Source organism: Pseudomonas sp. ABa2 (assembly GCF_056676075.1).
This window is the reverse complement of record NZ_CM155239.1, coordinates 4,453,458-4,509,198: the sequence shown is the minus strand read 5'-3', so window position 1 is coordinate 4,509,198 and position 55,741 is coordinate 4,453,458. Positions and strand designations below refer to the sequence as shown.

The window sequence follows — 55,741 nt, the reverse complement described above, 5'->3', positions numbered from 1 at the left end:
CGGCTACTGGCACAACCACCCGTCGCTGTCCTACCTGTTTTCCGGCCTGTTTATCGGCCCCACCTCGCAGGCGCCGCGGGTGGACGAGGCGCGCAACGACGCGCTGTACGAGCTGGAGATCGCCTTCGCGCAGATGCCCGAGCCGGGCCGCGACTGCCCGCCCTGGCTGGTCGACCGGCTGCTGCGCAACCTGCTGGTGGACGTCACCGGCAATACCCACCGCGCCGAGTTCTGCATCGACAAGCTGTACTCGCCGGATGCGGCCAGCGGCCGCCTCGGCCTGCTCGAACTGCGCGCCTTCGAGATGCCGCCGCACGCGCAGATGAGCCTGGCCCAGCAACTGCTGCTGCGCGCGCTGATCGCCCGCTTCTGGCAGGAACCCTACCGCCCGGCCAGGCTGGTGCGCTGGGGCACCGAGCTGCACGACCGTTTCCTCCTGCCGCACTTCGTCGAGCAGGACTTCGCCGACGTGCTGCAGGAGCTGGGCGCCTTCGGCTATCGCCTGCGCGGCGAGTGGTTCGCCCCGCATTTCGAGTTCCGTTTCCCCAAGGCCGGCGATTTCGCGGTCAAGGGCATCGAGCTGGAGCTGCGCCAGGCGCTGGAGCCCTGGCACGTGCTGGGTGAGGAGGGCGCCAGCGGCGGCACCGTGCGCTACGTCGACTCGTCGCTGGAGCGCATGCAGGTCAAGCTCGACGGCATGGCGCCGGATCGCTATGTGCTGACCTGCAACGGCGTGCCGGTGCCGCTGCGGCCCACCGGCAAGGTCGGCGAGTTCGTCGGCGGCGTGCGCTTTCGCGCCTGGCAGCCGGCCAGCTGCCTGCAGCCGACCATCGGCGTGCACGCGCCGCTGGTGTTCGACCTGATCGACACCTGGATGCAGCGCTCGCTCGGCGGTTGCCAGTACCATGTGGCCCATCCCGGCGGGCGCAACTACGACAGCCTGCCGGTCAACGCCTACGAGGCCGAGAGCCGGCGCCTGGCGCGCTTCTTCCGCCTCGGCCACAGCCCGGGCAAGCGCCCTGTCATGCAGCCGATCGACAATAATGAACTGCCGATGACCCTGGATCTGCGCCGCGCCTGACGTCGACTCCATTCGTGGGCGGGGCTTTAGCCGGAATCGTCGCTGCTAAAGCGCCTCCCACGGAGGGGCATCATCAACCTGCGTCACGCTGCACCGCCCTGCCACTGCCGAGCCTGCCATGCCCGATCTGCTAGCCGACTACCCGCCGCCTGCCGGCGCCTACCACGAACTGCTCGACGCCCAGGGCAAGGTGCGCCCGCACTGGCGCCGGCTGTACGAGCAGCTCTCACGCAGCCGCCCGGAGCAGCTGGCGCAACGCGAGGCCATGCTGGCGCGGCAGATCCAGGAAAACGGCGTGACCTACAACGTCTACGCCGACCCCGACGGCGCCGACCGGCCCTGGGAGCTGGACCTGCTGCCCAACCTGATCCCGGCCGAGGAGTGGCAGCAGATCGCCGCCGGCGTGGCCCAGCGCGCGACGCTGCTCAACCGCGTGCTGGCCGATATCTACGGCCCGCAGAAGCTGATCGCCGATGGCCTGCTGCCGGCCGAGCTGGTGTTCGGCCACAACAACTTCCTTTGGCCCTGCCAGGGCCTGCAGGTGCCCGGCGGCACCTGGCTGCATCTCTATGCGGTGGACCTGGCGCGTGCGCCGGACGGGCGCTGGTGGGTCACCGCCGACCGCACCCAGGCGCCGTCGGGCGCCGGCTACGCGCTGGAGAACCGGCAGATCGTCTTGCGCGCCTTCCCCGAGCTGTACCGCGATCTGCGCGTGCAGTACCTGGCCGGCTTCTTCCGCACCCTGCAGGACAGCCTGGCGCGCCAGGCGCCGAGTGGCGGCGAGACGCCGCTGGTGGTGCTGCTGACCCCGGGGCGCTTCAACGAGAGCTATTTCGAGCACCTGTACCTGGCGCGCCAGCTCGGCTACCCGCTGGTCGAGGGCAGCGACCTGACCGTGCGCGACGCCACCCTCTACCTCAAGACCCTGGCCGGCCTGCGCCGGGTGCATGCGGTGCTGCGCCGCCTCGACGACGACTACTGCGACCCGCTGGAGCTGCGCACCGACTCGGCCCTCGGCGTGCCCGGCCTGCTCGAGGCGGTGCGCCGCGGCCGGGTGCTGGTGGCCAATGCCCTGGGCAGCGGCGTGCTGGAGTCGCCCGGCCTGCCGGGCTTTCTGCCCGCCATCAGCGAGCAGCTGCTGGGCGAGGAACTGCTGTTGCCGTCCATCGCCAGCTGGTGGTGCGGCGAGCCGCCGGTGCTGGACGAGGCGCTGGAAAAACTCGAGCAGCTGCTGGTGCGCCCGGCCTTCCCCTCGCAGAGCTTCGCCCCGCTGTTCGGCCGCGATCTGGACGCCGCGCAGCGCGCCGCCCTGGCCGAACGGCTCAAGGCGCGCCCCTACGCCTACGTCGCCCAGGCGCGCGCCCAGCTGTCGCAGGCGCCGGTGTGGGACGGCCGCGGCCTGCAGCCGCGCGCCATCGGCATGCGCGTGTTCGCTGTGGCCAGCGCCGAGGGCTACCGGGTGATGCCCGGCGGCCTGACCCGGGTGGCCGCCGACGCCGACGCCGAGGTGGTGTCGATGCAGCGCGGCGGCGCGAGCAAGGACACCTGGGTGCTCGGCGCGCGGCAGAGCGGCGGCGAACCCTGGCAGTGGCTGCGCCCGCTGGGCAGCGCCGACCTGGTGCGCAGCGACCCCTTCCTGCCCTCGCGGGTGGTGGAGAACCTGTTCTGGTTCGGCCGTTACGGTGAGCGTTGCGAGGGCAGCGCGCGCCTGCTGCGCATCCTGCTGGCGCGCTACGTCGACGATGACGACGACCCGCAGGCGCTGCACAGCGCCCTGGCCCTGGCGCAGCAGCTGGGCCTGCTGGCCGAGGCACAGACCGGCGAACTGGAGGCGCGCCTGCTGCAGGCGCTGCTCGGCGCCGACTGGCCGGCCAGCCTGCGCGCCAACCTGCAGCGCCTGCAGTGGGCCGCCGGCAGCGTGCGCGGCAAGCTGTCCCAGGCCAACTGGCAGGCGCTGGTCGAGCTGCAGCGCGAGGCGCAGGCGCTGGAAGGCCAGCCGGCCGACTTCGGCGAGCTGCTGGATTTCCTCAACCGCCTGCTGATGTCGCTGGCGGCGCTGTCCGGCTTCGCCCTCGACGACATGACCCGCGACGACGGCTGGCGCTTTCTCATGCTCGGCCGCTGCATCGAGCGCCTGCAGTTTCTCTGCGACGCCTTCGCCGGCTTCCTGCGCAGCGGCGCCGCCACCGACCAGTCGGCGCTGGAATGGCTGCTGGAGCTGGGCAACAGCAGCATCACCTACCGCACCCGCTACCTGGCATCGGCGCAGCTGATCCCGGTGCTCGACCTGCTGCTGCTGGACGAGCAGAACCCGCATGCGGTGATCTTCCAGTTGCGCACGCTGCTGCGTTCGCTGCAGCGCCTCGACGAGCGCTTCGAACTGCCGGCGCAGCTGCCGCTGCAGGAACTGGAGGCGCAGCTGGCCGGCTTCGACCTGGCCAGCCTGGAGAACCCCTTGTTCGGTCCCGGCAGCATTCGCGCCGTGCTCGAAGGCCTGGCCGATCTGCTCGCCGCCATCAGCCAGGCCGCCGGCACGGTGTCCGATCAGCTCGGCCTGCGCTTCTTCGTCCACGTCGACGCCAGCCAGCGGACGCAATCCTCATGAGCAGCGCGCTGTACCAGATTCTCCACGACACCCATTACCGCTACTCGGCGCCGGTCTCGCTGGCCCAGCAGCTGGCGCACCTGTGGCCGCGCGACTGCCCCTGGCAGCGCTGCCACGAGCGCGAGCTGCGCATCGCGCCGCAGCCCTGCCAGCGCCGCGACGGCCTCGATGTGTTCGGCAATCCGCTGACCCGCCTGGTGTTCGAGCGCCCGCATCAGGCACTCAGCGTCGGCGCGCGGCTGCGCGTCGAGGTGCTGGCGCGCGCGCCGCTGGAGCTGCACGACTCGCCCGCCTGGGAGGCCGCCTGCGCGGCGCTCAGCTACAGCGGCCAGGCGTTGGCGCCGGCACTGCTGGAGGCGGCGCGCTACCGTTTCGAGTCGCCCTACGTGCGCCTCAAGCAGGCCTTCGTCGACTACGCCGCCGACTGCTTCGTCGCCGGCCGGCCGCTGCTGCAGGCCGGGCAGGCGCTGATGGAGAAGATCTTCCGCGAGTTCAGCTTCGATGCCGGTGCCACCCAGGTGGCCACCCCGCTGCTGCAGGTGCTGGAGGAGCGCCGCGGCGTGTGCCAGGACTTCGCTCACCTGATGCTCGCCTGCCTGCGCTCGCGCGGCCTGGCGGCGCGCTACGTCAGCGGCTACCTGCTGACCCAGCCGCCGCCCGGCCAGCCGCGACTGATCGGCGCCGACGCCTCGCACGCCTGGGTGTCGCTGTACTGCCCGCGCCAGGGCTGGGTGGATTTCGACCCGACCAACAACCTGCGTCCGGCGCTGGAGCACATCACCCTGGCCTGGGGCCGCGATTTCGCCGACGTCTCGCCGCTGCGCGGGGTGATCCTCGGCGGCGGCAGCCACGATCCGGAGGTGCAGGTGACGGTACTGCCGCTGGACGCCTGAGAACGACGCGGGCGGCTCTGCCACGGCGCCGGCGCGCCGTTGGTCGGCTGCCTGGCGGCCGGCCGGGGCGCTGCTAGCGTTGAGGGGGTTACCCCTCATCTTGGAGCACCGCCATGGACGAAACCTCGCAACTGGTTAGCGCCGGCACGGAAAAACTCACCGCCCTCTATGACCTGGTCGTGCAATACGGCGCGGCCTTCGCCATCAAGATCCTCTCCGCCATCGCCTTCTGGGTCATCGGCCGCTGGCTGATCGGCGTCGCCGTCGGCCTGGTGCAGAAGGCCCTGAGCCAGCAGAAGGTCGACCCGACCGTGCTGCGCTACGTCGGCAACTTCATCTCGGTGACCCTCAACATCATCCTGGTGATCGGCATCCTCGGTTACTTCGGCGTGCAGACCACCAGCCTGGCGGCGCTGATCGCCGCGGTCGGCCTGGCCATCGGCATGGCCTGGTCGGGGCTGCTGGCCAACCTCGCCGCCGGCGGCTTCATCATCGTCCTGCGGCCGTTCAAGGTCGGCGACTTCATCAGCGCCGGCGGGGTGGTCGGTACGGTCACCGAGATCGGCCTGTTCGTCACCGCGATCAACACCCCGGACAACGTGCTGACCCTGGTCGGCAACAACAAGATCTTCTCCGACAACATCCAGAACTTCACCCACAACCCCTTCCGCCGCGTCGAGCTCAAGGCGCAGTTGTCCGGTGCCGCCGACTGGAAGGCCGCCGCCGCCTTGCTCAAGGAGCGGGTCGGCGCGATCGCCAACGTGCTCGCCGAGCCGGCGGTGGACGTGGAAATCCTCGAGTTCAATCTGGTCGGGCCGGTGCTGGCGGTGCGCCCTTACTGCCACAACGACCATTACTGGCAGGTGTATTTCGACACCAACAAGACCATCAAGGACGCCCTCGGCGAGGGCGGTTTCCCGGCGCCGATGCCGGCGCAGACGGTGATCATGCAGCAGGCCGGCTAGCCCGCGGGGCGCGGCGAGTTGTGCACGGAATCTGTGGGTAAGTCTGTACACAAGTTCTGCAGCAAAGCCGCCGCACCAGGCGCCATCGGCCCTGCGCGGGGCTGTTCAGCTTTTCGCCAGGGCCGCTCTTGGCGGCCTCGCTCGAGGTAAAACTTCAACGAATCCGAAGACTTGCAAGCAGTTCCGGGAAGCGCGGGCGGGCTCCGCCAGGCGGCTCGCGGTTATCCCCGGAAAGCGTGGAGCAAGCTGTGGATAAGCTTGGGGGAAGTCGGGCCAGACGGCGCCGGGCAAGGGCTGCCGGCGCCTGCTCGGCAAATGATCGGTCAGGCCGTTTTGGTCGGCCGTACGGCTTGCCACAGACGCACGCCAAGGCTCGCCAGCGGCAGGGCGAGGAGGCCGGCGAGGATGCCGAGCAGCGCATTGAGCAGGGTCGGGGTCAGCGCGGCGAGCAGCGGGCCGGCCGCGCCCAGCGCGGCGGCGCCCTGCGCCATCTGCTGCACCCAGGCCTCCACCGGCGGCAGGCCGTGGACCAGGATGCCGCCGCCGACCATGAACATGGCGGCGGTGCCCAGGACCGACAGGCTCTTCATCAGCCAGGGCGCCAGGCGCAGGATGCCGCGTCCCAGCGCCTGGGCGGCGTGGCTGGCGCGCTGGCTGAGGTAGAGGCCGGCGTCGTCCAGCTTGACGATGGCGGCGACCAGGCCGTAGACGCCGACGGTCATCAGCACGGCGATGCCGCTGAGCACCGCCACCTGCTTGGCGAAGCTGGCGGCGGCGACGGTGCCGAGGGTGATGGCGATGATCTCGGCAGAGAGGATGAAGTCGGTGCGCACCGCGCCACGGATCTTGTCGCGCTCGAAGGCGACCAGGTCGACCTGCGGGTCGGCCACCGCCTCCAGCAGTTCCTGCTGCTGGGCCTGCGCCTGCGGCTTGTGCAGCAGCTTGTGCGCCAGCTTCTCGCAGCCCTCGTAGCAGAGGAACAGGCCGCCGAACATCAGCAGCGGCACCACCGCCCAGGGGGCGAAGGCGCTGATCAGCAGGGCCGCCGGCACCAGGATCAGCTTGTTCTTGAACGAGCCCTTGGCCACCGCCCAGACCACCGGCAGCTCGCGCTCGGCGCGCACGCCCGTGACCTGCTGGGCATTCAGGGCGAGGTCGTCGCCGAGCACGCCGGCGGTCTTCTTCGCGGCGACCTTGGTCATCACCGCGACGTCGTCGAGTACCGCGGCGATATCGTCGAGCAGGGCGAGCAGGCTGGTTCCGGCCATGGGGCAATCCTTGAGGGGAGGGAATGAGCGGCGCCTATCATCGCGCCAGCGTCGGGTCTTGCCCAGTGCCCGGGCCGAGCCGGCCGTCTCCGACGGTGGTGCTCAGTCGAGACGGCCCCCGCCGCTGCTGCCGCTGGCGCCGCAGGCATAGGCGGCGAGGAGGTTGCGTAACAGGCTGTGCAGGGGCATGGCGTTTCTCCCGTGTGCTCCAGGGGTGGATAGGCTGGAGTCTAGACGCGTTCGCCGGCGCCTCCGGTTGATTGTCTGGATGGGGGCGATAGCCGCGCTCTTGCCGTTGGGTTTCGCTGCGTTCAGCGCCAACCCACGGCAGGGGAGGCCGCAGGTTGGGCTGAGGAGCCCGCGACGAAGCCCAACGAAGCCAGCCTTACAACAGCTCGGCCAGGGTCATCCCGGACAGCCCGAGCAGGGCCAGGCCGCAGGCCAGGTAGGTGAGGCGGTGCCAGAGCCGCGAGGCGGCGCGGCGGAACCAGTCCACCAGGCCGGCGCAGATAAAGCACCAGAGCAGCGAGGAGAGCATGAAGCCGGCGAAGAACAGCGCCAGGTGGGTGGGCGTCGGCTCGGCCACGCCGATGGCGGCCATGGCGCCGCCCATGGCCGCCCAGTACACCAGGTTCTGCGGATTGGTCAGCGACAGCGCGGCGCCGGCGGCGAAGGCGCTGCCGCCGCGGCCCTGGCCGTCGCCGCCGGGTTGCGGCGGCTGGTGCGCGTCGCGCAGCGACTGGTAGCCGAGCCAGGCCAGGTACAGGGCGCTGGCCAGGGTCAGCGGGTAGCGCACCTCGGCGCTGCCGAGCAGCAGGGCCAGGCCGGTGAGGCCGAGCGCGGCCCAGGTGGCGTCGCCCACCAGCGAGCCGATCTGCACCAGCAGGGCCGGGCGGTAGCCGTCGCGCAGGCCGCGCCGCAGGGTTTCGCTGAACACCGCGCCGGGCGCCGCATTGAACACGAAGCCGAGGAGCATGGCGGCGAGAAAGAAGCTGAACATGACGAATCCTTGTGAACGGAGGCTTGCTGGTGTTTAGCAGATGGCGTGCCAGGCCATCGCAAAAAAGTTTTCCACGGCTGCTGTGGGCATTTCTGTGGATAAGCTGAGGAAGGTGGCCCGGCGCGCCGATTCTGCGCCCTCTGCAGGCTGTCGGTGGAATTTTGAGCAGGAGGGTTTTTCCTTTGTGCACAACCACTTGACAGTGATTGGGGAATATAGCGGGGTGGTCGCGCAGTTGTCCCCGGGTTCTGTGGGGCGATCTGTGGATAAGCTGAGAGCGCTTGTTTGCAGGCCACGGATAGCGCGGCTTGCAGGGCGTTGTACGGTTTTTGAGCGGCGCTGCCGGTTGCTCGCAAGCGCCCGGGTAACGCGGGTTTTGTCCAGTCCTTTCCACAGCGCTCGAGTGCGTCGGCGCAGTTATCCCGGGAAACTGTGGAGGTTTCTGTGAATAAGCTGCGGGCGGCTGTCGCCAGCCCGCCAGGGCCGCGGGGTGGCATGGCCTGGCGAATAAATCGCCAGGCCGGCTGCGCCCGATGGGCGGCGCCGCTTGGGAGGGGGCGCCTCAGTCGGGCAACGCGCCGAGCTGGGTGGAGCGGCCCAGCAGCTGCAGGGCGCGATCCGGGTAGTCGGTGATCAGGCCGCCGGCGCCCATCTCCAGCAGGCGACGCATGGCCGGCTGTTCGTTGATGGTCCACAGCTGCACGTGCAGGCCGCGGCTCTGGGCGTTGCGCAGCAGGCGCGGGGTGGCCAGGGTCAGGCCGCTGTGCCGCTGGGGAATCTGCAGGGCCTGGTAGGACGGCGACAGCAGGTCGCTCAGGCCCAGCCAGTTGAGCGCCAGCAGCAGGCGCACCGAGACCGGCCCGGCGGAGGTGGCCACCTCCGGGCAGACCTCGCGAAAGCGCTTGAGGCTGCGTTCGTGGAAGCTGCCGACCAGCACCCGGTCGAGCTGGTCGTAGCTGGCCAGGGTCTCGCACAGCAGGGCTTCCATGCCGACGTCCGCGACCTTGATCTCGACCACCTTGGGCACCAGCGGGAAGCGTTCCAGCACCTCTGCGAAACTGGCGATGCGCGTGCCCTGGCCGCGGTAGGGATGGCTCTGGCCGCCGTCGGCGCTCCAGTGGTAGCCGGCGTCCAGGGCCTGCAGCTCGGCCAGGCTGTAGTGGGCGACCGGGCCCTGGCCATTGGTGGTGCGCTCCAGGGTGTCGTCGTGGATCACCACCAGTTCGGCGTCCTGGCTCAGGTGCAGGTCCATCTCCAGCATGTCGACGCCCAGGGCCACGGCGCGCTCGAAGGCGAACAGGGTGTTCTCCGGCCACAGCCCCTTGCCGCCGCGGTGGGCGATCACCAGCGGGCGCTGGCCGAGGTCGGCGAGCACCTCGGGCACGGCGGCCGGACGGCTGGTCAGCGCCAGCACCAGCAGGGCCACGGCGAGCAGCAGCAGGGGGGCGAGCAGGAAGCGGGCGAAGCGCAACATGGGCTGGGGTCTCGAAACCGGTTCAGGGCTTTGTGCCCCAGCGGCGGGGGTGTTGGCAAGTGCAGGAGGGCGAAGCCGGCAGCGCCGCCCCCTCTCCCCGCGGGCAGAGGGGGCTCGCTAGCCCGGATGCAATCCGGGAGCTGTTTCGGGCGAGCTGTGCTCAGCTTGCCAGCAGCCACACCCCGGCCAGTGCCGAGGCGGCGCCGGTCAGGCGCACCAGCGGCGCGGCAGCCTGCGGCAGCAGGCGCACCAGGGCGTAGCCGCAGCCGTGCAGGGCGGCGGTGGCGACGACGAAGCCGGCGGCATAGCCGAACGGGCTGGCCAGCGCCGGCAGCTCCAGGCCGTGGGCGACGCCGTGGGTCAGGGCGAACAGGGCGGTGAGGGCGATGGACAGGGCCATCGGCAGGCGCACGGCCACCGCCACCAGCAGGCCGAAGGCCAGCACCGAGCCGGCGATGCCGGTTTCCATCAGCGGGATGGCCACGCCGGCAAAACCGAGCAGGCCGCCGAACAGCATGCTGGCGACGAAGGTGGCCGGCAGCGCCCAGCGCGCCGCACCGCTCTGTTGCGCGGCCCACAGGCCGACGGCGAGCATCGCCAGGAGGTGATCGAGGCCCAGCAGCGGGTGCGCCAGGCCGGCCAGCACGCCGGAGTGGTCGTGGCCGGCGTGGGCGAAGGCCAGGCCCGGGGTGCAGAACAGGGCGAGGGCATAGAGGGTTTTGCGCAGATTCATGTGGATCTCCTTGAGGTGGAATCAGGCCGCCGTGAGCATGCCCTGGCGTTCGATAAAGGCGATGATCTCGTCGAGGCCCTGGCCGATTTTCTGGTTGCTGAAGACGAAGGGCTTGTCGCCGCGCATCTTCAGGGTGTCGCGCTGCATCACCTCCAGCGAGGCGCCGACCAGCGGCGCCAGGTCGACCTTGTTGATCACCAAGAGGTCGGACTTGCAGATGCCCGGGCCGCCCTTGCGCGGCAGCTTGTCGCCGGCGGAGACGTCGATCACGTACAGGGTCAGGTCGGACAGCTCGGGGCTGAAGGTGGCCGAGAGGTTGTCGCCGCCGGATTCGACGATGATCAGGTCGAGGCCGGGGAAACGCCGGTTGAGCTGCTCCACCGCCTCCAGGTTGATCGAGGCGTCCTCGCGGATCGCCGTGTGCGGGCAGCCGCCGGTTTCCACGCCGATGATGCGCTCGGGCTCCAGGGCCTCGTTGCGCACCAGGAACTGGGCGTCTTCCTGGGTGTAGATGTCGTTGGTGACCACGGCGATGTTGTAGCGCTCGCGCAGGGCGCGGCACAGGGCCAGGGTGAGGGCGGTCTTGCCGGAACCTACCGGGCCGCCGATGCCGACGCGCAGGGGTTGGCTGTTCATCTGTTGTTCCTCGTCAGGAGCGGAAGAGACGCGAGTACTGGCGCTCGTGCGCCATGCTCGCCAGGGCCAGGCCGAAGGCGGCACTGCCCCAGTGTTCGGGGGTTAGGGTTTCGGCCTGGCGTTGCGCCGCCTCGAGCTGCGGCAGCAGGCTACTGGTCAGGCGCTGGGCGGCCTGCTGGCCCAGCGGCAGGGTCTTCATCAGCACCGCCAGCTGGTTTTCCAGCCAGCCCCAGAGCCAGGCGGCCAGGGCCTCGTCGGGGGCGATGCGCCAGGCACGCGCGGCCAGCGCCCAGGCCAGGGCCAGGCCCGGCTCGCGCTGCCCGGCGAGGAAGGCGCGCGCCGCGTCGTCCAGCTCCGGCAGGCCGTCGAGCAGTTGCCGCAGCGAATAGCCCATCTGCCGGCTTTCCAGCGCCAGTTCGCGGGTTTCGCGGCTGGCGCGGTGCCGCTCGGCCAATGCCTGCAGCTGCCCCCAGTCGCCGTCCTGCGCGGCTTGGCAGTGGGCCAGCAGCAGCGGCGCCTCGAAGCGGGCGAGGTTGAGCGCGAGCTGATCGGCCAGCCAGCGTTCGGCGCCATCGGCATCGGTGATCAGGCCACTGTCCACCGCCCATTCCAGGCCCTGGGAGTAGCTGTAGCCGCCGATCGGCAGCTGCGGGCTGGCCAGGCGCAGTAGGGCCCAGGCCGGGTTCATGGCGCAACCTTGGTGCGCACGGCGCACCCCAGGCGAAATGACGCGTTCGGGGTCACTTGCGCCCCCCGAACTGGTGCAGGCGCGGGCCGTAGTTGAACTCGGCGTCGCCCTGGTGCGAATGATGGTGGCCGCCGCCATAGGCGCCCTGTTCCGGCTGGTAGGGCGCCTCCACGGCTTCGACCGTTGCGCCGAGCTGTTCGAGCATGGCCTTGAGCACGTAGTCGTCGGGCAGGCGCAGCCAGCCGTCGCCCAGTTGCAGGGCGACGTGGCGGTTGCCCAGGTGATAGGCGGCGCGCATCAGCTCGAAGGGGCTGGCGCAGGTCACGTGCAGCAGCGGCTCGGGCCTGGCCCGCACGCGCACCACGCGGCCGTCCTCGGCCTGCAGGCAGTCGCCGTCGGCCAGCGCCGGCTGGCCGCGTTCGAGAAACAGGCCGACCTCCTCTCCCGCGGTGGTGAAGCAGCGCAGACGGCTCTTGCTGCGCGCCTCGAAGCTCAGCTGCAGTTCGGCATCGGGGGCCTGCTGCGGCGCGATTCGGCGGTGGATCACCAGCATATGCATCGATTCCGGAAAGGGGATGCCCGGAAATAGTGCAAGGGCCTTGCCAAGGCGCCGCCAGGCCGCATTGCTGTGGGTTGTGGATAACTTGGCGAGGCAGTCAGGTTTTATTTGGTGCATGCCGGTCTTGGCGTGCACCTTTGTGGTGCGCTCAGACGGCGGGTTTGCCCAGACCCTGCCAGTGCTTGCCGCCGATCATCACGAAGCGCAGTTGCTGGATGATCTTGGCTTCGGCGCTGAGGTGCGCCGGCAGGTTGTCCGCCGGCGGGTCGATGAGTTCCGGCAGGGTGGCGAACACGGTTTTCACCACCAGGTCGGAGACCACCTCGCGCGCTGCGTCGTCGAGGTGCGGCATGCGGTTCATCAGCTTGAGGTCGGCGGCCAGGTCGCCGGTGATGCGCTCGCGCAGCGCGGCGATGGCCTGGCGCACCGGCTGCGAGCCGCCGTACTGCTCGCGGGCGAGGAACAGGAACTGGGCGCGGTTGGCCGTCACCTCGGCGAGGAAGATGCGCACCGAGGCGTCGATCATCCCGCGTACCTCGAACTCGTGGCGGCGTACGCGGCGAATGGCGGCGCGGAAGGTCTCGCCGACCTCCGCCACCAGGGCCAGGCCGAGCTCATCCATGTCGGCGAAGTGGCGGTAGAAACCGGTGGGCACTATGCCGGCGACCCGGGTGACTTCGCGCAGGCTCAGGCTGCCGAAACCACGCCCGCTCTCCATCAGGCTCAGGGCGGCGTCCATCAGGGCCTGGCGGGTCTGCTGCTTCTGTTCGGCGCGTGGCGTCATGCGGAGTCTGGGTCGGTGAGCGATGCCGCACTCTAGCAAATGCGCGCGGCGAGCGTCGAACCAGGATGGTGCGAGCGTTTAAGTGTACAAGTGTTGACTGAACTGGGCGGCGTCTGGCAGCCTTGTGCACAACTGTTCACTGGAACTGCATCGATGGCCCTGATTCCCCTGTCCCTGGCGCGCCGCCTGGCCCGCCCGCTGCAGCCGCTGCGCGCGCTGTGCGCCGGCGGCTGGCTGCGCGAGGCGGACGTCGACTGCTGGCTGCGCCTGCTGCACCCGACGCTGCGCCTGAACCGGGTGTGCGCCCGAGTCGAGGCGCGCCAGTGGGTCGCCGACGACATGCTCGCCCTGCGCCTGCGCTGCAACGGCAACGCCCGCGGCTGGCGCGCCGGCCAGCATGTGCAGCTGTACCTGGCGCAGGACGGCGTGCGCCATGGGCGCAGCTACAGCCTGACAGCGGTGGCGGCGCACGGGCTTGTCGAGCTGGCGATCAAACGTCAGCCGGGCGGACGCCTGTCCAGCCTGCTGCTGGAGCGCGTCGAGGTCGGCCAGGTGGTGGAGCTGGGCGCGGCCTTTGGCGAGCTGCGCTGGCCGGCGGATGGCCGGCCGGTGCTGCTGCTGGCCGCCGGCAGCGGCATCACGCCGCTGCTCGGGCTGCTGCGCGAGGCGCTGGCGCGCGGCTACGCGGCGCCGGTGACACTGCTGCACCAGGTGCGCCGCCGTGCCCAGCGCGCATTCGTCGACGAGCTGCAGGCGCTGGCCGCCCGCCACCCGAATCTGCAGCTGCGCTGGGCGCTCAGCGGCGAGCCGGCGCTGCCGGGGGAGTTCGCCGGTCGACTGAGCGATGAGCGCCTGGCCGAGCTGCCCGGCGAGCATCTGCTGGTCTGCGGCCCGCGTGGCTTCGTCGAGCAGGCGCAGGCCGGGTGGCAGGCGGCGGGGCGCGGCGCCAGCCTGCAGTGGGAAAGCTTCAGTCCGCCGGCGCCGCTCGACGGCACCGGCACGGTGCGCCTGGGCTTTGCCCGCAGTCGTCAGCAGGCCGCCGGCAACACTGGCCAGAGCCTGCTGGAGCAGGCCGAGGCCAACGGCCTGCGGCCGGCTCATGGCTGCCGCCAGGGCATCTGCGCCAGTTGCACCTGCACCCTGCTCGCCGGCGCGGTGCGCGACCTGCGCAGCGGCGCGCTGTTCGCCGAGCCGGGGCAGCCCATTCGTCTATGCATCAGCGCCCCCCATGGGGATGTGGAGATCGACCTGTGAACAACCGCCCCGACCGCGAGCTGAGTCCGGCTGAGCTGCAGGCCTTCGGCGCCGAACTGGACGCCCTGCGCCGGCGTACCCTGGACGATCTGGGCGAGGCGGATGCGCGCTATATCCGCCGGGTGCGCGGCGCCGTGCGCCTGTGCTGCTGGAGCGGGCGCGCGCTGCTGATGTTCGGCTGGTTTCCGCCGACCTGGCTGCTCGGCAGCCTGCTGCTGGGTCTGGGCAAGATCCTCGAGAACATGGAGCTGGGCCACAACGTCATGCACGGCCAGTACGACTGGATGAACGACCCGGAATTCGCCGGTCGCCAGTACGAGTGGGACATAGTCGGCCCGGCCGATTTCTGGCGGCACACCCATAATCACGTCCACCACAGCTACACCAATGTGCTGGGCATGGACGACGACGTCGGCTACGGCGTGGTGCGGCTGTTTCCCGAGCAGCGCTGGAAGCCCTTCTACCGCTGGCAGCCGCTGTGGGTGACGATCCAGGCGCTGCTGTTCCAGTACGCCGTGGCCATCCAGCATCTGCGCCTGGACCAGCTGCTCAAGGGCCGTATCGGCCAGGACGAGGTGCGCCCGCTGGCGCGCCGCTTCGGCGCCAAGCTGGCGCGCCAGTGGGGCAAGGACTACCTGGCGTTTCCGCTGCTGGCCTTGCTGCTCGGCGCCAACGCCCTGGCCGTGCTGGCGGGCAATCTGCTGGCCAACCTGCTGCGCAACCTGTGGACCTTCCTGGTGATCTTCTGCGGCCACTTCACCGAGCAGGCGGCGGTGTTTGCGCCGGCGGTGCTGCAGGGCGAGAAGCGCGGCCACTGGTACCTGCGCCAGCTGCGCGGCTCGAGCAACCTGAGCGGCGGGCCGCTGCTGCATATTCTCACCGGCAACCTCAGCCACCAGATCGAGCACCACCTGTTCCCCGACCTGCCGGCGCGGCGCTATGCCGAACTGGCGCGCGAGGTGCGCCAGATCGCCGCGCGCTATGGCCAGCATTACAACTGCGGCAGCCTGTGGGCTCAGTTCGGAACCGTGCTGCGGCGCATCTGGATCTACCGTTTGCCCGCTGCAGGAAGGGCGTGACTCGCCATATGCACGCGTGGTTCGCGCGAAAGGGCATAAAAAAGCCCGGCATGTGCCGGGCTTGGGGGGTGTTGCGATAGGGCTCAGGCCGTACGCCCGCGTTGCTCGATCAGACGATCGGCGCCGCCTTCGGCCAACTGCACGCGTTGGGCGCCCGGAGTGCGCTCGTAGCCGCCTTCTACCAGCTGGATGCGCTGGCTGCCGGGAGTGCGGTCGGAGCCGTCCTCGGCCAGTTGGATGCGCTGGCTGCCGGGGGTGCGCTCGGAGCCGTCCTCGGCCAGTTGGATGCGCTGGGCGCCGGGGGTGCGCTCGTAGCCGCCTTCCACCAGCTGAATGCGCTGGCTGCCGGGGGTGCGGTCGGAGCCGTCTTCGGCCAGTTGGATACGTTGGGCGCCCGGCGTGCGCTCGGCACCGTTCTCGGCCAGCGGCGCGACGGGTTGCTGTTGCACTTGGCTGTCCTTGGCTTCGCCCACCAGAGGGAAGGGCGCGCTGCTCGGCGCGGCGAAAACGCTGGTGGTCAGCAGGCTAAGGGCCAGGGCGGCGAGGGTCAGTTGGCTTTTCATGTCGATGTCTCCGTAGGGAGTGATAAGTGACTTCGGGGCCAATTGTTCGGGACATGCGCACAGATAAGAACTTGACTGGCCTGATAGTGACCATCGACCCTGTTGATGCAGGCTGCAAAGGCTCTGCAACGCGGCTTTCAGCTCGTGCTAAAGGCCTTGCCAGGAGGTTTTGCAGGGGTTTTCGGCGCGCGCTCGCCGGGTCGCATCCTCGGCCTGCCGCGCGTATGCTTGGCGCCCCTTGCGCGGGCCGCTTCCGGTTGACGCGATTTTCTGGAGGCAGGTGCACCCATGCTCGCGGTACAGGCGATTCTGCCGATCTTCGCCCTGATCGTTCTCGGCTATCTGTTGGGCTGGCGCCAGTGGCTCACCAGCGAGTCGGCGGCCGGGCTGGCCAATATCACCTTCAAGCTGTTCATGCCGACGCTGCTGTTCGCCGGCATCGCCAAGGCGTCGCTGGCCGAGGGCCTGTCGCCGATGCTGCTGCTGGCCTACTACCTGCCGGTGCTGCTGGTGTTCGCCGCGGTCAACGCGCTGGCTCACTGGCGCCGCGGCACTGCGTCGCCGCTGGGGCTGGTGGCGGCCTTCTCCAACAACGTGCTGGTGGGCATCCCGCTGATCGCCAGCCTGATGGGCAACGACGGTCTGCTCTACGTCTTCGCCATCCTGGTGTTCCACAGCCTTACGCTGTTTTCCCTGCACAGCTTCTACGCCGCCTTCGGCAGTCAGGAGCGGGTCGACGGCCGCGCGCTGCTGAACAACCTGGCCAACCCGATGATCATCGGCCTGGCGCTCGGCGCCTTGCTCAACCTGTCCGGGCTGGTGGTGCCGGAGAGCCTGTGGCGGGCGGTGACCTGGCTGGGCCAGGCCGCCTTGCCCTGCGCGCTGATCGTGCTCGGCGCCAGCCTGTCGCGCTACCGCTTGCGCCCCACCGGCGAGGCCTGGGGCGTGGCGCTGGCCAAGCTGGCGCTGTTCCCGGCGCTGGTCTGGTGGCTCAGCGGCCAGCTGCCGGGGCTGAACGACACGGCGCGCACGGTGCTGGTGCTGCTCGCCGCCTGCCCCAGCGGGGTCAACGTGATGGCCTTTGCCCGCAACGCCGAGGACAGCCGCAGCGTCAGCGCGGCGATTTCGCTGTCGACCCTGCTGGCGGCGATCAGCTTGCCGCTGTGGATGCTGGCGGTGGGCTTCTGATAACCGGCGGCTGTGTGCCGATCATGGCCAGATGCCCCCGGAATAGGAACCGGCGCGCACCGCCTCGGTGCTCGCCGCCTTCCTGGCGCGCTGCGGCTCTAGCCCGGTAGTTTTCAAGCCGTTGATTTTGTTCGGGGAAGGGCGCGGCCAGGGTGGCTGGCGCGTTTCCTGCTATGGCCAGGCGGGGCGGTTGGCTTTGGCGAATCTTCGTCTAGGCTGACGAGATAACGAACAAAAAAGCAGGAAACTGCATGCGCAAGGGCATTCGAGCTTTCGTCCGGGTCGTGGACGCATTCAACCGGAGGGTCGGGCGTTTCGCTATGTACCTGATCTTCGCCATGCTGGCGGTGCTGCTGTATTCCTCGATCAGCAAGACCTTCTTCACCCCCTCGATCTGGACCCTGGAAAGCGCCCAGTTCCTCATGGTCGCCTACTTCCTGCTCGGCGGCGCCTACTCGATGCAGCTCGACGCCCACGTACGCATGGACCTGGCCTACAGCCACTGGTCGCCGCGCACCCGCGCCGTGGTCGATGCGATCACCGTGTTCATGCTGATCTTCTACCTGGTGCTGCTGCTGATCGGCGGCATCTCCTCCACCGAATACGCCCTGGAATACCAGGAAACCAGCTACTCGGCCTGGTCGCCCTATATGGCGCCGATCAAGATCGTCATGTGCTTCGGCATCGCCCTGATGCTGCTGCAGGCCATCGCCACCTTCTTCAAGGACCTCTACGCGGCCCGCGGGGAGACGCTGTGATGAGCTACGAGCTGATCGCACTGCTGATGTTCTCCTCGATGATGCTGCTGCTGCTCACCGGCAAGCGCGTGTTCGGCGCCATCGGCTTCGTCGCCGCCGCCGCCGCGCTGCTGCTGTGGGGCGACGGCGGCTCGGAGATGGCCTTCAGCGCGGCGATGAAACTGATGAAGTGGTACCCGCTGCTGACCCTGCCGATGTTCGTGTTCATGGGCTACATGCTCTCCGAGTCCGGCCTGGCCGAAGACCTGTACAAGATGTTCCACGTGTGGATGGGGCCGCTGCCGGGCGGGCTGGCCATCGGCACCATCGGCCTGATGGTGGTGATCTCGGCGATGAACGGGCTGAGCGTGGCCGGCATGGCCATCGGCGCCAGCATCGCCCTGCCCGAGCTGCTGCGCCGCGGCTACGACAAGATCATGGTTACCGGGGTGATACAGGCCGGCAGCTCGCTGGGCATCCTCATTCCGCCCAGCGTGGTGCTGGTGCTCTACGGCATGATCGCCCGTCAGCCGGTCGGCCAGCTGTGGCTGGCCGGGGCCATTCCCGGCCTGCTGATGGCGTGCCTGTTCGTGCTCTATATCGTCGTGCGCTGCCGTCTGCAGCCACAGCTCGGCCCGCCCCTGGCCGAGGCCGAGCGGCTGCAGGTCAGCCGCCGGGAAAAGCTGCTGCTGCTGCGCGCCGGGCTGGCGCCGCTGTTCATCTTCTTCGCCATGACCGGGCTGTTCCTGCTGGGCTACACCAGCCTGGTGGAAAGCTCCGCGGTGGGCGCCGCCGCGGCCATGCTGATGGCGCTGGTCAAGCGCCGGCTGAACCGCCAGGTGCTGGAAGAGACGCTGCGCAAGACCCTGGCCATCAGCTGCATGTTCATGTGGATCATCCTCGCCGCGCTGTGTTTCGGCGCGGTGTTCGACGGCCTCGGCGCGGTGCGGGCGATCGAGACCTTCTTCGTCGACAGCCTGCACCTGGGGCCCTGGCAGATCCTCATCATGATGCAGCTGTCGTTCATCATCATGGGCATGTTCCTCGACGACACCGCCATGCTGGTCATAGTCGCGCCGCTCTACATCCCGCTGGTCGGCGCGCTGGGCTTCGACCTGGTGTGGTACGGCGTGCTCTACACCATCACCTGCCAGATCGCCTACATGACCCCGCCGTTCGGCTACAACCTGTTCCTCATGCGCGCCATGGCCCCGCCCGAGGTGAGCCTGCGCGACATCTACGTCTCGGTCACCCCCTTCGTGCTGGTGATGGTCCTGACCCTGATCCTGGTGATGGTTTTCCCGCAGCTGGCGCTGTGGTTGCCGCAGCTGCACTACGGCGGCTGAGCTTCGGAAATCGGCGCGCCTGGCGCGCCAGCAGTCGAGCCGGCGCCTGCCGGTCACTGGCAAGGCCGCTGCGGCTGCGGCGGCAATGAGCGGTTGTATTGCATCTGCATCGACACTATTGGAGAGAACAGCATGAGTACGAGACGCGATTTCCTGAAAACCGCCGCGGTCGGCACCGCCGCCCTGGGTTCGGCGCACATCTACGCGCAGGAGCCGAAGAAGATCACCTGGCGCCTGCAGACCTACGCTGGCCCGGCGCTGGCCGAGCACGTGATCAAGCCGTCGATCGACGCCTTCAACAAGGCCGCCAACGGCCAGATGGAGATCCAGCTGTACTTCGCCGACCAGCTGGTGCCCACCGGCGAGCTGTTCCGCGCCATGCAGCGCGGCACCATCGACGCGGTGCAGAGCGACGACGACTCCATCGCCGCGCCGGTGGACGTCTCGGTGTTCGGCGGCTACTTCCCCTTCGCCACCCGCTACAGCCTCGACGTGCCGGTGCTGTTCGAGCAGTACGGCCTCAACGACATCTGGGCCGAGGCCTACGGCGAGGTCAAGGGCGTCACCTGGCTCGGCGCCGGCGCCTGGGATCCCTGCCATTTCGCCACGGTGCAGCCGATCACCAAGCTCGACGACCTCAAGGGCAAGCGCATCTTCACCTTCCCCACCGCCGGCAAGTTCCTCGCCCGCTTCGGTGTGATCCCGGTGACCCTGCCCTGGGAAGACGTCGAGGTCGCGGTGCAGACCGGCGAGCTGGACGGCATCGCCTGGTCCGGCATCACCGAGGACTACACCGTCGGCTGGGCCAACGTCACCAAGTACTTCCTCACCAACAACATCTCCGGCGCCTGGATCGGTTCCTACTTCGCCAACTCGGACAAGTGGGCCGAGGTGCCCGAACACCTCAAGACCCTGTTCAAGCTGTGCATGGACAGCTCCAACTACTACCGTCAGCACTGGTACTGGGGCGGCGAGGCGCAGCTGCGCGTGGAGGGCGGCAAGCTGCAGCTGACCTCCATCCCGGCCGAGGAGTGGGCCACGGTGGAGGCCGAGGCGCTGAAGTTCTGGGACGAGATCGCCAAGACCAGTCCGCGCTGCGCCAAGGTGGTGGACATCTTCAAGAAGTACAACGCGCTGATGGCCAAGGCGGGGGCGCCTTATCGCGGTTGAATCCGGCGGCTCGTCAGGTGAGGCCATGCGCCCGTGCCGCGAGGTACGGGCGCGGTTTTTTATGGTGCCGCCCGCTGCCCTGCTCAGGGTGTCGCGGGGCCGCCCACGAACCGCAGTCGCCGCAAGGTCAATGCGCGTTGTCCTTGGATCCTTGCGCCGCCCCCGCAGATTTTTCCCGCCCCAGCCCTGCCAGCCCGGCAATCCTGTACCACACTCAATGGGCCTGAAACGGACGCTGTGAGAGGCGTCGCGCTGTGCCCATGCGCCGTCGGCCCTGCCAGGCCGGTCATGGCTGCCCAGCCTTGCGCCCAGCCCGCCCGCCATAACAACAAGACACAGGGGTTAGCATGTTCAAACCACGGGATGTAAAGACCCTGGGCGATGCCCGGCGCATCGTCGAGGAGCGTGGCCTGAGCCACGTGAAAGTCGGCCTGTTCGACAACGATGGGGTGATGCGCGGCAAGTACATGAGCCGCAGCAAGTTCTTCTCCGCCCTGGAGCACGGCTTCGCCTTCTGCGACGTGGTGCTCGGCTGGGACGTCAAGGACCAGCTCTACGACAACGCCCAGTACACCGGCTGGCACACCGGCTACCCCGACGCGCCGGTGCGCATCCTGCCGCACACCTGCCGCGAGATTCCCTTCGAGAACGGCATGCTGCTGTTTCTCGCCGAATTCGACCAGCAGGCCGAGGCGGTGTGCCCGCGCGGCACCCTGCGGCGGGTGGTCGAGCGCTGCCAGGGCATGGGCTTCGAGCCCTATGCGGCGCTGGAGTACGAGTTCTTCATGTTCGACGAGACGCCGGAGTCGGCGCGGGCCAAGGGCTTTCGCGACCTCAAACCCTTCACCCCGGACTGGTTCGGCTACTCGATGATCCGTAACTCGGTGCATGCCGAGCTCTACCACCAGATCCTCGAGATGGGCGAGAGCATGGATTTTCCCATCGAGGGCCTGCACACCGAGACCGGGCCCGGCGTACTCGAGGCGGCCATCGCCTATGACCGCGCCGAGGCGGCGGCGGACAAGGGCGCGCTGTTCAAGACCTTCATGAAGGTGCTGGCCCAGCGCAACGGCCTGATGGCCACCTTCATGGCCAAGTGGTCGGGCAAGTACCCGGGGCAGAGCGGGCATATCCACGTCTCGCTGCGCGACCGCGCGAGCGACAAGTCGGCCTTCTACGACCCCAGCCAGGCGCACAACATGAGCAAGCTGCAGCGGCATTTCCTCGCCGGCCAGCAGCGCCTGATGCCGGAATTCCTGTGCATGGTGGCGCCGACCCTGAACAGCTACCGGCGCCTGATTCCCGGGTTCTGGGCGCCCACCGACGCCACCTGGGGCGTGGAGAACCGCACCGCGGCGCTGCGGGTGATCCCCGGTAGCGACAAGTCGCAGCGCCAGGAGTACCGCCTCGGCGCCGCCGACGGCAACCCCTTCCTGGCGCTATCGGTGGCCATCGGCTCGGGGCTGTACGGGATCATGCAGGAGTGGGAGCCGACCGCGCCGGTCAGCGGCAACGCCTACGCGGTCAAGCATCCCGAGGAGCTGGCGCTGCCGCGCACCCTGTGGGATGCGGCGCAGCGCCTGAAGGCCTCGCAGGCCGCGCGCGAGCTGTTCGGCGACGCCTTCGTCGAGCACTTCGCCGCCAGCCGCGAATGGGAAGAGCGCGAGTACCGCCGCCATGTCAGCGACTGGGAGCTGGATCGCTACTTCGAAATCATCTGATTCCCCATTCCCCCAGCCTGGATGCAATTCGGGGCGCTGTTGCCGAGTGTCCCCGGCATGCATCCAGGCCATGCGGGCAGGTTTCTGGAGCACCTTATGAGCAAGCTGCAATGCATTTCTCCCATCGACGGCTCGGTCTACGTCGAGCGTCGTCTGGCCTCCAACCCCGAGATCCAGGCCGCGCTGGCCCGGGCCGAACTGGCGCAGCAGTCCTGGAAACGCACACCGCTGAGTGAGCGCATCGCCATCGGCCGGCGCGCCATCGCCGCCTTCGCCGCGCGCGAGGCGCAGCTGGCCGAGGAGCTGTGCTGGATGATGGGGCGGCCGATCCGCTACGCCGCCGGCGAGATCCGCGGTTTTGTCGAGCGCGCCAGCCATATGGCCGATATCGCCGAGGGTTCGCTGGCCGACATTCGCCTGCCGGACAAGCCCGGCTTCACCCGCTTTATCCGCCGCGAGCCGCTGGGCGTGGCGCTGGTCATCGCACCCTGGAACTACCCCTACCTGACCGCGGTGAATGCGGTGCTGCCGGCTCTGCTGGCGGGCAACGCGGTGCTGCTCAAGCATTCGGCGCAGACCCCGCTGTGCGCCGAGCGCATGGTCGAGGCCTTTGCCGAGGCCGGGCTGCCCGAGGGCGTGTTCCAGTACCTGCACCTGAGCCACGGCGACACCGAGGCGCTGATCCAGGCGCCGAGCATCGCCCACGTCGCCTTCACCGGCTCGGTGCCGGGCGGGGCCATGGTCGAGCGGGCGGCGGCCGGGCGCTTTATCAGCGTCGGCCTGGAGCTGGGCGGCAAGGATCCGGCCTACGTGCGCGCTGACGCCGACCTGGGCCATGCGGTGGAAACCGCCATTGATGGCGCCTTCTTCAACTCCGGCCAGTCGTGCTGCGGCATCGAGCGCATCTATGTGCACGAGTCGCTCTACGACGCCTTCGTCGAACGCGCCGTGGCGCTGGTGCGCCAGTACAGGCTGGGGCGTTCGGACGACCCGGAAACCACCCTCGGTCCGCTGGTGCGCAGCGACGCCGCCGACTTCGTCCGCGGCCAGATCGCCGAGGCGGTCGCCCAGGGCGCCAGGGCGCATATCGACCCGGCCGAGTTCCCCCTGGATGCGCCGGGCACGCCCTATCTGGCGCCGCAGGTACTGACCGGGGTGCACCACGGCATGCGGGTGATGACCGAGGAATCCTTCGGCCCGGTGGTGGGCATCCAGAAGGTCGCCAGCGACGAGGAGGCGCTGGCGCTGATGAACGACAGCGAGTTCGGCCTAACCGCGGCGATCTTCAGCCGCGACGTCGACGCCGCCATGGCCCTGGCCGACCGGGTGGAGGCCGGCACGGTGTTTCTCAACCGCTGCGACTACCTCGACCCCGGCCTGGCCTGGACCGGGGTGAAGCACTCCGGGCGCGGCTGCACCCTCTCGCAGGTCGGCTACGAGCAGTTGACCCGGCCGAAATCCTTCCACTTCAAGACTCAGCTGTGAGGCGCGCCATGGACCTGAATCGATACCGCATGAACTGGAACTACCCGACCTCGATGCGCGTCGGCGTCGGCCGCATCAACGAGCTGGCCGAGGCCTGCCGCCAGCTCGGCATGCGCGCGCCGCTGCTGTGTACCGACCCCGGTCTGGCCGCGCTGCCGATGATCGACGCGGCGCTGCGCCAGTGCCGCGATGCCGGGCTGAAGGCCGGGCTGTTCTCGGCGATCAAGGGCAACCCCACCGGCGCCAACGTGATGGACGGTGTGGCCGCGTTCAAGGCCGGCGGGCACGACGGGGTGATCGCCTTCGGCGGCGGCTCGGCGCTGGATGCCGGCAAGGCCATCGCTCTGATGGTCGGCCAGGATCGGCCGCTGTGGGATTTCGAGGACGTCGGCGACAACGCCAGCCGGGTCAAGGTCGCCGGCATGGCGCCGGTGGTGGCGGTGCCGACCACCGCCGGCACCGGCTCGGAAGTCGGTCGCGCCTCGGTGATCACCGATGATGCGGCGCATATCAAGCGCATCATCTTCCACGCGCGCATGCTGCCGGCGCTGGTGATTCTCGACCCGGAACTGACGGTCGGCCTACCGGCGAAGATCACTGCCGCCACCGGCATGGACGCGCTGTCGCACAGCCTGGAGGCCTTCTGCTCGCCGCTGTTTCATCCCATGGCCGAGGGCATCGCGCTGGAAGGCATGCGCCTGGTGCAGCAGTACCTGCCGCGGGCGGTCAGTCAGGGCACCGACGTCGAGGCGCGGCTGCAGATGCTGGTGGCCTCGAGCATGGGCGCCACTGCCTTCCAGCGTGGTCTCGGTGCCATGCACGCGCTGGCGCATCCGCTGGGGGCGCTGTACGACGCCCACCATGGCCTGCTCAATGCGGTGCTGATGCCCTATGTGCTGGTGGCCAACCGCTGCGCCATCGAGCCACAGATGGAGAAGATGGCGCGCTACCTGGCGCTGCCGGGCAGCGGTTTCGAGGCGGTACTGGACTGGGTGCTGGCGCTGCGCAGCGAGGTGGGCATCGCCCACAGTCTGGGCGAGATCGGCATCGACGATGCACGCATCGAGCAGGTTGGGCGCATGGCCGAAGTCGATCCGTCGGCCGGCACCAACCCCATCGCCTTCAGCGCCGCGCAGTACAGTGCGTTGTTCGAGAAAGCGCTGCGCGGAGCCTTGTAGCCCGGATGCAATCCGGGCTAGGGCTGCGATTAGGCCCCTCTCCCATTTATGGGAGAGGGCAAGTCCTGTGGCTTACTCCCCCGCCTGCGCCGCCTTCAAGGCCTCCAGCGCCGGCGCGGCGTAGATGCCCACTTCCACCGCCAGCTCCATCACCCGCGGCAGGTCGCTGGCGTACACCAGCACTGCCTGCAGCTCGTCGTCCAGCGGTTCGCTGAAGTCCACCAGCACATAGCCGCCGGTTTCCGGCGACAGCGCCGAGAGCTGCACCTGGATGCGATTGAGCGCGGTAAGCGGTTCGGTCTTGGCCAGTTGCTTGGCCTTGAGCACGAACGGCACCTGAGGGCCGAAGGACTCGGTGATCTGCTGGAACAGCTCCTGGTAGCTGTCGGCCTGGAACAGCACGGTATCCGGCAGGCTGCCGACCACCACCCATTCGCCCAGCGGGATGGGGAAGTCGTCGTCGTAGTTGACGTCGGGGTTGGCAGCGAGGAAGGCGACCGGGTCGGCATAGGCCTGCGCCGCTTCGTCGGCGATGCGGGCGATCTCGTCCGCGGGCAGGCAGCCGGAGCTTATCTTGGCGATCAGTTCTTCCAGCTGGGCTTTCATCGGGGCATTCCTGTTGGGGGCGAAGGCGCGCAGGATAAGGCAAAGCGCGCCGGGCTAGAAGTAAGCCAGCAGGCGGCCGAGGCTCATCACCAGTAGCCACGCCAGCAGCGACAGCGCCGCCTGCAGCCGACCGAGCAGCGGTGCGCGCCTGTCCCAGTCGCTCAGCCGGGCGCTCCACAGATGCCGAAACAACAGGGCGTTGCCGATACCCAGGGCGATCAGCAGCAGCTTGAACTGCAGCAGGCGGTTGTCGAGCAGTGGCCCGGCGTCGGCGGCGAACAGGCAGAAGCCGCTGCCCAGCAACAACAGCAGGCCGACCACCGCCAGCGGCGTCAGCGCGCGCGACACCGCCGCCAGCGGGAAACCGCGACCGGCGCCGAGCAGGCGTGCATCGAGCAGCAGCATGCTGCCGAGCAACAGCACCAGGCCGAGCAGGTGCAGCAGGTTGAGCGCCGGGTAGAGCAGCGTCGAGCTGCGCATCTGCTCGCCCAGGGCCGAGGCCTCCAGCCAGGCGGCCCAGGCGGTCAGCACGTCCATCTAGCGCAGTTCGATGGTGCGGCCGTCGACGATGATGCGCTCGGCGCGGATCTCCGCGGTGCCGTCCTTGCGCGGGTAGCCGACGATGGTCACGGTCTTGCCCACAGTCAGGTCGGCTTCCGGCAGGCCGCGAGCCTGCAGGCGGCTGAGCGGGGCGAGGATCACCAGCCAGCTGCGCCCGTCGTGCTCGATGCTCACGTCGGCGTGCGGGTTGCGGTAGTTGACCTGTTGCAGCGGCACTTCCAGGGTCAGGGTCCGATCGGCGTCGTAGGAGCTCCAGCCGTGGTGGGCCTGGGCGAGGGCGCCGGCCAGCAGCAGGCCGAGCGCGGTGGCGAGGAGCAGCAGTTTCTTCAGCATGGCGGTCACCCGGTGTGGCTGGTTGGACACCGGGTAAACCTAGACCCTGCAGCCCGCGCCGCGGCGGGTGGGCAGCATTTGGAAACAGAATCGGCCGGCCCTCGGTAGATTGTCGCTGCGCGCCGTGAAGCCCAACCGCGGGCCGGCGGACGCCCCCGTTGGGCTTCGTCGCGGGCTCCTCAGCCCAACCAAGGGTCCGGGCCCAAGGGGGCGCAAGGCGCCTCAGCCGTAGCGCTTCTTCGCCTCGATGGCCAGGCCGCTGCCGATGCTGCCGAAGGTGTTGCCTTCCACGCTGCGCGCATTGGGCAGCATCGCCGCCACGCTCTGGCGCAGCGCCGGCACGCCGCTGGAGCCGCCTGTGAAGAACAGCGTGTCGACCTGCTCGGCGGCGATGCCGGCATCGGCGAGCAGCTGGCCGAGGCTGGCGCGGATACGTTCCAGCAGTGGCTCGATGGCCTCTTCGAACAGCGGCCGGCTCAGTTCGGCGACCAGCCCCGGCTCCACGCGCGACAGGTCGATGGCGCGCGCGTCCTGCTCGCTGAGGGCGATCTTGCTGTCTTCCACCTGCATCGCCAGCCAGTGCCCGGCGCGTTGTTCGATCAGGCCGAACAGGCGGTCGATGCCGGTGGCGTCGACTATGTCGTAGCGCATGTTCTGCAGCGCCAGCTGGGTCTTCTGCGCGTACAGCGCGTTGATGGTGTGCCAGGTGGCCAGATTGAGGTGGTAGCTGGTGGGCATGAAGGCGTCGCTCTTCATCCGGCTGCCGTAGCCGAACAGCGGCATCACCCCGGCCAACGATAGCTGCTTGTCGAAATCGGTACCGCCGATATGCACGCCGCCGGTGGCGAGGATGTCGTCCTGGCGCTCGGCCAGCTGGTGGCGCTCGGGTGCCAGGCGCACCAGGGAGAAGTCCGAGGTGCCGCCGCCGATGTCGACGATCAGCACCAGCTCCTCGCGGTCCAGGTTCGACTCGTAGTCGAAGGCCGCGGCGATCGGCTCGTACTGGAACGACACCTCCTTGAAGCCGAGCTGGTGCGCCACCGCCACCAGGGTGTTCTGCGCCTCCTGGTCGGCTTGCGCGTCGTCGTCGACGAAGAACACCGGGCGGCCCAGCACCACCTCGTCGAAGCTGCGCTCGGCCAGGCGCTCGGCGCGGCTCTTCAGCTCGCCGATAAAGAAGCCGAGCAGCGCCTTGAACGGCAGCGCGCTGCCCAGCACGGTGGTCTCGCTTTTGAGCAGCTTGGAGCCCAGCAGGCTCTTCAGCGAGCGCATCAGGCGGCCTTCGTAGCCCTCCAGGTACTCGTGCAGGGCTTGGCGGCCGTAGACCGGGCGGCGCTCCTCGGTGTTGAAGAAGATCACCGAGGGCAGGGTGATCTTGCCGTCTTCCAGCACCAGCAGGCTGTCCTGGCCGGGGCGCAGCCAGCCGACGGTGGAGTTGGAGGTGCCGAAGTCGATACCGCAGGCGCGGGCGGGGGTGGAGAAGGGCATGGTGCGGACAGCCTGAGAAAACGGCCGCGCATTCTAGGGCAGGTCGTGCGGGCGTGCAGCACCGGGTATCAGTTTTTCGGGGGTTTGCGATTACCGCACCGTGGTTCGATAATCGCCAGGCACTGTCGACCGCCCCGGAGGTTCCATGAGCGATACCCGTCCGCCCCTGTCCAGCCTGGCGCCGCCGCCCTACGTGTCGCCGGCCAAGCGCATCGAGGAGTTCGCCGGCGATCCCAATTTCATGACCTCCCTGGCCCGCGGCCTGGCGGTGATCAACGCCTTTCAGGAGCGCAAGCGCCACCTGACCATCGCGCAGATCAGCCACCGCACCGAGATTCCCCGCGCCGCGGTGCGCCGCTGCCTCTACAGCCTGATGAAGCTGGGCTACGTCACCACCGACGGGCGCACCTATTCGCTGCTGCCCAAGGTGCTGACCCTGGGCCACGCCTACCTGTCGTCGACGCCGTTGGCGGTGTCCGCCCAGCCCTACCTCGACCGTTTGAGCGAGCAGCTGCACGAGGCCTGCAACCTGGCCACCCTGGAGGGCGAGCAGGTGCTCTATATCGCCCGCTCGGCGATTCCGCAGCGGCTGATCTCGGTGGATCTCAGCGTCGGCAGCCGCCTGCCGGCCTACTGCACCTCCATGGGCCGCATCCTGCTCGCCGCGCTGGACGACGACCAGTTGCAGGACTACCTGGCCCACGCCGAGTTGCAGCCCAAGACCAGTCGCACCCTGCACACCCCCGAGGCGCTGTGGGAGTGCCTGCAGCGCGTGCGCCACCAGGGCTGGTGCATCGTCGACCAGGAGCTGGAGCAGGGCCTGCGTTCGCTGGCGGTGCCGGTGTATGACTCCGCCGGCCACGTGCTGGCGGCGATGAACGTCAGCACCCACGCCGGCCGCGTGCCGATCAGCGAGCTGGAAAAGCGCTACCTGCCGCTGATGCTCAGCGCCAGCCGCGACCTCAGCAGCCAGCTGTTTCGGCCTTCTTGAGCAGATCCTAGGGGGGATGGCGCTTTTTACATCCACCAGGACGGTGGATCGATAAAGCGCGATCCACCCTAGGAGATCCTGCCTGACCCAGACGAAAGCGGGCGGTAATCGCCCGCAGCGATATTCGCCCAAGGTCCGATTGCCTAAGCTCGCCAGGCCGCTAACCTGTGCCGGTCAACCGTTGATCGGTTCGTGATCAGCGGCGGGCGATTTGCCTGTATCTATGGTTCGAGCGAGGAGGGCAGCCTTGGCCCGTCAGCACTCGCCAGTTGATAACAATAAGAGCGCCCTGAGTTATGGACTGTCGTCTGCTCAACGAGAAGAGTCGGCTGTTCGCCAATGCCGACCCCTATGCGGTATCCGACTACGTCAACCAGCATGTCGGCTCGCATTGCATTCGCCTGCCCAACAGCGGCCGCCCGGCCGCCAGCCTCAGCCACCGCAGCTTCGCCAGCCTCGACCTGTGCCGCATCAGCTACGGCGGCAGCGTGCGCGTCACCTCGCCGGCGCTGGAAACCATCTATCACCTGCAGATGCTGCTGCAGGGCCACTGCCTGTGGCGCGGCCATGGCCAGGAACACTACTTCACCCCCGGCGAACTGCTGCTGATCAACCCCGACGATCCGGTCGACCTGACCTATTCCGACGACTGCGAGAAGTTCATCGTCAAGCTGCCGAGCCAGTTGATCGAGCGCGCCTGCAGCGACAACCACTGGCAGCGCCCGGCCGACGGCGTGCGCTTCGCCTCGCGCCACCAGCTGCAGCAGCTCGAAGGCTTCACCAACCTGCTCGGCCTGGTCTGCGACGAGGCCGAGAGCGAGCAGTCGCTGCCCTCGGTGCAGGAGCACTACACACGGATCATCGCCAGCAAGCTGCTCGGCCTGCTCGGCAACAACGTCAGCCGCGCGGAGCTGGCGGAGAGCAACCCCTCGTTCGAGCGCCTGGTGCAGTTCATCGACGACAACCTCAAGCAGGACATCAGCCTCGAGCAACTGGCCCAGCTCGCCCATATCAGCCCGCGCTCGCTCTACGCGCTGTTCGACAAGCACCTGGGTACCACGCCCAAGCACTATATCCGCCAGCGCAAGCTGGAGCGGGTGCACGCCTGCCTCAGCGACCCCTCGGCCAAGGTGCGCAATATCACCGAGGTGGCGCTGGACTACGGCTTCCTCCACCTCGGCCGCTTCTCCGAGAGCTACAAGAGCGCCTTCGGCGAGCTGCCCTCCGATACCCTGCGTCGCCGCGAGTCCTGATCGCTCCGCGTGTTTTCGGTGCGCACGGCACACCCTACGAGCGGGTAGCTTGTCCTCCGATCAAACACGCGTCGTAGCTCTTCCGGTTGGCTACAGGTGGAAAACGCTTCGCGGTTTTCCACCTTCCGAGTTTCTGCCCAGGCCACGGCTGACGCGGCTTCTACGACCTTGGTCGCACCCTGCAGAAAACGGATAAAGGTCCTGCACTAACTGGATATTGTCGGACAATCAGGCGGCATAGCCTTGGAACCGTTGAAACAATAACAACGGAGCCATGGCCATGAACCTGGGACTCGACTACCTCAATAGCCTGCTTGAAGAAGACAAGGACAAGGGCATTTTCCGCTGCAAGCGCGAGATGTTCACCGACCCCCGGTTGTTCGACCTGGAGATGCAGCACATCTTCGAGGGCAACTGGCTGTACCTGGCCCATGAGAGCCAGATCCCCAACGTCAACGACTACTACACCACCCACATGGGGCGCCAGCCGATCTTCATCGCGCGCAACAAGGAGGGTGAGCTCAACGCCTTCATCAACGCCTGCAGCCACCGCGGCGCCATGCTGTGCCGCTTCAAGAGCGGCAACAAGGCCAGCTACACCTGCCCCTTCCACGGCTGGACCTTCAACAACAGCGGCAAGCTGCTCAAGGTCAAGGACCCCAAGGAAGCCGGCTACCCCGACAGCTTCAACTGCGACGGCTCGCACGACCTGAAGAAGGTCGCCCGCTTCGAGTCCTACCGCGGCTTCCTGTTCGGCAGCCTGCGCGAGGACGTGGCGCCGCTCGAGGACTTCCTCGGCGAGTCGAAGAAGATCATCGACATGATCTGCGACCAGTCCAGCGAAGGCCTGGAAGTGCTGCGCGGCTCCAGCACCTATGTCTACGAGGGCAACTGGAAACTGCAGGCGGAAAACGGTGCCGACGGCTACCACGTCACCGCCGTGCACTGGAACTACGCCGCCACCCAGCAGCAGCGCAAGCTGAAAGAGGCCGGCGACGACATCCGCGCCATGAGCGCCGGCGGCTGGGGCAAGAAGGGCGGCGGTTTCTACTCCTTCGAGAACGGCCACCTGCTGCTCTGGACCCGTTGGGACAACCCCGAGGATCGCCCGCTGTTCGCCGACCGCGAGCGCCTCGCCGCCGAGTTCGGCGAAGCCCGCGCCGACTGGATGATCGGCCATTCGCGCAACCTCTGCCTGTACCCCAACCTGTACCTGATGGACCAGTTCGGCTCGCAGCTGCGCATCGCCCGGCCGCTGTCGGTGGACAAGACCGAGGTGACCATCTACTGCATCGCGCCCAAGGGCGAGAGTGCCGAGGCCCGCGCCCGGCGCATCCGTCAGTACGAGGACTTCTTCAACGTCTCCGGCATGGCCACCCCCGATGACCTGGAAGAGTTCCGCGCCTGCCAGCAGGGCTTCGCCGGCCGCGCCATGCAGTGGAACGACATGTCCCGCGGCGCCCAGCACTGGATCGACGGCGCCGACGACTCGGCCCGGGAGATCGACCTGCAGCCGCTGATGAGCGGCGCGCGTACTGAGGACGAGGGGCTGTTTGTGCTGCAGCACCACTACTGGCAGCAGCAGATGATCCAGGCGCTGCAAGAGCAGCAAGAGCAACTGATCCACGTGGAGGGTGCGTAAATGAGCCTTTCCTATGACGCCGTGCGCGACTTCCTCTACCGCGAGGCGCGCTACCTGGACGACAAGCAGTGGGACCAGTGGCTGGAGCTGTACGCGCCGGATGCCGAGTTCTGGATGCCGGCCTGGGACGATGCCGACCAGCTGGTGGAAAACCCGCAGACCGAGATCTCGCTGATCTGGTACGGCAACCGCAGCGGCCTGGAGGACCGGGTGTTCCGCATCCGCACCGAGCGCTCCAGCGCCACCATCCCGGACACCCGCACCTCGCACAACATCAACAACATCGAGATCGTCGAGCAGGGCGATGGGCTGACCAAGGTGCGCTTCAACTGGCACACCCTGAGCTTTCGCTACAAGACCGTCGATCACTTCTACGGCACCAGCTTCTACACCCTGGATACCCGCGGCGAGAACCCGCTGATCAAGGCCAAGAAGGTGGTGCTGAAGAACGATTACGTGCGCCAGATCATCGACGTCTACCACATCTGAATCCGCTGCAGCGCTGCCGGCGGGGCCATGGGCTCCCGCCGCGGGATTCTGCACGCCGCCAACCGCATAGCGAGGTGCGCCATGAGCCACAAGATCGCACTGAATTTCGAAGACGGGGTGACCCGCTTTATCGACGCCAACCTGGGTGAGACGGTGGCCGACGCCGCCTACCGCCAGGGCATCAACATCCCCCTGGACTGCCGCGACGGTGCCTGCGGCGCCTGCAAGTGCTTCGCCGAAGCCGGCCAGTACGACCTCGGCGAGGAATATATCGAGGACGCCTTGAGCGAAGCCGAGGCCGAGCAGGGCTATGTGCTGACCTGCCAGATGCGCGCCGAGAGCGACTGCGTGATCCGCGTGCCGGCCTCCTCGCAGCTGTGCAAGACCCAGCAGGCCAGCTTCGAGGCAGCCATCAGCGCGGTGCGCAAGCTCTCCGACAGCACCATCGCCCTGTCGGTCAAGGGCGAGGCGCTGAGCCAACTGGCTTTCCTGCCGGGGCAGTACGTCAACCTCAAGGTGCCGGGCAGTGAGCAGACCCGTGCTTACTCCTTCAGCAGTCTGCCGAAGGACGGTGAGGTCAGCTTCCTGATCCGCAACGTGCCGGGTGGGCTGATGAGCAGCTTCCTGAGCAACCTGGCCAAGGCCGGCGACAGCATCAGCCTGGCCGGCCCGCTGGGCAGCTTCTACCTGCGCGAGATCAAACGCCCGCTGCTGCTGCTGGCCGGCGGCACGGGCCTCGCGCCCTTCACCGCGATGCTGGAGAAGATCGCCGCCGAGGGCTGCGAGCATCCGCTGCACCTGATCTACGGCGTGACCCACGACCATGACCTGGTCGAGCTGGACAAGCTGGAAGCCTTCGCCGCGCGCATCCCCGGCTTCAGCTTCAGCGCCTGCGTGGCCAGCCCCGAGAGCAGCTACCCGCACAAGGGCTACGTCACCCAGCACATCGAGCCCAAGCACCTCAACGACGGCGAGGTGGACATCTACCTGTGCGGCCCGCCGCCGATGGTCGAGGCGGTCAGCGCCTATATCCGCGAGCAGGGCATAGCACCGGCCAATTTCTATTACGAGAAGTTTGCCGCCAGCGCCTGATTGCTCCTTGGCTCCGCCGCCACGGCGGCGGGCCGGTTTTATTCGCGGCGCGGGCGCAAGCCCGCGGCCCCTCGACGAGGACGGGACTATGAGTATGCGTTTTCAACACAAGGTCGCCGTGGTCACCGGCGCCGCCCAGGGCATCGGCCGCCGGGTCGCCGAGCGGCTGCTGGAGGAGGGCGCGCAGGTGGTGGCGGTGGACCGCTCCGAGCTGGTGTTCGAGCTGGCCGAGCATGAAGGCGTGCTGTGCCTGACTGCCGACCTGGAGCAGGCCGGCGACTGCCAGGGCGTGATGCAGGCCGCCGTGGCGCGCTTCGGCCGCCTCGACATCCTGATCAACAACGTCGGCGGCACCATCTGGGCCAAGCCCTTCGAGCACTACGCAACGGCGCAGATCGAGGCCGAGGTGCGTCGCTCGCTGTTCCCCACGCTGTGGTGCTGCCACGCCGCGCTGCCGCAGATGCTGGCGCAGGGCGCTGGCGCCATCGTCAACGTGTCCTCCATCGCCACCCGCGGGGTCAACCGCGTGCCCTACGGCGCGGCCAAGGGCGGCGTCAATGCCCTCACCGCCTGCCTGGCGTTCGAGACCGCCGAGCGCGGCATCCGCGTCAACGCCACCGCCCCCGGCGGCACCGAGGCGCCGCCGCGGCGCATCCCGCGCAATGCCGCCGAACAGAGCGCCGAGGAGAAGGGCTGGTACCAGCAGATCGTCGATCAGACCGTGCAGAGCAGCCTGATGAAACGCTACGGCAGCATCGACGAGCAGGTCGGCGCGATCCTCTTTCTCGCCTCCGACGAGGCCTCCTATATCACCGGCGTGACCCTGCCGGTGGGCGGCGGCGATCTGGGCTGAGCACGACCCCGTAGGAGCGGCTTTAGCCGCGAATCGCGGCTAAAGCGGAACACCGGCCGAGCGCTCCTACACAAGCAACCGAGCAGTTCACAACAAAAACAAAACCGAGAACCGATGCCATGCGACAGATAGACGTTCACCCCGTTATCGACAACGCGCGCTTTTCCCGCTTCCACTGGATGGTCATGGCGCTCTGCGCGCTGCTGCTGATCTTCGACGGCTACGACCTGTTCATCTTCGGCGTGGTGCTGCCGTCGATCATGCAGGAGTGGAACCTGACCCCGCTGGAGGCCGGCGCCCTGGGCAGCTATGCGCTGTTCGGCATGATGTTCGGCGCCCTCGGCTTCGGCACCCTGGCCGACCGGATCGGGCGCAAGAAGGGCATCGCCATCTGCTTCGTGCTGTTCTCCAGCGCCACCATCCTCAACGGCTTCGCCAGCAGCCCGACCGAGTTCGGCATCTTCCGCTTTATCGCGGGCTTGGGCTGTGGCGGGCTGATGCCCAACGCCGTGGCGCTGATGAACGAGTACGCGCCCAAGCGCCTGCGCAGCACCCTGGTGGCGGTGATGTTCAGCGGCTACTCGCTGGGCGGCATGCTCGCCGCCGGCGTGGGTATCTACATGCTGCCGCGCTTCGGCTGGGAGTCGATGTTCTTCGCCGCCGCCGTGCCGCTGCTGCTGTTGCCGCTGATCCTGTGGAAGCTGCCGGAGTCGGTGGGTTTCCTGGTGCGCCAGGGTCGCCATGAGCAGGCCCGCGCGGTGCTGGCCAAGGTCGAGCCGGGCCTGGCCCTCGATGCCGCCGACCAGTTGCTGATGAGCGATGGCAAGGGCCAGGGCGTCGGCGTCTTCGAGCTGTTCCGCGACGGCCGCGCGCTGCGCACCCTGTGCCTGTGGCTGGCGTTCTTCTGCTGCCTGCTGATGGTCTACGCGCTGAGTTCCTGGCTGCCCAAGCTGATGGCCAGCGCCGGCTACAGCCTGGGCTCGAGCCTGTCGTTTTTGCTGGCGCTGAATTTCGGCGGCATGGCCGGGGCCATTCTCGGCGGCTGGCTGGGCGACCGCTTCAACCTGGGCAAGGTGATGGTGGCCTTCTTCGTCGCCGCCGCCGCCTCGATCAGCCTGCTCGGCTTCAACAGCCCGACGCCGGTGCTTTACGGCCTGATCTTCATCGCCGGCGCCACCACCATCGGCACGCAGATCCTGCTGTACGCCGGCGCCGCGCAGTTCTACGGCCTGTCGATCCGCTCCACCGGCCTCGGCTGGGCCTCGGGCATCGGCCGCAACGGCGCCATAGTCGGGCCGCTGCTCGGCGGCGCGCTGATGGCGATCAACCTGCCGCTGCAACTGAACTTTATCGCCTTCGCCATCCCCGGGGCCATCGCCGCCCTGGCCATGGCGGTGTTCACCCTCAGCGGCCAGCGGCGCCAGGCGGCGACCGCGGCGCTGGCGGCGGCCAAGGCCTGAGCCTCACCCTGAACCTGGAAGATTGAAATGAGCCACGTCCTGATCGAAAGCCTGACGGCGACCATAGTCGACCTGCCGACCATCCGCCCGCACAAGCTGGCCATGCATACCATGCAGAACCAGACGCTGGTGATCATCCGCCTGCGTTGCAGCGACGGCGTCGAAGGCATAGGCGAAGCCACCACCATCGGTGGCCTGGCCTACGGCAACGAGAGCCCGGAGAGCATCAAGCAGAATATCGACAGCCATCTGGCGCCGGCGCTGCGCGGTCAGGACGCGGCCAATATCAACGCCTGCATGCAGCGCCTGGACAAGCTGGCCAAGGGCAACACCTTCGCCAAGTCGGGCATCGAAAGCGCGCTGCTCGACGCCCAGGGCAAGCGCCTGGGCCTGGCGGTCAGCGAGCTGCTCGGCGGCCGCGTGCGCGACAGCCTGGAGGTGGCCTGGACCCTGGCCAGCGGCGACACCGCCCGCGATATCGACGAGGCGCAGCAGATGCTCGCCATCCGCCGCCACCGCATCTTCAAGCTGAAGATCGGCGCTGGCGAGCTGCAGCGCGACCTCAACCACGTCATCGCCATCAAGCAGGCGCTGGGCGACTGCGCCAGCGTGCGGGTCGACGTCAACCAGGGCTGGGACGAGTCCCAGGCCATCCGCGCCTGCCGGGTGCTGGGCGACAACGGCATCGACCTGATCGAGCAGCCGATCGCGCGCATCAACCGCGCCGGCCAGGTGCGCCTCAACCAGCGCAGCCCGGCACCGATCATGGCCGACGAATCCATCGAGAGCGTGGAGGACGCCTTCAGCCTGGCGGCCGATGGGGCGGCCAGCGTGTTCGCCCTGAAAATCGCCAAGAACGGCGGCCCGCGCGCCGTGCTGCGCACCGCGGCCATCGCCGAGGCGGCCGGCATCGCCCTGTACGGCGGGACCATGCTCGAAGGCGCCATCGGCACCCTGGCCTCGGCCCACGCCTTTCTCACCCTCAAGCAGCTGACCTGGGGCACCGAGCTGTTCGGCCCGCTGCTGCTGACCGAGGAAATCGTCACTGAGGCGCCGCTCTACCGCGATTTTGCCCTGCAGGTGCCGCGTACCCCGGGCCTGGGCCTGACCCTGGACGAAGAGCGCCTGGCGTTCTTCGCCCGCAAGTGAAACGGAGGAAATCCTGATGCTGTTCCACGTGAAGATGACCGTAAGGCTGCCGGCCGACATGGACCCGGCAGTGGCCGCGCGGATCAAGGCCGAGGAGAAGGAACTGGCCCAGCGCCTGATGCGCGAGGGCACCTGGCGCCACCTGTGGCGCATCGCCGGGCACTACGCCAACTACAGCGTATTCGACGTGGCCAGCGTCGAGGCGCTGCACGACACCCTGCTGCAACTGCCGCTGTTCCCCTACATGGACATCGAGGTCACGCCGCTGTGCCGGCATCCCTCGTCGATCCATACCGACGACCGCTGATCCCCAGAACAACAACGAGGTACGCCACCATGACCGTGAAAATCTCCCACACCCAAGACGTGCAGAACCTGTTCCGCGAGGCCTGTGGCCTCAACAATGAGCAGGGCAGCCCGCGCCTCAAGCAGCTGATGCTGCGCATCGTCGGCGACGCGGCGAAGATCATCGAAGACCTGCAAGTGACCGACGACGAATTCTGGCAGGCGGTGGACTACCTCAACCGCCTCGGCGCGCGCAGCGAGTTCGGCCTGCTGGTGCCGGGCCTGGGCCTGGAACACTTCCTCGACCTGCTGCAGGACGCCAAGGACGCCGAGGCCGGCCTCAGCGGCGGCACCCCGCGCACCATCGAAGGCCCGCTGTATGTGGCCGGCGCGCCGCTGGCCGAGGGCCAGGTGCGGATGGACGACGGCAGCGAAGACGGCGTGGCCACGGTGATGTTCCTCGAAGGCGTGGTGCGCGACACCCAGTGCAAACCGCTGGCCGGTGCCGTGGTCGACCTGTGGCACGCCAACACCACGGGCAACTACTCCTACTTCGACAAGAGCCAGAGCGACTACAACCTGCGCCGGCGCATTGTCACCGACGCCGAGGGCCGCTATCGCGCGCGCAGCATCGTGCCCAGCGGCTACGGCTGCGACCCGCAGGGCCCGACCCAGGAATGCCTCGACCTGCTCGGCCGCCATGGCCAGCGTCCGGCGCATATCCACTTCTTCATCTCCGCGCCGGGCCATCGCCACCTGACCACCCAGATCAACCTGGCCGGCGACCAGTACCTGTGGGACGACTTCGCATACGCCACCCGCGAGGGCCTGGTCGGCGATATCCAGTTCGTCGAGGACGAAGCCGCCGCCCGCGACCGCGGTATCTCGGCCAAGCGTTTCGCCACGCTGGCGTTCGACTTCCAGCTGCAGCAGGCCCCGGCGCCCAAGGCCGAGCGCCGCAGCGCGCGGCCGCGGGCTTTGCAGCAGGCCTGATCCGTAGGGTGCGCTGCGCGCACCAATGGTGTCGTGCGCCGTGGGCATGGTGCGCACGGCGCACCCTACGGGCCCGGTTACAACAAGAGCGTCCCCTTCGAGGGACGCCAGCCTGACCTTGCGAGGGACCATGAAAGCCCTGCTCAAAGACTTCAGCCTGCCCGCCCTGGTGGCCGGGCTGCTCGCCACCACCATCTCCTACGCCGGGCCGCTGGTGCTGATCTTCCATGCCGCGGAAAGCGCCGGCCTGTCGCAGGCGCTGCTGTCGTCCTGGGTCTGGGCGATTTCCATCGGCAGCGGCGCGCTGGGCCTGCTGCTCAGCCTGCGCTACCGCACGCCTGTGGTGATCGCCTGGTCGATCCCCGGCAGCGCGCTGCTGGTCGGCGCCCTGCCCGAACTGGGCCTGAACCAGGCCATCGGCGCCTACCTGGTGGCCAACCTGATCCTGTTGCTGATCGCCCTCAGCGGCAGCTTCGACCGGCTGATCGCCAAACTGCCCGGCTCCATCGCCGCCGGTTTGCAGGCCGGCATCCTGTTCGCCTTCGGCATCGAGGTGTTCAAGGCGCTGCCCGAACAGCCGCTGCTGATCGCCAGCATGTTCGTCACCTACCTGCTGCTGCGTCGAACCGCGCCGCGCTACGCGGTGGCCGGCGTATTGCTCGTCGGCGCGGCGCTGACCCTGCTCGGCGGCCAGCTGCGCAGCGAGGCGCTGGTGTTGGAGCTGGCCACGCCGCAGTGGATCGCCCCCGAATTCAGCCTCACCGCCACCCTCAACCTGGCGCTGCCGCTGGTGCTGGTGGCGCTGACCGGGCAGTTCATGCCGGGCATGGCGGTGCTGCGTGGCGCCGGTTACCAAACCCCGGCCAGCCCGTTGATCGGCGCCAGCGCCATTGGTGGCGCGCTGCTGGCGCCGTTCGGCTGCCACGGCCTGAACCTGGCGGCGGTCACCGCCAGCCTGTGCACCGGCCGCGATGCCCATAAAGACCCTAACCGCCGTTATATCGCCGCCGTGGCCGGCAGCCTGGCCTACCTGCTGCTGGGTATCGGCGGCGCCACCCTGGTGTCGCTGTTCGCCGCCTTTCCCGCGGCGCTGATCGCTGCCCTGGCCGGGCTGGCGCTGTACGGCGCGTTCAGCGAGGCGCTGGCGCGCAGCCTGAGCGAGACCGCCGAGCGTGACGCCGGACTGTTCACCTTCCTGGTGACCGCCTCCGGGCTGAGTTTCCTCGGCCTGTCGGCGGCCTTCTGGGGCCTGCTGTTCGGTCTCGCCGCGCACCTGCTGCTGCGCCTGCGCAAGCCGGCCGCCATTGCCAGTCCCGCCGGCGAGCCGGCCAGGGAATAACCCCCAATCCATTCCCCCGAACCGGCAACCCCTGGGCTGCCGGGCGGGTTTCTGCAACCTCGATAACAACAAGAGCACGCTACCGATGAAACACAGCCCACGCCTTTGCCTGCTGTCCACCGCCATTGCCGCCTGCCTGCCGAGCCTGAGCCAGGCCGGCGAGGGCGGGTTTATCGACGACGCCAGCGCCACGCTGACGGCGCGCAACTACTACTTCAGCCGCGACTTCTCCGACATAGTCGGGCCGAACCGGCAGTCCAAGGCCGAGGAGTGGGCGCAGGGCTTCATCCTCAACGTGAAATCCGGTTACACCCCGGGGCCGGTGGGTTTCGGCGTGGATGCCATCGGCCTGCTCGGCCTCAAGCTCGACAGCAGCGCGGATCGAGTCAACACCGGCCTGTTGCCGACCCGCCAGAGCGGCAAGGCCGCCGACGACTACAGCCGCCTGGGCCTAGCGGCGAAGCTGCGCCTGTCCAAGACCGAGCTGAAGGTCGGCGAGCTGCAGCCCAACCTGCCGGTGCTGACCTACTCGGACATTCGCCTGCTGCCGCCCAGCTACCAGGGAGTCAGCCTGGTTTCCAACGAGCTGGCCGGGCTGACCCTGCAGGCCGGGCATCTCAACTCCACCAGCCTGCGCAACGAGGCCGGCGACGACAAGATGCTGGCCATGCTCGGCCACCTGCCGCAGCGCGCAGCGAGCAGCGACGCCTTCAACTATGCCGGCGGGGACTATGCCTTCAACGCAGGGCGCACCTCGCTCGGCGCCTGGTATGGCCAGTTGGAGGACATCTACCAGCAGCGCTTCCTCGGCCTCAAGCACAGCGAGCCGGTCGGCGCCTGGACCCTGGGCGCCAACCTCGGTTTCTACGATTCGGCCGACGACGGCCAGAGCCTGCTCGGCGACATCGACAATCAGGCGGCCTTCGCCCTGCTGTCGGCCAAGCACGGCGGCCACACCTTCTATGTCGGCTACCAGGCGATGTTCGGCGATGACGCCTTCCCGCGGGTGTTCGCCAACGTCAGCCCGCTGGGCAACGAGGTGCCCACTTTCGAGTTCGCCTCCGCCGACGAGCGCTCCTGGCAGCTGCGTTACGACTACGACTTCGCCGCCATGGGCGTGCCGGGCCTGGTGGCCGGGGTGCGCTACATCCGCGGCGACAATGTCGATGCCCAGGCCACCAACCGCGGCGGTGTGCGCTACGAGGGCAAGGACTGGGAGCGCGATCTGGACATCGGCTACGTGGTGCAGAGCGGCGCGCTCAAGGGCCTCGGCGTGCGCGTGCGCAACGTCACCGCGCACTCCAACTACCGCAGCGATATCGACGAGAACCGGCTGATCCTCAGTTACAGCTGGAACCTGCTGTAAGAGCCGATCACAGCATGTGCAGGAATGGTTCGATAATCGCACCATAAGGCGATTATCGGATTGTTCCGCTGCATAGCGCGCCCTAATCTGAACTCACCGCCACCCCTGCCCGGTGGCACCTGCAACCCAAGCGAGAACAACACGATGGCCGACATCATCACCCTGGGCGAAGCCATTTCGCGCCACGTCAACGACGGCGACTGCGTCGCTCTCGAAGGTTTCACCCATTTGATCCCCACTGCCGCCTCTCACGAACTGATCCGCCAGGGCAAGAAAGACCTGCATCTGGTACGCATGACCCCGGACCTGGTCTACGACCTGCTGATCGGCGCCGGTTGCGCGCGCAAGCTGACCTTCTCCTGGGGCGGCAACCCCGGTGTCGGCTCGCTGCATCGCCTGCGCGATGCGGTCGAGAAGCAGTGGCCGAACGCCCTGGAAATCGACGAGCACAGCCACGCCGACCTGGCCAACTCCTACGTCGCCGGCGCCTCCGGTCTGCCGTTCGCCCTGCTGCGCGCCTATGCCGGCTCCGACCTGCCGAAGGTCAACCCGAACATCAAGTTCATCGACTGCCCCTTCACCGGCGAGAAGCTGGCCGCCACCCCGGCGGTACGCCCGGACGTCACCGTGATCCACGCGCAGAAGGCCGACCGCAAGGGCAACGTGCTGCTGTGGGGCATCCTCGGCGTGCAGAAGGAAGCGGCCCTGGCGGCCAAGCGCTGCATCGTCACGGTCGAGGAGATCGTCGACGACCTCAAGGCGCCGATGAACGCCTGCGTGCTGCCGAGCTGGGCGTCGACCGCCGTCTGCCACGTGCCCGGTGGCGCCCACCCGTCCTACGCCCATGGCTACTACGAGCGCGACAACCGCTTCTATCAGGCCTGGGACCCGATTGCCCGCGACCGCGAATCCTTTACCGCCTGGATCGATACCTATATCCGCGGCACCGCCGATTTCGCCGAGTTCCAGAACAAGATTGCGGAGGCCAAATAATGAGCGCGCTTTCCACCAGCGACTACAGCACCAACGAAATGATGACCGTCGCCGCCGCCCGCCGCCTGAAGAACGGCGCGGTTTGCTTCGTCGGCATCGGCCTGCCGTCCAAGGCCGCCAACCTGGCGCGCCTGACCTCCTCGCCGGACGTGGTGCTGATCTACGAATCCGGCCCGATCGGCGCCAAGCCCAGCGTGCTGCCGCTGTCGATCGGTGACGGCGAGCTGGCCGAAACCGCCGACACCGTGGTGCCCACCGGCGAGATCTTCCGCTACTGGCTGCAGGGCGGGCGCATCGACGTCGGCTTCCTCGGCGCGGCCCAGGTCGACAAGTTCGGCAATATCAACACCACCGTGATCGGCGACTACCACAACCCCAAGGTGCGCCTGCCCGGCGCCGGCGGCGCGCCGGAGATCGCCGGCAGCGCCAAGGAAGTGCTGATCATCCTCAAGCAGTCGCACCGCACCTTCGTCGACAAGCTGGCCTTTATCACCTCGGTCGGTTTCGGCGAGGGCGGCGACCACCGTCAGCAGCTCGGCCTGCCTGGCAAGGGCCCGGTCGGCATCATCACCGACCTGTGCATCATGGAGCCGGAAGCCGGCAGCCACGAGTTCGTGGTCACCTCGCTGCACCCGGGCGTGACCCGCGAGCAGGTGATCGAGAACACCGGCTGGGCCATCCGCTTTGCCGACAATCTGGCCGTGACCGAGGCGCCGAACGAGGTCGAACTGAGCGCGCTGCGCGCCCTGGAAGCGCGCACCGCCGCCTCCCACGGCCAGGCCGGGGGTGAGGAATGAGCCGCGACGTATTCATCTGCGACGCCATCCGCACGCCCATCGGCCGCTTCGGCGGCGGCCTGGCGCCGGTGCGTGCCGACGACCTGGCGGCGGTGCCGCTCAAGGCCCTGATCGAGCGCAACCCGCAGCTGGATCTGGCCGCCATCGACGAAGTATTCATGGGCTGCGCCAACCAGGCCGGCGAGGACAACCGCAACGTCGCGCGCATGGCGCTGCTGCTGGCCGGTATTCCCGAGACCGTGCCGGGGGTGACCCTCAACCGCCTGTGCGCCTCCGGCCTGGATGCGGTGGGCAGCGCCTTCCGCGCCATCGCCTCTGGCGAGATGGAGCTGGCCATCGCCGGCGGCGTGGAATCCATGTCGCGCGCACCCTATGTGATGGGCAAGGCGGCCACTGCCTTCGGTCGTGAGCAGAAGATCGAGGACACCACCATCGGCTGGCGCTTCGTCAACCCGCTGATGAAGGCGCAGTACGGCGTCGACGCCATGCCGCAGACCGCCGACAACGTCGCCGACGACTACCAGGTCAGCCGCGCCGATCAGGACCTGTTCGCCCTGCGCAGCCAGCAGCGCGCCGCCCGCGCCCAGGCCGAAGGCTTCTTCGCCGAGGAAATCGTGCCGGTGGTGATCAAGGGCAAGAAGGCCGACACCATAGTGGATACCGACGAGCACCCGCGCGCCGACACCACCCTGGAGGCGCTGACCAAGCTCAAGCCGGTCAACGGCGAGGGCAAGACCGTCACCGCCGGCAATGCCTCGGGCGTCAACGACGGCGCCGTGGCATTGATCCTGGCGTCTGCCGAAGCGGTGAAAAAACACGGCCTGACCCCGCGTGCCAAGGTGCTCGGCATGGCCAGTGCCGGCGTTGCCCCGCGGGTGATGGGCATCGGCCCGGTGCCGGCGGTGCGCAAGCTGCTGGAGCGGCTGAACCTGGGCATCGACCAGTTCGACGTGATCGAGCTCAACGAAGCCTTCGCCGCCCAGGGCCTGGCGGTGATGCGCGAGCTGGGCCTGGCCGACGACAGCGCCAAGGTCAACCCCAACGGCGGCGCCATCGCCCTCGGCCACCCGCTGGGCGCCAGCGGCGCGCGCCTGGTGCAGACCGCGCTGCATCAGCTGGAGAAATCCGGCGGCAAGCTGGGTTTGGCGACTATGTGCGTGGGCGTCGGCCAGGGCCTGGCGCTGGCGATCGAGCGGGTGTGAATGACATCTGTAGGGTGGGCTAAAACGCATCGCCGCCCGGCCCACCCTACGCGCTGGATTCGCCCGCATCGCCCTGCCAACCTAGGCTTACCCCAAACTGCTGGAACGAGACCGCCTTGAGCAACCAACTCTTCGATGCCTACTTCACCGCCCCGGCCATGCGCGCGATCTTCTGCGATGCCGGCCGGGTGCAGGGCATGCTCGACTTCGAGGCCGCGCTGGCGCGGGCCGAGGCACATGCGGGGCTGATCCCCGCCGAGGCCGTGGCGCCCATCGAGGCTGCCTGCAAGGCCGAACTCTATGATTACCCGGCGCTAGCCGAGGCCATTGCCATCGCCGGCAACTCGGCGATTCCGCTGGTCAAGGCCCTCGGCAAGCGTATCGCTGCGACAAGCCCCGAGGCCGAACGCTATGTACACCTCGGCGCCACCAGCCAGGACGCCATGGACAGCGGCCTGGTGCTGCAACTGCGCGCCGCTATCGAGCTGATCGAAGGCGACCTCGCCGCCCTGGCCGATGCCCTGGCGGCGCAGGCCGAGCGCCATGCCGACACGCCACTGGCCGGACGCACTTGGCTGCAGCAGGCCACCCCGGTGACCCTGGGCATGAAGCTGGCCGGCGTGCTCGGCGCCATCACCCGCCATCGTAAGCGCCTAAGCGAGCTCAAGCCGCGCCTGCTGTGCCTGCAGTTCGGCGGCGCCTCGGGCAGCCTGGCGGCGCTTGGCGAGCAGGCCTGGCCGGTGGCCGAGGCGCTGGCCGCCGAGTTGCAGCTGAACCTGCCCGAGCAACCCTGGCACACCCAGCGCGACCGCCTGGTGGAGTTCGCCAGCCTGCTCGGGCTGATCGCCGGCAGCCTGGGCAAGCTCGGCCGCGACCTCAGCCTGCTGATGCAGACCGAGGCCGGCGAAGTCTTCGAACCCTCGGCGCCAGGCAAGGGCGGCTCGTCGACCATGCCGCACAAGCGCAACCCGGTGGGCGCCGCCGTGCTGATCGGCGCCGCCACCCGCGCGCCGGGCCTGGTGGCGACCATGCTGGCCGCCATGCCGCAGGAGCACGAGCGCAGCCTCGGCCTGTGGCACGCCGAGTGGGAAACCCTGCCGGAGCTGTGCTGCCTGGTCTCCGGTGCGCTGCAGCAGGCGCTGCTGGCGGTGCCGGGGCTGGAAGTGGACGCGGCGCGCATGCGCAGCAACCTCGAACTGACCCAGGGCCTGGTGTTGGCCGAGGCGGTGAGCATCGCCCTGGCCCAGTGCATCGGCCGCGACGCCGCCCATCATCTGGTCGAGCAGTGCTGCCGCCAGGCGGTGCAGCAGGGTGTGCACCTGCGCGCGGTGCTCGGCGCCAATGCCGAGGTCAGCGCAGAGCTGTCCGCCGCCGAGCTGGAGCGCCTGCTCGATCCGGCCCATTACCTGGGACAGGCCCGCCGCTGGGTGCAGCGGGCCGTCGCCGAACACACGCAATTTTCGCGTTAGGAGTTATCCATGCCTGCCGTACGTCTCGCCGATGGCGACCTCAACTACCTGCTCGAAGGCCCGGCCGGCGCGCCGGTGCTGGTGCTGTCCAACTCCCTGGGCACCGACCTGCACATGTGGGACGTGCAGATGCCAGCGCTCACCCGTCATTTCCAGGTGCTGCGCTACGACACCCGCGGCCATGGCCAGTCGCTGGTGACTGAAGGGCCCTACAGCATCGAGCAACTGGGCCGCGACGTGCTGGCTCTGCTCGATGCGCTGGATATCGCCAAGGCGCATTTCTGTGGGTTGTCCATGGGCGGCCTGATCGGCCAGTGGCTGGCGCTCAACGCGCCCGAGCGCATCGCACGCCTGGTGCTGTGCAATACCGCCGCCAAGATCGGCGCGCCAGAGGTGTGGAACCCGCGTATTGACACCGTGCTGGCCGGCGGCGCGCAGGCCATGCGTGACCTGCGCGATGCCTCGATCTCGCGCTGGTTCACCGCCGGTTTCGCCGCCGCGCAGCTGCAGCAGGTCGAGCCCATAGTCGGCATGCTGGCGCAGACTTCGCCCGAAGGTTATGCGGCCAACTGCGCGGCGGTGCGCGATGCCGATTTTCGCGAGCAGCTGGGTGCGATCCGTGCGCCGACCCTGATCCTCTGCGGCAGCCTTGATCCGGTGACCACCGTCGAGCACGGCCGCTTGATGCAGCAGCGGATCGAGGGGGCGAAGCTGGTGGAGTTCCACGCCGCGCACCTGTCCAACGTCGAGGCCGGCGTGGCCTTTACCCAGGCGCTGCTGGATTTCCTCAAGGCTTGAGACCGTTATGGTGCGCACGGCGCACCCTACGGCCCGTATCTGTGGGGTGCGCCGCGCGCACCATCTCTTTCGGAGTTTGAAATGGACGAAAAACAACGCTACGAAGCTGGCATGCAGGTGCGCCGCGCGGTGCTGGGCGACGCCCATGTCGACCGCAGCCTGGACAAGCTCACGCCGTTCAACAGTGAGTTCCAGGAGATGATCACCCGCCACGCCTGGGGCGATATCTGGACCCGCCCCGGTCTGCCGCGGCACACCCGCAGCCTGATCACCATCGCCATGCTGATCGGCATGAACCGCGAGGGTGAACTGAAATTGCACCTGCGCGCGGCGAAGAACAACGGCGTGACCCGCGACGAGATCAAGGAAGTGCTGATGCACAGCGCGATCTACTGCGGCATCCCGGCGGCCAACGCCACCTTCCACCTGGCCGAGGAAGTCTGGGACGAGCTGGGTGTCGAATCCCTGCAGGACTGACCCGCGTTTCCCCTCGACCGTCGCCGGTCCACGCGCCGCGCGGCGGTTTTTTATTGCGTGCTCCGCTGCGCCCTGCAAGCCAACCTACCTCTGGCCCCCCGTTGCACTCAGTCCAGCGTCGTTTCGTACTCTTCGACACCAGCCGCATGCCGTGCGGCGATATAGCCGAAGGTCATGGCCGGGCCGAGGTTGATGCCGCCGGACGGGTAGTGGCCGCCCATCACGCTGGCCATGTCGCTGCCGGCGGCGTACAGCCCGGGGATGGGCTGGCCCTGCGCGTCCAGCACCTGGGCCTGGCCGTTGGTCTTCAGGCCGGCGAAGGTGGCGAAGCTGCCCGGCTCGACGTTCACCGCATAGAAGGGCCCGCGCTCGATGGGCGCCACGCAGGGGTTCGGCCCCTCATGGCTGGCGTCGCCGCTGCGCCGGTTGAAGGGCGTACTGCCGCGACCGAAGGCCGGGTCTTCGCCCTGCGCGGCATGGCGGTTGTACTCGGCCAGGGTCTGCGCCAGGCCCTGCGGGTCGATGCCGCAGGCCTGGGCCAGCGCTTCGACGCTGTGGCCGCGCTTGAGATAGCCGCTGCGCAGCACCGACCACAGCGGCACCGGCGCCGGACGGGCGATGCCCAGGCCGTAGCGGCGGATAAAGCGGTGGTCGCAGATCAGCCAGGAGCAGACCTCCTCGCCCTGCGGCACCGCCTCGAGCATGGCGGCGACATAGTCGTAGTAGCCCTCGGCCTCGTTGACGAAGCGCCGGCCGCTGCGCAGCACGGCGATCACTCCCGGTTTGCCGCGGTCGATGATATGCGGGAAATGGCCGATGCGGCCGCCTGCGTAGGGCACCCGCGACACCGGCGCCCAGGCCACCGGCGACTTGAGCGCGGTGTTGAGCGCGGCGCCCGCCGCCTCGCCCAGGCGTAGGCCGTCGCCGTTGCAGGCGCGCGGCGGCAGGGCCAGGTGCTCGTGGCCGGTGGGCGTGCGCGGGAACAGCTGGCGGCGGCGCTCGATATCGTGGGCGAAACCGCCGGCGGCCAGCAGCACGCCGCGGCGCGCGCGTATGCGCTGTTCGGCCCCGTCGCGTTGCACCACGGCGCCGCAGACCCGGCCGTTGTCGCGCAGCAGGCCGGTGGCCGGCGCCGATTCGAGCAGCTGCACGCCGAGGTCCTCGGCGGATTTGGCCAGTCGCGCCACCAGCGCCACGCCGTTGACCAGGTGCATGGCGCGGCCATATCGGGCCAGGTGCCAGAGGTGGGCGCTGAAGCGCTTGGTCACGTGCAGCGCGGCCCTGGCCGAGCGGGTCATCGAGAGAAAGGCGGCCAGATCGGCGCCGGCCATGATCGGCATGCCGAGGAAGGAGGTCTCGGGCATGGTCTTGCGCAGGCGCGGCAGCAGGGCGCCGACCTCGCGTGCGTCATAGGGCGCGGCGATCACCTGATGGCCGCCGGTGGCGGCGCCCGGCGCCTCGCCACGCATGTCGGGGATGGCGTTGCCGTCGGCGAACTGCAGGCGGCTGTGCTGCTCGAAGAAGCCGACCATCTGCGGACAGGCTTGGAGAAAGGCGTCCACCAGCTCGGCATTGAAATGCTCGCCGAGGCAGTGGCGCAGATAGCGGCGCGGCTGTTCGAGGTCCTCGACTATGCCGGCGCGGCGCGCCAGCGGATTGCGCGGCACCCACATCCAGCCGCCGGACCAGGCCGTGGCGCCGCCGAACACCGCATCCTTCTCCACCAGGATGACCTTTTGCCCATGCCAGGCGGCGGTCACCGCCGCGGCCAGGCCGGCGGCGCCGGAGCCGACGATCAGCAGGTCGCAGTCGAGTTCGGCGTGGGCCATGGCGGGGTCTCCTGGGTAAATGGATTTATTGGAACATGGTTCCGGATTCTATGATTGCCTTGAGCGAGGGCCAAGGGCGAGTGGCGCAATTACCCGGCTAGCGCGGCCGATACTGTGCGTTTAGCGCACGGTTGCCGGAGCGGCGCAAGATCGTCGCGGGTTTCAACCCTGCCACAAGCCTCAAGTGCTGATCGACCACCGCGGATCGGTCGGGCCTGGCATTTTTTCTCGGCGAAAAAAAGCCCGTCGCGGGGACGGGCCGAGGGTGCCGTAACACACTTGGAGTCAATCGGTTGGACGCAAGCGCCCGGTACTACAGCAGCGACAGCGGGTAGTTGATGATCAGGCGGTTCTCGTGGATGTCCTGGCCGACGTCGCGACGCACGTCGGAGTTGCGCCAGCGCACGCTGAGGTTCTTCAGGCTGCCTTCCTGGATGGTGTAGGCCAGCTCGGACTCGCGCCCCCACTCCTCGGCATCGGTGCGGCCGCCGGTGTGGATGTTGGAGCCGCTGACGTAGCGGTTCATCAGGGTCAGGCCGGGGATGCCGAGGCCGGCGAAGTTGTAGTCGTGGCGGATCTGCCAGGAACGCTCTTCGGGGGCGTCGTAGCTGTTGGTGAAGCCGTCGTTGACCAGGGTGCCGCCGCTGGTGCCGTCGATGCGCAGGAACTTGCTGTCGCCGTCCAGGTGCTGGTAGGCGAGCATGAAGCTGTTGTTGCCGGTCTTGGCGGTGAACGCGCCTTGGTAGACCTTGTTGTCCAGCTTGCCGGCCTTGGCCGCGCCTTCGTCCTGGCCGTCGAAGTAGCCGAGGTTGGCGCCCAGCACCCAGTCGCCCACCGGCTGGCTGTGGGTCAGCTGCACGTAGCTCTGCTGGTAGACGTCTTCCAGGCGCGCGTGCCAGACGCCGAGCAGGGTGTTGTTGGCGTTGAAGCGGTATTCGCCGCCGGCAAAGTTGAAGTCGTCGCCCTCGATGCCGCCGAAGCTCATCTCTTCGCGGCTAGCGTCGTGGCGCTGGCTGTTTTTCCAGAACTGGCCGCCGTAGAGGGTCAGGCCATCGAGCTCGTTGGAGGTCAGCTGGGCGCCCTGGAAGGTCTGCGGCAGCGAGCGGCCGTCGTCGGCGCGGAGGATCGGCAGCACGGCGAACCACTCGCCGACCTTCAGCTCGGTCTTGGACAGCTTCGCCTTGGCCGCCACCGCGGTGCGGCCGAAGTCGTCGGCGGCCTGGCCGTCGTCGTGGATCGGCAGCAACTGGCTGTTGGCCGCGCCGCGGTTGCCGTCCAGCTTGACGCTGTACAGGCCGAGCAGGTCGAGGCCGAAGCCGACGGTGCCCTCGGTGAAGCCGGAGCGGGCGTCGAGGATGAAGCTCTGGGTCCAGCCTTCGGCCTGGCCCTGGCGCTCGCCCCGGATCAGCGGGTCGGTGCCGTTGAGGTAGTTGCGGTTGAAGTAGTAGTTGCGCAGGTTCAGCGAGACCTTGGCGTCCTCGACGAAGCCGGCGGCCTGGGCGCCGGTCGGCAGGGCGGCGATCACGGCCAGGGCCAGGGCGCTGGGGAGCAGAGGGGGGACGGCGTTTTTCATTGTTATGGTTCCTCGTGGTGACTGATTTTCGGGGCGCACGAATCCCTCCACCGCAGCGGATGCGGAAAAGCAGCAGGGGAGGGGAATGACCGCCGGCGTTCGCCGGCGGCTCGTTTCAGCGCCGTCTCAGGGCTTGGCGATACCGACCGAGTCCGGGGCGATCTCGATGGCCTTGGCCTTGTACATCGACCAGGTGGTGACCGACTGCCAGCGCTTGAGGAAGTCCTCGGCCTCGGCGCCGTTGAGGTTCAGGCTCTGCGCGCCGAAGTTCTTCAAAAAGCCCTGGAACTCCTCGTTGGCCACGGCCTTGGCGTAGGCCTCGACCAGCTTTTGTTTGACCTCGTCCGGGGTGTCCTTGTGCACGAAGGCGCCCCAGAACGGACCCCAGGGCAGGTACTCGGCAATGGCCGGCAGGGACTTGGTGATCGGCTCGACGCCCGGCAGTTCCGGGGTTTCCTCGGTGGCGAACACGGCCAGCGCCTTGAGCTTGCCGCTGCGTACCAGTTCGCGGGCGGCGGCCAGGCTCAGCGGCATGAAGTCGATGTGCTTGCCCATCAGCGCGGTGATGCCGGGGCCGTCGCCGCCGAAGGTCACTTCACGCACTTTCAGCTCGTCCACCGCGTTGATCATCGCGCTGACCGTGCTCGGCAGGCCGCCGGCACCGGTGGAGCCCATGCGCAGGCTGTCCGGATTGGCCTTGGCGGCGGCCAGCAGCTCGCCCATGGTGTTGAACGGCGCCTCGGCGTTGGCGGCGATCACCACCACGTTCTGGCCGATGATGTTGACCGGGTAGAAGTCGCTGTAGTCGAAGTCGGCCAGGCCCAGCACCGGGTACAGCTGCGGGTTCTCGGCGCCGAGCAGGATGGTGTAGCCGTTCGGGCGCTGCTGCTTGACGAAGGTGCTGCCGATCACCGCAGTGCCGCCGGGGCGGTTGTTGAGGATCAGCTTGCCGCCCAGCTCCTTCTCCACGTAGGGGGTCAGGCTGCGCATCACGTTGTCGGTGGCGCCGCCGGCACCCCAGGGGATCACCGCCTGGATGCTGCGCTCGGGGTATTCGGCGTGGGCCGGCAGGGCCAGGGTCAGGGCGCTGAGGCCGAGGGCGGCGCCGGTCAGTAGAGCTTTGAACATGTGGAGATTCTCCATCGGATTGTTGTTGTAAGCCCCTGTCGGCCGGGGCGCACCTTGCCTTGCCAGGTCAGCCGCGGGCTACCGCGGTCTTGAACTTGGATTTGAGTTTCTTCAGCAGCGAGGTGTTGCCCAGCAGGATCAGCACCACGGCGCTGCTGAGGATCAGCGACAGCGGGCTGGTGACCAGACCCTGCAGCAGCTCCAGCGGGTTGTCGCCGGCCGAGGACATCGCCTGGCGGTAGGAGGTGTCCATCAGCGGGCCGAGGATGGCGCCGAGGATGATCGGGCCCATCTGGAAGCCGAAGATCTTCAGCAGGTAGCCGAGCAGGCCGAAGCCGAGCATCCAGTACACCTCGGTCATGCTGCTGTTGATCGAGTAGGTGCCGACCACGCAGAGCACCAGGATCAGCGGGATCAGCACGGCCTTGGGCATCTCGACGAACTTGGCGAACAGCTTGATGCCCATCAGGCCGAAGATCATCAGGAAGACGTTGGCCAGCAGCAGGTTGCCGACGGTGAAGTAGAAAATGTGCGGGTTCTCCACCATCAGCATCGGGCCGGGGTTGAGGCCGTGGATCACCAGCGCGCCGATGATCACCGCGGTCACCGCATCGCCCGGCATGCCGAGGGTCAGCATCGGCACGTAGGCACCGCCGACCGCCGCGCTGTTGGCGGTTTCCGGCGCCACCAGGCCCTCGTAGGCGCCCTTGCCGAAGGGTCTGCTGGGATTCTTCACGGTGCGCTTGGCATGGTCGTAGGCCATCAGCGCGGCGATGTCGCCGCCGACCCCGGGCAGCACGCCGACCACCACGCCGATGATCGAGGTGCGGATCGACAGCGGCAGGAACTTCAGCACCATGGCGAAGGACGGCAGGATCTTGTCGACCTTCTGCCGCACCACCGGGCTGTCCAGGTTGTGCAGCTGGTAGAAGGCCTCGGCCACGCCGAACAGGCCGATCATCAGCACCACGTAGTGGATGCCGCCCATCAGCTCGACCTGACCCAGGGTGAAGCGCCCCTCGGCGGTCACCGGGTCCATGCCGACCAGACCGATCACCGCGCCCAGGGCGGCGGCGAAGATGCCCTTGGCCAGCGAACCCTCGGCCAGGCTGCCGACCAGCAGCAGGCCGATGGCGGCCACCAGGAAGTAGTCGCGCGGGGCGAATTTCAGCGCCAGATCGCCGATCAGCGGCGCCGCGCTGGCCAGCATCAGGGTGCCGACCAGGCCGCCGATCACCGACATCACCGTGCTCAGGCCGATGGCGCGACCGGCCTCGCCCTGCTGCGCCAGCGGGTAGCCGTCGAAGGCGGTGGCCACCGACGACGGCGCGCCGGGGATGTTCAGCAAGATGGCGCTGCGCGAGCCGCCATAGACGCCGCCGATAAAGATGCCGACGATCAGGGCGAGGGCGTCGTTGACCTCCCAGGAGAAGGTGAAGGACACCAGGATCGACACCGCCATGGTCACCGACAGACCCGGGATGGCGCCGATGTAGATGCCGGCGAAGGTTCCCAGGGCGGTCAGCAGCAGCAGCTGCGGGTCGCTCCAGGCCATCAGCAGATAGGAAAAGGTATCGCTCATCTCGGGTGCCTCGTTATGGCAGGTAAACGCTGAAGGCCAGGGTGAACAGCAGGTAGATCAACAGCAGCAACAGGGCGGCGATCAGCACCGCCGCGACCACCCGGCCGCGGCGCAGGTAGACGATCGACAGCACCAGGAACAGGAAGGTGCTGAGGTAGAAGCTGATCCACTGGATGGCGGCCAGGTAGGCCACCGCCAGCACAGCGAAGATCAGCGTGCGGCGGGGAAAATGCGCGCGGCGGAACTGGCCGAAGGCATCCAGCCAGCCGCTGCAATCGGGCCTGGCCTTGGCCAGCGTCTCGGCACCGATCTTCAGCGCCGCCAGCAGCATCACCAGGCCGACGCCGAGGGGGAAGGCGCCTGGCGAGTTGGCCGAACTGAAGCCGGCGATCTGGTAGGCCAGATAGAGGATGGCCAGGCTGAAGACCAGCAGCAGCACGCAGAAGCTGCGTTCGCCGACCAGCATTTTTTCTGTCTTGTTCATGCGCTTGCTCCGACAGGCTGGGGAACCGCGACGCGGTCCGGATACGGGTGGTCGTCAGGCCGCGTGGGCCAGTCGCGCTCGCAGCGCAGCGCGCGGCGGCAGCTGACGGCCAAGGCAGGCGAGAACGGCAAGGGCAGCGGGCGACGGGGAGGCGCGGCCGTCGAGCGCGAGGCTGGAGGAGTGGGCAACGACCGGCGCGGTTGCGGGGGTTGCCGGGGCACGCAGGTGCAGGGGCTGTGACATGGCAATCGACCTTTTTATATTTATTGGCTACTGAGTTTTCGAAGTCGGATGGCAGCAGGCAGAAAACGACTTCGCTTCAGGGCGTGCTCGAAATAGTGGGCCGACCCCCTGGCCATTTCAATTCGCCAAACCGGGTTCTGTTCGATAACCGAACAAGAACGAACCGGTTAGTACATTCGTCGTGGCGTGGGCAGTATCGCCCGTCTGCCGATTCTCATCCAGCCTGGGGCTCGCCTCCGGTGGTCGCTGTCTCCTAGAATCGCGGCAAATTCAGCAGGGATCCCCCATGGCCGGCAGTCAGATCGAACGCGCGCTCAGCCTCCTCGAAAGTCTCACCCGCGACGCCCGCGGCCTGCCCATGCAGAGCCTGGCCGACGAGCTGGACATCCCCAAGAGCGCCACCCACCGCATGCTCGCCGAGCTGATCCGCCTCGGCTACGTGCGCCAGGACGCGCAGACCAGCCGCTATCGGCTGTCGACCAAGCTGGTGGCGCTGGGCTTTCGCTACCTGGCCAGCAGCGGCGCCGACGTGGTGCAGCCGATCCTCGACCGCCTCGCCGAGGATAGCGGCGAGCTGGTGCGCCTGGGGGTGATCGACGGCGAGCGGCAGACCTGGATCGCCAAGAGCCAGGGCGCCCGCTCCGGTCTGCGCTACGACCCGGACATGGGGCGCGATGCGCCACTGTTCTACACCGCCTCCGGGCATGCCTGGCTGGCCAGCATGGGCGATGAGCAGGCGCTGGCGCTGGTGGCGCGCCAGGGCATCGCCGACCCGGCCGAGTTCGGCCCCAACGCGCCGCGCAGCGAGCAGGAGCTGCTCGAACGCCTGGCCCTGGCCCGCGAGAAGGGGTACGCCTGGGTGGTGGAGAGCGCCTCGCTGGGCACCTCGGCGCTGGCCGCGGTGGTGCGCCATCCGCTGGACGGCCGGGTGATTGGCGTGCTCAGCATCGCCGGGCCCAGCGCGCGCCTGCCGCTGGCGCGCCTGCACGAGCTGGCGCCGCAGCTGCTGGCCGCCGCCGCAGAACTGTCCGCCGCCAGCCCGGCTTCCGAACTGTTCGCCTGAGCCCCCTCGCGGCGGGATACCCGCCCTGCGCCTCGTCTGGACCTAGGGTGGATCGCGCTTTACCGATCCACCGTTTTGGCGGATGTGAACAGCGACATCCGCCCTACGAACTGGCATCGGGCAGGCTGTGGGAGGGGCTTCAGCCGCGACGGACGCCTGTTGTTGTCGCCGCTGAAGCGCCTCCCACACGAGCTGCCGCCGATCGGTAGCCCGGATGCAATCCGGGAGTGACCATCGCCCCGCATCTTCCCCGCCGACTACCGACCAAAGGCAATCCTCCGCCGTCATTTTCGTCTTGCGAATTTTTTGGAACTGAGTTCTAAATTAAAAAAAGAGGTCAGCCCCTGGCCTTCCGCTTCGACGACAAGAGGATCGCCCGCGTGACTTCTCCCCTGCGTATCGCCCTGATCGGCGCTGGCGTCATGGGCCGCCAGCACTTGCAGCACCTGCGCCAGCTGCCCGAGGCGCAGCTCTGCGCCATCGCCGATCCCGGCCCGCAGGCCGCCGAGTTCGCCGCGCAGTGCGGCGTGGCGCATTTCGCCCAGCACCGGCAAATGCTCGCCGCGGCGCGCCCCGAGGCGGCGATCATCGCCAACCCCAATGCCCTGCACGTCGCCACCGCGCTGGACTGTCTCGCCGCCGGGGTGCCGGTGCTGCTGGAGAAACCGGTGGGCGTGCACCTGGACGAGGTGCGCGAGCTGGTCGCCGCCAGCCGCGCCAGCGGCGTGCCGGTGCTGGTCGGCCATCACCGCCGGCACAACCCGCTGATCGTGCGCGCCCGCGAGCTGATCGAGGCGGGCGCGCTCGGCCGCCTGACCACCGTCACCGCGCTGTGGCAGCTGCGCAAGCCCGACAGCTACTACGCCATCCCCTGGCGCCGCGAGGCCGGCGCCGGGCTGCTGCTGACCAACCTGATCCACGACCTCGACCTGCTGCGCCACCTGTGCGGCGAGGTGCGCCAGGTGCAGGCCTTCACCAGCAACGGCGTGCGCGGCTTCGCCAACGAGGACAGCGCCGCCATCCTGCTGCAGTTCGCCAGCGGTGCCCTGGGCAGCCTGACCGGCTCCGACGCGGTGGCGGCGCCCTGGAGCTGGGAGCTGGATTCCGGCGAGAACCCGGTCTACCCGCGCCAGGCCGAGCAGCCCTGCTACCTGCTGGCCGGCACCGCGGGCGCGCTGAGCATCCCCCAGCTCAAGCGCTGGCACTACGCCGAGGCCGGCGCCGGCTGGCACGAGCCGCTGCTGCAGGTGCAGGAGCCGTTCGCCGCCGGCGAGGCGCTGCGTCGTCAGCTGCAGCATTTCCTCGAGGTCACCCGCGGCCAGGCCGCGCCGCTGGTCGGCGCCGAGGACGCCGGGCGCACCCTGGCGCTGGTCGAAGCCATCCGCCAGGCCGCCGAATCCGGTCGCGCCTGCGCCCCGCAGATCGTCTGAAGAGTAGAGTCCATGAGCCAACGCATTTTCTCCCTGGCCGCCCTCACCGTGCTCGAGTTGTCGCCGCCGCAGATGGTCGAGGTGGCCGCCCGCGCCGGCTACAGCCACGTCGGCCTGCGCCTGGTGCCGGCCACGCCGGAGGAGCAGCACTTCCCCCTGCTGGCCGACGCCGGGCTGCGCGAGACCCGCCAGCGCCTGCGCGATACCGGTATCCGCGTGCTCGACGTGGAAATCCTGCGGCTGAAGCCCGAGACTCGCGTCGCCGAGTTCGAGGCCATCCTCGCCGCCGGCGCCGAGCTGGGCGCCAGCGAGCTGCTGGTGGCCGGCAACGATGCGGACGAGGCGCGCCTGACCGCCAACTTCGCC

The 55,741-nt window shown here is 68.4% G+C and carries 52 protein-coding genes (2 of these 52 only partly in view); 34 read left to right on the top strand and 18 right to left on the bottom strand.

Going from position 1 to position 55,741, the window contains the following annotated elements; translation table 11 throughout:
• The 4 genes from AC1G9C_RS21945 to AC1G9C_RS21930 form a co-directional block, all read left to right on the top strand.
• A protein-coding gene (locus tag AC1G9C_RS21945) for a transglutaminase family protein (RefSeq protein WP_480408772.1) crosses the window boundary here: on the top strand, positions 1-1,081 show its 3' end. The gene continues 2,213 nt to the left of window position 1, outside the view; only the last 1,081 of its 3,294 coding nucleotides appear in the window; the start codon falls outside the window, past its left edge; the stop codon is at positions 1,079-1,081.
• Positions 1,082-1,199: 118 nt separating this feature from the next.
• Positions 1,200-3,686 carry a circularly permuted type 2 ATP-grasp protein gene (locus AC1G9C_RS21940; RefSeq protein ID WP_480408771.1) on the top strand — a complete coding sequence of 829 codons (2,487 nt, stop codon included), beginning with the start codon at positions 1,200-1,202 and terminating at the stop codon, positions 3,684-3,686.
• A complete protein-coding gene (locus AC1G9C_RS21935) occupies positions 3,683-4,579 on the top strand; it encodes a transglutaminase family protein (protein ID WP_397495910.1) in 897 nt (298 codons plus the stop codon). Before AC1G9C_RS21940 ends, AC1G9C_RS21935 begins: the two co-directional genes overlap by 4 nt.
• 113 nt (positions 4,580-4,692) lie before the next feature.
• Entirely contained in the window at positions 4,693-5,544 is an 852-nt protein-coding gene (locus AC1G9C_RS21930; protein WP_021445282.1) for a mechanosensitive ion channel family protein, read from the top strand.
• A gap of 323 nt (positions 5,545-5,867) precedes the next feature.
• Here the strand turns inward: AC1G9C_RS21930 and AC1G9C_RS21925 are convergent, their stop codons facing one another.
• The 8 genes from AC1G9C_RS21925 to AC1G9C_RS21890 form a co-directional block, all read right to left on the bottom strand.
• Positions 5,868-6,812, bottom strand: coding sequence for a DUF808 domain-containing protein (locus tag AC1G9C_RS21925; protein ID WP_397495911.1), 945 nt, complete (start codon positions 6,810-6,812; stop codon positions 5,868-5,870).
• Positions 6,813-7,197: 385 nt separating this feature from the next.
• Positions 7,198-7,812 carry a LysE family transporter gene (locus AC1G9C_RS21920; protein ID WP_122109135.1) on the bottom strand — a complete coding sequence of 205 codons (615 nt, stop codon included), beginning with the start codon at positions 7,810-7,812 and terminating at the stop codon, positions 7,198-7,200.
• A gap of 562 nt (positions 7,813-8,374) precedes the next feature.
• Complete coding sequence (locus AC1G9C_RS21915) at positions 8,375-9,286, bottom strand: glycerophosphodiester phosphodiesterase family protein (protein ID WP_480408770.1); 912 nt, start codon at positions 9,284-9,286, stop codon at positions 8,375-8,377.
• A 160-nt stretch (positions 9,287-9,446) separates the two neighbouring features.
• The gene (locus AC1G9C_RS21910; RefSeq protein ID WP_480408769.1) at positions 9,447-10,019 is read right to left on the bottom strand and encodes a HupE/UreJ family protein; all 573 of its coding nucleotides are present in this window, start codon (positions 10,017-10,019) and stop codon (positions 9,447-9,449) included.
• A gap of 21 nt (positions 10,020-10,040) precedes the next feature.
• Positions 10,041-10,655 (bottom strand): urease accessory protein UreG, encoded by a 615-nt coding sequence (gene ureG, locus AC1G9C_RS21905; protein ID WP_021445446.1) that lies wholly within the window; start codon positions 10,653-10,655, stop codon positions 10,041-10,043.
• A gap of 13 nt (positions 10,656-10,668) precedes the next feature.
• Complete coding sequence (locus AC1G9C_RS21900; RefSeq protein ID WP_122109132.1) at positions 10,669-11,343, bottom strand: urease accessory protein UreF; 675 nt, start codon at positions 11,341-11,343, stop codon at positions 10,669-10,671.
• Between the two features lie 52 nt (positions 11,344-11,395).
• Entirely contained in the window at positions 11,396-11,896 is a 501-nt protein-coding gene (ureE, locus tag AC1G9C_RS21895) for an urease accessory protein UreE (protein WP_480408768.1), read from the bottom strand.
• Positions 11,897-12,050: 154 nt separating this feature from the next.
• Complete coding sequence (locus tag AC1G9C_RS21890; protein WP_480408767.1) at positions 12,051-12,686, bottom strand: TetR family transcriptional regulator; 636 nt, start codon at positions 12,684-12,686, stop codon at positions 12,051-12,053.
• Between the two features lie 153 nt (positions 12,687-12,839).
• On the opposite strand from AC1G9C_RS21890, the gene AC1G9C_RS21885 reads away from it, so the two are divergent.
• Together AC1G9C_RS21885 and AC1G9C_RS21880 are read left to right on the top strand one after the other, a co-directional pair.
• Positions 12,840-13,940, top strand: a complete 1,101-nt coding sequence (locus tag AC1G9C_RS21885; protein ID WP_480408766.1) for a ferredoxin reductase — start codon at positions 12,840-12,842, stop codon at positions 13,938-13,940.
• Positions 13,937-15,019, top strand: coding sequence for a fatty acid desaturase family protein (locus tag AC1G9C_RS21880; RefSeq protein ID WP_480408765.1), 1,083 nt, complete (start codon positions 13,937-13,939; stop codon positions 15,017-15,019). Before AC1G9C_RS21885 ends, AC1G9C_RS21880 begins: the two co-directional genes overlap by 4 nt.
• Positions 15,020-15,102: 83 nt before the next feature.
• On the opposite strand, the gene AC1G9C_RS21875 is transcribed toward AC1G9C_RS21880, so the two are convergent.
• The gene (locus tag AC1G9C_RS21875) at positions 15,103-15,582 is read right to left on the bottom strand and encodes a hypothetical protein (protein WP_480408764.1); all 480 of its coding nucleotides are present in this window, start codon (positions 15,580-15,582) and stop codon (positions 15,103-15,105) included.
• Positions 15,583-15,870: 288 nt separating this feature from the next.
• On the opposite strand from AC1G9C_RS21875, the gene AC1G9C_RS21870 reads away from it, so the two are divergent.
• From AC1G9C_RS21870 to AC1G9C_RS21840, 7 genes are all read left to right on the top strand, one after another.
• On the top strand, positions 15,871-16,770 hold the full coding sequence (locus AC1G9C_RS21870) for an AEC family transporter (protein WP_122109127.1): 900 nt from the start codon (positions 15,871-15,873) through the stop codon (positions 16,768-16,770).
• Positions 16,771-17,021: 251 nt separating this feature from the next.
• Entirely contained in the window at positions 17,022-17,528 is a 507-nt protein-coding gene (locus AC1G9C_RS21865; RefSeq protein ID WP_031302555.1) for a TRAP transporter small permease subunit, read from the top strand.
• Entirely contained in the window at positions 17,528-18,853 is a 1,326-nt protein-coding gene (locus tag AC1G9C_RS21860; protein WP_021441905.1) for a TRAP transporter large permease, read from the top strand. The genes AC1G9C_RS21865 and AC1G9C_RS21860 overlap by 1 nt, the downstream gene beginning before the upstream one ends.
• A 132-nt stretch (positions 18,854-18,985) precedes the next feature.
• On the top strand, positions 18,986-20,023 hold the full coding sequence (locus AC1G9C_RS21855) for a TRAP transporter substrate-binding protein (protein ID WP_021441904.1): 1,038 nt from the start codon (positions 18,986-18,988) through the stop codon (positions 20,021-20,023).
• Positions 20,024-20,370: 347 nt separating this feature from the next.
• The gene (locus AC1G9C_RS21850; protein ID WP_480408763.1) at positions 20,371-21,744 is read left to right on the top strand and encodes a glutamine synthetase family protein; all 1,374 of its coding nucleotides are present in this window, start codon (positions 20,371-20,373) and stop codon (positions 21,742-21,744) included.
• 96 nt (positions 21,745-21,840) lie between these two features.
• Positions 21,841-23,229: an aldehyde dehydrogenase family protein gene (locus AC1G9C_RS21845; protein WP_480408762.1), complete on the top strand. Its 1,389-nt coding sequence runs from the start codon at positions 21,841-21,843 to the stop codon at positions 23,227-23,229.
• An 8-nt stretch (positions 23,230-23,237) separates the two neighbouring features.
• Positions 23,238-24,407, top strand: coding sequence for an iron-containing alcohol dehydrogenase (locus AC1G9C_RS21840; protein WP_480408761.1), 1,170 nt, complete (start codon positions 23,238-23,240; stop codon positions 24,405-24,407).
• A gap of 72 nt (positions 24,408-24,479) precedes the next feature.
• Here AC1G9C_RS21840 and AC1G9C_RS21835 read toward each other — a convergent pair whose 3' ends face one another.
• From AC1G9C_RS21835 to AC1G9C_RS21820, 4 genes are all read right to left on the bottom strand, one after another.
• Positions 24,480-25,013 carry a hypothetical protein gene (locus AC1G9C_RS21835; RefSeq protein WP_457788813.1) on the bottom strand — a complete coding sequence of 178 codons (534 nt, stop codon included), beginning with the start codon at positions 25,011-25,013 and terminating at the stop codon, positions 24,480-24,482.
• Positions 25,014-25,067: 54 nt separating this feature from the next.
• The gene (locus AC1G9C_RS21830; RefSeq protein WP_480408760.1) at positions 25,068-25,550 is read right to left on the bottom strand and encodes a hypothetical protein; all 483 of its coding nucleotides are present in this window, start codon (positions 25,548-25,550) and stop codon (positions 25,068-25,070) included.
• Positions 25,551-25,907 carry a DUF6152 family protein gene (locus AC1G9C_RS21825; RefSeq protein WP_480408759.1) on the bottom strand — a complete coding sequence of 119 codons (357 nt, stop codon included), beginning with the start codon at positions 25,905-25,907 and terminating at the stop codon, positions 25,551-25,553.
• A gap of 222 nt (positions 25,908-26,129) precedes the next feature.
• Complete coding sequence (locus tag AC1G9C_RS21820; RefSeq protein WP_021441896.1) at positions 26,130-27,395, bottom strand: Hsp70 family protein; 1,266 nt, start codon at positions 27,393-27,395, stop codon at positions 26,130-26,132.
• Between the two features lie 145 nt (positions 27,396-27,540).
• On the opposite strand from AC1G9C_RS21820, the gene AC1G9C_RS21815 reads away from it, so the two are divergent.
• From AC1G9C_RS21815 to pcaC, 18 genes are all read left to right on the top strand, one after another.
• Positions 27,541-28,386 carry an IclR family transcriptional regulator gene (locus AC1G9C_RS21815; RefSeq protein ID WP_021441895.1) on the top strand — a complete coding sequence of 282 codons (846 nt, stop codon included), beginning with the start codon at positions 27,541-27,543 and terminating at the stop codon, positions 28,384-28,386.
• A 296-nt stretch (positions 28,387-28,682) separates the two neighbouring features.
• Positions 28,683-29,639: an AraC family transcriptional regulator gene (locus tag AC1G9C_RS21810; RefSeq protein WP_021441894.1), complete on the top strand. Its 957-nt coding sequence runs from the start codon at positions 28,683-28,685 to the stop codon at positions 29,637-29,639.
• Positions 29,640-29,919: 280 nt separating this feature from the next.
• Entirely contained in the window at positions 29,920-31,281 is a 1,362-nt protein-coding gene (gene benA / locus AC1G9C_RS21805; RefSeq protein ID WP_480408758.1) for a benzoate 1,2-dioxygenase large subunit, read from the top strand.
• Positions 31,282-31,770 carry a benzoate 1,2-dioxygenase small subunit gene (gene benB, locus AC1G9C_RS21800; RefSeq protein WP_021441892.1) on the top strand — a complete coding sequence of 163 codons (489 nt, stop codon included), beginning with the start codon at positions 31,282-31,284 and terminating at the stop codon, positions 31,768-31,770.
• Between the two features lie 81 nt (positions 31,771-31,851).
• Positions 31,852-32,862, top strand: coding sequence for a benzoate 1,2-dioxygenase electron transfer component BenC (gene benC, locus AC1G9C_RS21795; RefSeq protein WP_480408757.1), 1,011 nt, complete (start codon positions 31,852-31,854; stop codon positions 32,860-32,862).
• Between the two features lie 88 nt (positions 32,863-32,950).
• A complete protein-coding gene (locus AC1G9C_RS21790; protein ID WP_480408756.1) occupies positions 32,951-33,715 on the top strand; it encodes a 1,6-dihydroxycyclohexa-2,4-diene-1-carboxylate dehydrogenase in 765 nt (254 codons plus the stop codon).
• A 119-nt stretch (positions 33,716-33,834) separates the two neighbouring features.
• Positions 33,835-35,175 (top strand): MFS transporter, encoded by a 1,341-nt coding sequence (locus AC1G9C_RS21785; RefSeq protein ID WP_480408755.1) that lies wholly within the window; start codon positions 33,835-33,837, stop codon positions 35,173-35,175.
• 27 nt (positions 35,176-35,202) lie between these two features.
• The gene (locus AC1G9C_RS21780) at positions 35,203-36,324 is read left to right on the top strand and encodes a muconate cycloisomerase family protein (protein ID WP_480408754.1); all 1,122 of its coding nucleotides are present in this window, start codon (positions 35,203-35,205) and stop codon (positions 36,322-36,324) included.
• A 16-nt stretch (positions 36,325-36,340) separates the two neighbouring features.
• Positions 36,341-36,631: a muconolactone Delta-isomerase gene (gene catC, locus AC1G9C_RS21775; RefSeq protein ID WP_480408753.1), complete on the top strand. Its 291-nt coding sequence runs from the start codon at positions 36,341-36,343 to the stop codon at positions 36,629-36,631.
• Positions 36,632-36,660: 29 nt separating this feature from the next.
• Positions 36,661-37,602: a catechol 1,2-dioxygenase gene (catA, locus tag AC1G9C_RS21770; RefSeq protein ID WP_480408752.1), complete on the top strand. Its 942-nt coding sequence runs from the start codon at positions 36,661-36,663 to the stop codon at positions 37,600-37,602.
• Between the two features lie 130 nt (positions 37,603-37,732).
• Positions 37,733-38,941: a benzoate/H(+) symporter BenE family transporter gene (locus tag AC1G9C_RS21765; RefSeq protein WP_480408751.1), complete on the top strand. Its 1,209-nt coding sequence runs from the start codon at positions 37,733-37,735 to the stop codon at positions 38,939-38,941.
• 85 nt (positions 38,942-39,026) lie between these two features.
• Entirely contained in the window at positions 39,027-40,307 is a 1,281-nt protein-coding gene (locus AC1G9C_RS21760) for an OprD family porin (RefSeq protein WP_480408750.1), read from the top strand.
• Between the two features lie 144 nt (positions 40,308-40,451).
• Positions 40,452-41,300 (top strand): CoA transferase subunit A, encoded by an 849-nt coding sequence (locus AC1G9C_RS21755; protein WP_480408749.1) that lies wholly within the window; start codon positions 40,452-40,454, stop codon positions 41,298-41,300.
• A complete protein-coding gene (locus AC1G9C_RS21750) occupies positions 41,300-42,097 on the top strand; it encodes a CoA-transferase subunit beta (RefSeq protein WP_480408748.1) in 798 nt (265 codons plus the stop codon). Before AC1G9C_RS21755 ends, AC1G9C_RS21750 begins: the two co-directional genes overlap by 1 nt.
• Positions 42,094-43,299, top strand: a complete 1,206-nt coding sequence (gene pcaF / locus AC1G9C_RS21745) for a 3-oxoadipyl-CoA thiolase (protein ID WP_480408747.1) — start codon at positions 42,094-42,096, stop codon at positions 43,297-43,299. Before AC1G9C_RS21750 ends, pcaF begins: the two co-directional genes overlap by 4 nt.
• Before the next feature lie 158 nt (positions 43,300-43,457).
• On the top strand, positions 43,458-44,768 hold the full coding sequence (locus AC1G9C_RS21740; RefSeq protein ID WP_480410431.1) for a 3-carboxy-cis,cis-muconate cycloisomerase: 1,311 nt from the start codon (positions 43,458-43,460) through the stop codon (positions 44,766-44,768).
• 9 nt (positions 44,769-44,777) lie between these two features.
• The gene (pcaD, locus tag AC1G9C_RS21735; RefSeq protein WP_480408746.1) at positions 44,778-45,566 is read left to right on the top strand and encodes a 3-oxoadipate enol-lactonase; all 789 of its coding nucleotides are present in this window, start codon (positions 44,778-44,780) and stop codon (positions 45,564-45,566) included.
• 81 nt (positions 45,567-45,647) lie between these two features.
• Entirely contained in the window at positions 45,648-46,043 is a 396-nt protein-coding gene (pcaC, locus tag AC1G9C_RS21730) for a 4-carboxymuconolactone decarboxylase (protein ID WP_480408745.1), read from the top strand.
• Positions 46,044-46,150: 107 nt separating this feature from the next.
• Here the strand turns inward: pcaC and AC1G9C_RS21725 are convergent, their stop codons facing one another.
• From AC1G9C_RS21725 to AC1G9C_RS21705, 5 genes are all read right to left on the bottom strand, one after another.
• A complete protein-coding gene (locus tag AC1G9C_RS21725; protein ID WP_480408744.1) occupies positions 46,151-47,872 on the bottom strand; it encodes an FAD-dependent oxidoreductase in 1,722 nt (573 codons plus the stop codon).
• A gap of 313 nt (positions 47,873-48,185) precedes the next feature.
• Positions 48,186-49,445: an OprD family porin gene (locus AC1G9C_RS21720; protein ID WP_480408743.1), complete on the bottom strand. Its 1,260-nt coding sequence runs from the start codon at positions 49,443-49,445 to the stop codon at positions 48,186-48,188.
• Between the two features lie 126 nt (positions 49,446-49,571).
• The gene (locus tag AC1G9C_RS21715; RefSeq protein ID WP_021444420.1) at positions 49,572-50,573 is read right to left on the bottom strand and encodes a tripartite tricarboxylate transporter substrate binding protein; all 1,002 of its coding nucleotides are present in this window, start codon (positions 50,571-50,573) and stop codon (positions 49,572-49,574) included.
• Positions 50,574-50,640: 67 nt separating this feature from the next.
• Positions 50,641-52,155, bottom strand: coding sequence for a tripartite tricarboxylate transporter permease (locus AC1G9C_RS21710; RefSeq protein ID WP_122108018.1), 1,515 nt, complete (start codon positions 52,153-52,155; stop codon positions 50,641-50,643).
• Between the two features lie 13 nt (positions 52,156-52,168).
• Positions 52,169-52,639: a tripartite tricarboxylate transporter TctB family protein gene (locus AC1G9C_RS21705; protein WP_021444418.1), complete on the bottom strand. Its 471-nt coding sequence runs from the start codon at positions 52,637-52,639 to the stop codon at positions 52,169-52,171.
• A gap of 529 nt (positions 52,640-53,168) precedes the next feature.
• Between AC1G9C_RS21705 and AC1G9C_RS21700 the strand changes: the two genes are divergently transcribed.
• From AC1G9C_RS21700 to AC1G9C_RS21690, 3 genes are all read left to right on the top strand, one after another.
• Complete coding sequence (locus tag AC1G9C_RS21700; protein WP_480408742.1) at positions 53,169-53,945, top strand: IclR family transcriptional regulator; 777 nt, start codon at positions 53,169-53,171, stop codon at positions 53,943-53,945.
• 380 nt (positions 53,946-54,325) lie between these two features.
• Entirely contained in the window at positions 54,326-55,375 is a 1,050-nt protein-coding gene (locus AC1G9C_RS21695) for a Gfo/Idh/MocA family protein (protein WP_480408741.1), read from the top strand.
• Positions 55,376-55,387: 12 nt separating this feature from the next.
• A protein-coding gene (locus AC1G9C_RS21690) for a sugar phosphate isomerase/epimerase family protein (protein ID WP_480408740.1) crosses the window boundary here: on the top strand, positions 55,388-55,741 show its start. It continues 459 nt past the right edge of the window; only the first 354 of its 813 coding nucleotides appear in the window; its start codon is at positions 55,388-55,390; its stop codon lies off the right edge, out of view.

What these genes read in the sequence shown, in the direction of transcription:
- AC1G9C_RS21835 (WP_457788813.1), bottom strand. Translation starts at nt 25,013, where the DNA reads ATGAAAGCCCAGCTGGAAGAACTGATCGCCAAGATAAGCTCCGGCTGC.
- AC1G9C_RS21740 (WP_480410431.1), top strand. Translation starts at nt 43,458, where the DNA reads ATGCGCGCGATCTTCTGCGATGCCGGCCGGGTGCAGGGCATGCTCGAC.
- catA (WP_480408752.1), top strand. Translation starts at nt 36,661, where the DNA reads ATGACCGTGAAAATCTCCCACACCCAAGACGTGCAGAACCTGTTCCGC.
- AC1G9C_RS21885 (WP_480408766.1), top strand. Translation starts at nt 12,840, where the DNA reads ATGGCCCTGATTCCCCTGTCCCTGGCGCGCCGCCTGGCCCGCCCGCTG.
- AC1G9C_RS21875 (WP_480408764.1), bottom strand. Translation starts at nt 15,582, where the DNA reads ATGAAAAGCCAACTGACCCTCGCCGCCCTGGCCCTTAGCCTGCTGACC.
- AC1G9C_RS21725 (WP_480408744.1), bottom strand. Translation starts at nt 47,872, where the DNA reads ATGGCCCACGCCGAACTCGACTGCGACCTGCTGATCGTCGGCTCCGGC.
- AC1G9C_RS21700 (WP_480408742.1), top strand. Translation starts at nt 53,169, where the DNA reads ATGGCCGGCAGTCAGATCGAACGCGCGCTCAGCCTCCTCGAAAGTCTC.
- AC1G9C_RS21760 (WP_480408750.1), top strand. Translation starts at nt 39,027, where the DNA reads ATGAAACACAGCCCACGCCTTTGCCTGCTGTCCACCGCCATTGCCGCC.
- AC1G9C_RS21900 (WP_122109132.1), bottom strand. Translation starts at nt 11,343, where the DNA reads ATGAACCCGGCCTGGGCCCTACTGCGCCTGGCCAGCCCGCAGCTGCCG.
- AC1G9C_RS21815 (WP_021441895.1), top strand. Translation starts at nt 27,541, where the DNA reads ATGAGCGATACCCGTCCGCCCCTGTCCAGCCTGGCGCCGCCGCCCTAC.
- AC1G9C_RS21825 (WP_480408759.1), bottom strand. Translation starts at nt 25,907, where the DNA reads ATGCTGAAGAAACTGCTGCTCCTCGCCACCGCGCTCGGCCTGCTGCTG.
- benA (WP_480408758.1), top strand. Translation starts at nt 29,920, where the DNA reads ATGAACCTGGGACTCGACTACCTCAATAGCCTGCTTGAAGAAGACAAG.
- pcaD (WP_480408746.1), top strand. Translation starts at nt 44,778, where the DNA reads ATGCCTGCCGTACGTCTCGCCGATGGCGACCTCAACTACCTGCTCGAA.
- AC1G9C_RS21850 (WP_480408763.1), top strand. Translation starts at nt 20,371, where the DNA reads ATGTTCAAACCACGGGATGTAAAGACCCTGGGCGATGCCCGGCGCATC.
- pcaC (WP_480408745.1), top strand. Translation starts at nt 45,648, where the DNA reads ATGGACGAAAAACAACGCTACGAAGCTGGCATGCAGGTGCGCCGCGCG.
- AC1G9C_RS21860 (WP_021441905.1), top strand. Translation starts at nt 17,528, where the DNA reads ATGAGCTACGAGCTGATCGCACTGCTGATGTTCTCCTCGATGATGCTG.
- AC1G9C_RS21840 (WP_480408761.1), top strand. Translation starts at nt 23,238, where the DNA reads ATGGACCTGAATCGATACCGCATGAACTGGAACTACCCGACCTCGATG.
- AC1G9C_RS21870 (WP_122109127.1), top strand. Translation starts at nt 15,871, where the DNA reads ATGCTCGCGGTACAGGCGATTCTGCCGATCTTCGCCCTGATCGTTCTC.
- pcaF (WP_480408747.1), top strand. Translation starts at nt 42,094, where the DNA reads ATGAGCCGCGACGTATTCATCTGCGACGCCATCCGCACGCCCATCGGC.
- AC1G9C_RS21710 (WP_122108018.1), bottom strand. Translation starts at nt 52,155, where the DNA reads ATGAGCGATACCTTTTCCTATCTGCTGATGGCCTGGAGCGACCCGCAG.
- ureE (WP_480408768.1), bottom strand. Translation starts at nt 11,896, where the DNA reads ATGCTGGTGATCCACCGCCGAATCGCGCCGCAGCAGGCCCCCGATGCC.
- AC1G9C_RS21910 (WP_480408769.1), bottom strand. Translation starts at nt 10,019, where the DNA reads ATGAATCTGCGCAAAACCCTCTATGCCCTCGCCCTGTTCTGCACCCCG.
- AC1G9C_RS21930 (WP_021445282.1), top strand. Translation starts at nt 4,693, where the DNA reads ATGGACGAAACCTCGCAACTGGTTAGCGCCGGCACGGAAAAACTCACC.
- AC1G9C_RS21755 (WP_480408749.1), top strand. Translation starts at nt 40,452, where the DNA reads ATGGCCGACATCATCACCCTGGGCGAAGCCATTTCGCGCCACGTCAAC.
- AC1G9C_RS21785 (WP_480408755.1), top strand. Translation starts at nt 33,835, where the DNA reads ATGCGACAGATAGACGTTCACCCCGTTATCGACAACGCGCGCTTTTCC.
- AC1G9C_RS21845 (WP_480408762.1), top strand. Translation starts at nt 21,841, where the DNA reads ATGAGCAAGCTGCAATGCATTTCTCCCATCGACGGCTCGGTCTACGTC.
- ureG (WP_021445446.1), bottom strand. Translation starts at nt 10,655, where the DNA reads ATGAACAGCCAACCCCTGCGCGTCGGCATCGGCGGCCCGGTAGGTTCC.
- AC1G9C_RS21925 (WP_397495911.1), bottom strand. Translation starts at nt 6,812, where the DNA reads ATGGCCGGAACCAGCCTGCTCGCCCTGCTCGACGATATCGCCGCGGTA.
- AC1G9C_RS21720 (WP_480408743.1), bottom strand. Translation starts at nt 49,445, where the DNA reads ATGAAAAACGCCGTCCCCCCTCTGCTCCCCAGCGCCCTGGCCCTGGCC.
- benB (WP_021441892.1), top strand. Translation starts at nt 31,282, where the DNA reads ATGAGCCTTTCCTATGACGCCGTGCGCGACTTCCTCTACCGCGAGGCG.
- AC1G9C_RS21810 (WP_021441894.1), top strand. Translation starts at nt 28,683, where the DNA reads ATGGACTGTCGTCTGCTCAACGAGAAGAGTCGGCTGTTCGCCAATGCC.
- AC1G9C_RS21940 (WP_480408771.1), top strand. Translation starts at nt 1,200, where the DNA reads ATGCCCGATCTGCTAGCCGACTACCCGCCGCCTGCCGGCGCCTACCAC.
- AC1G9C_RS21715 (WP_021444420.1), bottom strand. Translation starts at nt 50,573, where the DNA reads ATGTTCAAAGCTCTACTGACCGGCGCCGCCCTCGGCCTCAGCGCCCTG.
- AC1G9C_RS21830 (WP_480408760.1), bottom strand. Translation starts at nt 25,550, where the DNA reads ATGGACGTGCTGACCGCCTGGGCCGCCTGGCTGGAGGCCTCGGCCCTG.
- AC1G9C_RS21890 (WP_480408767.1), bottom strand. Translation starts at nt 12,686, where the DNA reads ATGACGCCACGCGCCGAACAGAAGCAGCAGACCCGCCAGGCCCTGATG.
- AC1G9C_RS21780 (WP_480408754.1), top strand. Translation starts at nt 35,203, where the DNA reads ATGAGCCACGTCCTGATCGAAAGCCTGACGGCGACCATAGTCGACCTG.
- AC1G9C_RS21855 (WP_021441904.1), top strand. Translation starts at nt 18,986, where the DNA reads ATGAGTACGAGACGCGATTTCCTGAAAACCGCCGCGGTCGGCACCGCC.
- benC (WP_480408757.1), top strand. Translation starts at nt 31,852, where the DNA reads ATGAGCCACAAGATCGCACTGAATTTCGAAGACGGGGTGACCCGCTTT.
- catC (WP_480408753.1), top strand. Translation starts at nt 36,341, where the DNA reads ATGCTGTTCCACGTGAAGATGACCGTAAGGCTGCCGGCCGACATGGAC.
- AC1G9C_RS21915 (WP_480408770.1), bottom strand. Translation starts at nt 9,286, where the DNA reads ATGTTGCGCTTCGCCCGCTTCCTGCTCGCCCCCCTGCTGCTGCTCGCC.
- AC1G9C_RS21750 (WP_480408748.1), top strand. Translation starts at nt 41,300, where the DNA reads ATGAGCGCGCTTTCCACCAGCGACTACAGCACCAACGAAATGATGACC.
- AC1G9C_RS21765 (WP_480408751.1), top strand. Translation starts at nt 37,733, where the DNA reads ATGAAAGCCCTGCTCAAAGACTTCAGCCTGCCCGCCCTGGTGGCCGGG.
- AC1G9C_RS21865 (WP_031302555.1), top strand. Translation starts at nt 17,022, where the DNA reads ATGCGCAAGGGCATTCGAGCTTTCGTCCGGGTCGTGGACGCATTCAAC.
- AC1G9C_RS21820 (WP_021441896.1), bottom strand. Translation starts at nt 27,395, where the DNA reads ATGCCCTTCTCCACCCCCGCCCGCGCCTGCGGTATCGACTTCGGCACC.
- AC1G9C_RS21935 (WP_397495910.1), top strand. Translation starts at nt 3,683, where the DNA reads ATGAGCAGCGCGCTGTACCAGATTCTCCACGACACCCATTACCGCTAC.
- AC1G9C_RS21790 (WP_480408756.1), top strand. Translation starts at nt 32,951, where the DNA reads ATGAGTATGCGTTTTCAACACAAGGTCGCCGTGGTCACCGGCGCCGCC.
- AC1G9C_RS21705 (WP_021444418.1), bottom strand. Translation starts at nt 52,639, where the DNA reads ATGAACAAGACAGAAAAAATGCTGGTCGGCGAACGCAGCTTCTGCGTG.
- AC1G9C_RS21920 (WP_122109135.1), bottom strand. Translation starts at nt 7,812, where the DNA reads ATGTTCAGCTTCTTTCTCGCCGCCATGCTCCTCGGCTTCGTGTTCAAT.